Source organism: Maritimibacter sp. 55A14 (genome assembly GCF_003122205.1).
In the GTDB taxonomy this organism is placed as follows: Bacteria; Pseudomonadota; Alphaproteobacteria; order Rhodobacterales; family Rhodobacteraceae; genus QEYE01.
In genome coordinates this window covers 162332-218601 of record NZ_QEYE01000004.1, presented here as the reverse complement: position 1 = coordinate 218601, position 56270 = coordinate 162332, and the positions used below count along the sequence as shown (strand labels likewise).

54 protein-coding genes and 1 tRNA gene (2 of these 55 running past the window's edge) are annotated in these 56270 nt (G+C 65.8%); 27 read left to right on the top strand and 28 right to left on the bottom strand.

Translation table 11 applies throughout. The annotated features are described in order from the left end of the window. Together leuD and leuC are read right to left on the bottom strand one after the other, a co-directional pair. Positions 1–298, bottom strand: partial view of a 3-isopropylmalate dehydratase small subunit gene (gene leuD / locus DDZ14_RS05345; protein WP_109423904.1) — the start only. It extends 308 nt beyond the left edge of the window; only the first 298 of its 606 coding nucleotides appear in the window; it begins with the start codon at positions 296–298; its stop codon lies off the left edge, out of view. After that, positions 298–1701, bottom strand: coding sequence for a 3-isopropylmalate dehydratase large subunit (gene leuC / locus DDZ14_RS05340; protein WP_109423903.1), 1404 nt, complete (start codon positions 1699–1701; stop codon positions 298–300). Before leuC ends, leuD begins: the two co-directional genes overlap by 1 nt. 300 nt (positions 1702–2001) lie before the next feature. Here leuC and DDZ14_RS05335 point away from each other — a divergent pair, with 300 nt between their 5' ends. Beyond that, the gene (locus tag DDZ14_RS05335; RefSeq protein ID WP_109423902.1) at positions 2002–3351 is read left to right on the top strand and encodes a mechanosensitive ion channel family protein; all 1350 of its coding nucleotides are present in this window, start codon (positions 2002–2004) and stop codon (positions 3349–3351) included. Between the two features lie 85 nt (positions 3352–3436). Continuing rightward, positions 3437–3853, top strand: a complete 417-nt coding sequence (locus DDZ14_RS05330; protein WP_109423901.1) for a universal stress protein — start codon at positions 3437–3439, stop codon at positions 3851–3853. A 3-nt stretch (positions 3854–3856) separates the two neighbouring features. On the opposite strand, the gene DDZ14_RS05325 is transcribed toward DDZ14_RS05330, so the two are convergent. Then, positions 3857–4879 (bottom strand): asparaginase, encoded by a 1023-nt coding sequence (locus tag DDZ14_RS05325; protein WP_109423900.1) that lies wholly within the window; start codon positions 4877–4879, stop codon positions 3857–3859. Between the two features lie 185 nt (positions 4880–5064). Here DDZ14_RS05325 and DDZ14_RS05320 point away from each other — a divergent pair, with 185 nt between their 5' ends. From DDZ14_RS05320 to DDZ14_RS05310, 3 genes are all read left to right on the top strand, one after another. Next, positions 5065–5595, top strand: coding sequence for an invasion associated locus B family protein (locus tag DDZ14_RS05320; RefSeq protein WP_109423899.1), 531 nt, complete (start codon positions 5065–5067; stop codon positions 5593–5595). Between the two features lie 88 nt (positions 5596–5683). Further along, entirely contained in the window at positions 5684–6871 is a 1188-nt protein-coding gene (rlmN, locus tag DDZ14_RS05315) for a 23S rRNA (adenine(2503)-C(2))-methyltransferase RlmN (protein WP_109423898.1), read from the top strand. A gap of 97 nt (positions 6872–6968) precedes the next feature. Then, the gene (locus DDZ14_RS05310; RefSeq protein WP_109423897.1) at positions 6969–7475 is read left to right on the top strand and encodes a murein L,D-transpeptidase family protein; all 507 of its coding nucleotides are present in this window, start codon (positions 6969–6971) and stop codon (positions 7473–7475) included. Positions 7476–7478: 3 nt separating this feature from the next. Here the strand turns inward: DDZ14_RS05310 and DDZ14_RS05305 are convergent, their stop codons facing one another. Further along, positions 7479–8021, bottom strand: a complete 543-nt coding sequence (locus DDZ14_RS05305; protein WP_109423896.1) for a CAP domain-containing protein — start codon at positions 8019–8021, stop codon at positions 7479–7481. Between the two features lie 166 nt (positions 8022–8187). Between DDZ14_RS05305 and DDZ14_RS05300 the strand changes: the two genes are divergently transcribed. Both DDZ14_RS05300 and DDZ14_RS05295 read left to right on the top strand, forming a co-directional pair. Beyond that, on the top strand, positions 8188–8784 hold the full coding sequence (locus DDZ14_RS05300) for a L,D-transpeptidase (RefSeq protein WP_109423895.1): 597 nt from the start codon (positions 8188–8190) through the stop codon (positions 8782–8784). A 158-nt stretch (positions 8785–8942) separates the two neighbouring features. After that, a complete protein-coding gene (locus DDZ14_RS05295) occupies positions 8943–9131 on the top strand; it encodes a hypothetical protein (RefSeq protein ID WP_109423894.1) in 189 nt (62 codons plus the stop codon). A 57-nt stretch (positions 9132–9188) separates the two neighbouring features. Here DDZ14_RS05295 and DDZ14_RS05290 read toward each other — a convergent pair whose 3' ends face one another. The 6 genes from DDZ14_RS05290 to DDZ14_RS05265 form a co-directional block, all read right to left on the bottom strand. Further along, positions 9189–10064, bottom strand: coding sequence for an SDR family oxidoreductase (locus DDZ14_RS05290; RefSeq protein WP_109423893.1), 876 nt, complete (start codon positions 10062–10064; stop codon positions 9189–9191). After that, complete coding sequence (queG, locus tag DDZ14_RS05285; RefSeq protein ID WP_109423930.1) at positions 10061–11092, bottom strand: tRNA epoxyqueuosine(34) reductase QueG; 1032 nt, start codon at positions 11090–11092, stop codon at positions 10061–10063. Before queG ends, DDZ14_RS05290 begins: the two co-directional genes overlap by 4 nt. A 65-nt stretch (positions 11093–11157) precedes the next feature. Continuing rightward, on the bottom strand, positions 11158–11823 hold the full coding sequence (locus DDZ14_RS05280; RefSeq protein ID WP_109423892.1) for a glutathione S-transferase family protein: 666 nt from the start codon (positions 11821–11823) through the stop codon (positions 11158–11160). A 61-nt stretch (positions 11824–11884) separates the two neighbouring features. Then, positions 11885–12625 carry a monofunctional biosynthetic peptidoglycan transglycosylase gene (gene mtgA / locus DDZ14_RS05275; RefSeq protein WP_109423891.1) on the bottom strand — a complete coding sequence of 247 codons (741 nt, stop codon included), beginning with the start codon at positions 12623–12625 and terminating at the stop codon, positions 11885–11887. Between the two features lie 84 nt (positions 12626–12709). Further along, a complete protein-coding gene (gltB, locus tag DDZ14_RS05270) occupies positions 12710–17245 on the bottom strand; it encodes a glutamate synthase large subunit (protein ID WP_109423890.1) in 4536 nt (1511 codons plus the stop codon). A 115-nt stretch (positions 17246–17360) separates the two neighbouring features. Further along, the gene (locus DDZ14_RS05265; protein ID WP_109423889.1) at positions 17361–18794 is read right to left on the bottom strand and encodes an NAD(P)-dependent oxidoreductase; all 1434 of its coding nucleotides are present in this window, start codon (positions 18792–18794) and stop codon (positions 17361–17363) included. A 222-nt stretch (positions 18795–19016) separates the two neighbouring features. Here DDZ14_RS05265 and DDZ14_RS05260 point away from each other — a divergent pair, with 222 nt between their 5' ends. Together DDZ14_RS05260 and DDZ14_RS05255 are read left to right on the top strand one after the other, a co-directional pair. Then, positions 19017–19835, top strand: coding sequence for an undecaprenyl-diphosphate phosphatase (locus DDZ14_RS05260; RefSeq protein ID WP_109423888.1), 819 nt, complete (start codon positions 19017–19019; stop codon positions 19833–19835). Continuing rightward, positions 19832–20932: a CaiB/BaiF CoA-transferase family protein gene (locus DDZ14_RS05255; RefSeq protein ID WP_109423887.1), complete on the top strand. Its 1101-nt coding sequence runs from the start codon at positions 19832–19834 to the stop codon at positions 20930–20932. Before DDZ14_RS05260 ends, DDZ14_RS05255 begins: the two co-directional genes overlap by 4 nt. Here DDZ14_RS05255 and DDZ14_RS05250 read toward each other — a convergent pair. Beyond that, on the bottom strand, positions 20922–21905 hold the full coding sequence (locus tag DDZ14_RS05250; RefSeq protein ID WP_109423886.1) for a complex I NDUFA9 subunit family protein: 984 nt from the start codon (positions 21903–21905) through the stop codon (positions 20922–20924). The genes DDZ14_RS05255 and DDZ14_RS05250 overlap by 11 nt on opposite strands. A gap of 138 nt (positions 21906–22043) precedes the next feature. Between DDZ14_RS05250 and DDZ14_RS05245 the strand changes: the two genes are divergently transcribed. From DDZ14_RS05245 to DDZ14_RS05210, 8 genes are all read left to right on the top strand, one after another. Next, positions 22044–22130: transfer RNA gene (locus tag DDZ14_RS05245), tRNA-Leu, on the top strand. Positions 22131–22168: 38 nt separating this feature from the next. Next, the gene (locus DDZ14_RS05240; protein WP_109423885.1) at positions 22169–22780 is read left to right on the top strand and encodes a ribonuclease D; all 612 of its coding nucleotides are present in this window, start codon (positions 22169–22171) and stop codon (positions 22778–22780) included. Between the two features lie 21 nt (positions 22781–22801). Next, positions 22802–23767, top strand: a complete 966-nt coding sequence (locus tag DDZ14_RS05235; RefSeq protein ID WP_109423929.1) for an SIS domain-containing protein — start codon at positions 22802–22804, stop codon at positions 23765–23767. A gap of 5 nt (positions 23768–23772) precedes the next feature. Further along, positions 23773–24375: an LPS export ABC transporter periplasmic protein LptC gene (gene lptC / locus DDZ14_RS05230; RefSeq protein ID WP_109423884.1), complete on the top strand. Its 603-nt coding sequence runs from the start codon at positions 23773–23775 to the stop codon at positions 24373–24375. A 22-nt stretch (positions 24376–24397) separates the two neighbouring features. Then, positions 24398–24904 carry an LptA/OstA family protein gene (locus DDZ14_RS05225; protein WP_109423883.1) on the top strand — a complete coding sequence of 169 codons (507 nt, stop codon included), beginning with the start codon at positions 24398–24400 and terminating at the stop codon, positions 24902–24904. Continuing rightward, positions 24901–25662 carry an LPS export ABC transporter ATP-binding protein gene (gene lptB, locus DDZ14_RS05220; protein ID WP_109423882.1) on the top strand — a complete coding sequence of 254 codons (762 nt, stop codon included), beginning with the start codon at positions 24901–24903 and terminating at the stop codon, positions 25660–25662. Before DDZ14_RS05225 ends, lptB begins: the two co-directional genes overlap by 4 nt. Before the next feature lie 283 nt (positions 25663–25945). After that, positions 25946–26518 (top strand): ribosome hibernation-promoting factor, HPF/YfiA family, encoded by a 573-nt coding sequence (gene hpf, locus DDZ14_RS05215; RefSeq protein WP_109423928.1) that lies wholly within the window; start codon positions 25946–25948, stop codon positions 26516–26518. 37 nt (positions 26519–26555) lie between these two features. Continuing rightward, complete coding sequence (locus DDZ14_RS05210) at positions 26556–27020, top strand: PTS sugar transporter subunit IIA (protein WP_109423881.1); 465 nt, start codon at positions 26556–26558, stop codon at positions 27018–27020. Positions 27021–27146: 126 nt separating this feature from the next. Here DDZ14_RS05210 and DDZ14_RS05205 read toward each other — a convergent pair whose 3' ends face one another. The 7 genes from DDZ14_RS05205 to cysQ all read right to left on the bottom strand — a co-directional run bounded on the left by DDZ14_RS05205 (position 27147) and on the right by cysQ (position 35243). Further along, positions 27147–28589: a nodulation protein NodH gene (locus tag DDZ14_RS05205; protein ID WP_109423880.1), complete on the bottom strand. Its 1443-nt coding sequence runs from the start codon at positions 28587–28589 to the stop codon at positions 27147–27149. Then, positions 28590–30293 (bottom strand): beta-1,6-N-acetylglucosaminyltransferase, encoded by a 1704-nt coding sequence (locus DDZ14_RS05200; protein WP_109423879.1) that lies wholly within the window; start codon positions 30291–30293, stop codon positions 28590–28592. A 10-nt stretch (positions 30294–30303) separates the two neighbouring features. After that, positions 30304–31314, bottom strand: a complete 1011-nt coding sequence (locus DDZ14_RS05195) for a glycosyltransferase family 2 protein (RefSeq protein ID WP_369914512.1) — start codon at positions 31312–31314, stop codon at positions 30304–30306. Positions 31315–31530: 216 nt separating this feature from the next. Next, positions 31531–32553, bottom strand: a complete 1023-nt coding sequence (locus DDZ14_RS05190; RefSeq protein ID WP_109423877.1) for a glycosyltransferase family 2 protein — start codon at positions 32551–32553, stop codon at positions 31531–31533. Positions 32554–32590: 37 nt separating this feature from the next. Continuing rightward, complete coding sequence (gene galU / locus DDZ14_RS05185) at positions 32591–33484, bottom strand: UTP--glucose-1-phosphate uridylyltransferase GalU (RefSeq protein ID WP_109423876.1); 894 nt, start codon at positions 33482–33484, stop codon at positions 32591–32593. A gap of 163 nt (positions 33485–33647) precedes the next feature. Next, the gene (locus tag DDZ14_RS05180) at positions 33648–34445 is read right to left on the bottom strand and encodes a 3-deoxy-manno-octulosonate cytidylyltransferase (RefSeq protein WP_109423875.1); all 798 of its coding nucleotides are present in this window, start codon (positions 34443–34445) and stop codon (positions 33648–33650) included. Continuing rightward, positions 34446–35243 (bottom strand): 3'(2'),5'-bisphosphate nucleotidase CysQ, encoded by a 798-nt coding sequence (gene cysQ, locus DDZ14_RS05175; protein WP_109423874.1) that lies wholly within the window; start codon positions 35241–35243, stop codon positions 34446–34448. Between the two features lie 139 nt (positions 35244–35382). On the opposite strand from cysQ, the gene DDZ14_RS05170 reads away from it, so the two are divergent. Continuing rightward, a complete protein-coding gene (locus DDZ14_RS05170) occupies positions 35383–36204 on the top strand; it encodes an ABC transporter permease (protein ID WP_109423873.1) in 822 nt (273 codons plus the stop codon). Here the strand turns inward: DDZ14_RS05170 and DDZ14_RS05165 are convergent. Beyond that, positions 36201–36791, bottom strand: a complete 591-nt coding sequence (locus tag DDZ14_RS05165) for an alpha-ketoglutarate-dependent dioxygenase AlkB (RefSeq protein WP_199221292.1) — start codon at positions 36789–36791, stop codon at positions 36201–36203. The two genes, DDZ14_RS05170 and DDZ14_RS05165, sit on opposite strands and share 4 nt — an antisense overlap. A gap of 260 nt (positions 36792–37051) precedes the next feature. Between DDZ14_RS05165 and dnaK the strand changes: the two genes are divergently transcribed. The 3 genes from dnaK to mutS all read left to right on the top strand — a co-directional run bounded on the left by dnaK (position 37052) and on the right by mutS (position 42984). After that, complete coding sequence (gene dnaK / locus DDZ14_RS05160) at positions 37052–38971, top strand: molecular chaperone DnaK (protein ID WP_109423871.1); 1920 nt, start codon at positions 37052–37054, stop codon at positions 38969–38971. 73 nt (positions 38972–39044) lie between these two features. Then, positions 39045–40190, top strand: a complete 1146-nt coding sequence (gene dnaJ, locus DDZ14_RS05155; RefSeq protein WP_109423870.1) for a molecular chaperone DnaJ — start codon at positions 39045–39047, stop codon at positions 40188–40190. Between the two features lie 160 nt (positions 40191–40350). Beyond that, positions 40351–42984, top strand: a complete 2634-nt coding sequence (gene mutS / locus DDZ14_RS05150; protein ID WP_109423927.1) for a DNA mismatch repair protein MutS — start codon at positions 40351–40353, stop codon at positions 42982–42984. A gap of 4 nt (positions 42985–42988) precedes the next feature. Here mutS and DDZ14_RS05145 read toward each other — a convergent pair whose 3' ends face one another. Together DDZ14_RS05145 and hrcA are read right to left on the bottom strand one after the other, a co-directional pair. Beyond that, positions 42989–43585: a nucleotide exchange factor GrpE gene (locus DDZ14_RS05145; protein ID WP_109423869.1), complete on the bottom strand. Its 597-nt coding sequence runs from the start codon at positions 43583–43585 to the stop codon at positions 42989–42991. Between the two features lie 18 nt (positions 43586–43603). Continuing rightward, a complete protein-coding gene (gene hrcA, locus DDZ14_RS05140) occupies positions 43604–44668 on the bottom strand; it encodes a heat-inducible transcriptional repressor HrcA (RefSeq protein ID WP_109423868.1) in 1065 nt (354 codons plus the stop codon). 132 nt (positions 44669–44800) lie between these two features. Here hrcA and rph point away from each other — a divergent pair, with 132 nt between their 5' ends. From rph to DDZ14_RS05120, 4 genes are read left to right on the top strand one after another with little or no spacing between them, the layout of a single operon-like run. Further along, entirely contained in the window at positions 44801–45517 is a 717-nt protein-coding gene (rph, locus tag DDZ14_RS05135; RefSeq protein WP_109423867.1) for a ribonuclease PH, read from the top strand. A 9-nt stretch (positions 45518–45526) separates the two neighbouring features. After that, on the top strand, positions 45527–46135 hold the full coding sequence (rdgB, locus tag DDZ14_RS05130; protein WP_109423866.1) for an RdgB/HAM1 family non-canonical purine NTP pyrophosphatase: 609 nt from the start codon (positions 45527–45529) through the stop codon (positions 46133–46135). Next, positions 46074–47291 carry a radical SAM family heme chaperone HemW gene (hemW, locus tag DDZ14_RS05125; protein WP_109423865.1) on the top strand — a complete coding sequence of 406 codons (1218 nt, stop codon included), beginning with the start codon at positions 46074–46076 and terminating at the stop codon, positions 47289–47291. Before rdgB ends, hemW begins: the two co-directional genes overlap by 62 nt. Then, a complete protein-coding gene (locus DDZ14_RS05120; RefSeq protein WP_109423864.1) occupies positions 47292–47648 on the top strand; it encodes a YbaN family protein in 357 nt (118 codons plus the stop codon). Here the strand turns inward: DDZ14_RS05120 and DDZ14_RS05115 are convergent. From DDZ14_RS05115 to DDZ14_RS05085, 7 genes are all read right to left on the bottom strand, one after another. Beyond that, on the bottom strand, positions 47638–48540 hold the full coding sequence (locus DDZ14_RS05115; RefSeq protein WP_109423863.1) for a ParB/RepB/Spo0J family partition protein: 903 nt from the start codon (positions 48538–48540) through the stop codon (positions 47638–47640). The two genes, DDZ14_RS05120 and DDZ14_RS05115, sit on opposite strands and share 11 nt — an antisense overlap. A gap of 15 nt (positions 48541–48555) precedes the next feature. Next, on the bottom strand, positions 48556–49368 hold the full coding sequence (locus DDZ14_RS05110) for a ParA family protein (RefSeq protein ID WP_109423862.1): 813 nt from the start codon (positions 49366–49368) through the stop codon (positions 48556–48558). Beyond that, positions 49361–49993, bottom strand: a complete 633-nt coding sequence (gene rsmG / locus DDZ14_RS05105) for a 16S rRNA (guanine(527)-N(7))-methyltransferase RsmG (RefSeq protein WP_109423861.1) — start codon at positions 49991–49993, stop codon at positions 49361–49363. The genes DDZ14_RS05110 and rsmG overlap by 8 nt, the downstream gene beginning before the upstream one ends. Then, positions 49993–51867 carry a tRNA uridine-5-carboxymethylaminomethyl(34) synthesis enzyme MnmG gene (gene mnmG / locus DDZ14_RS05100; RefSeq protein WP_199221291.1) on the bottom strand — a complete coding sequence of 625 codons (1875 nt, stop codon included), beginning with the start codon at positions 51865–51867 and terminating at the stop codon, positions 49993–49995. The genes rsmG and mnmG overlap by 1 nt, the downstream gene beginning before the upstream one ends. A 3-nt stretch (positions 51868–51870) precedes the next feature. Beyond that, positions 51871–53163: a tRNA uridine-5-carboxymethylaminomethyl(34) synthesis GTPase MnmE gene (mnmE, locus tag DDZ14_RS05095; protein WP_109423860.1), complete on the bottom strand. Its 1293-nt coding sequence runs from the start codon at positions 53161–53163 to the stop codon at positions 51871–51873. 37 nt (positions 53164–53200) lie between these two features. Then, positions 53201–54472: a transcription termination factor Rho gene (gene rho / locus DDZ14_RS05090; protein WP_109423859.1), complete on the bottom strand. Its 1272-nt coding sequence runs from the start codon at positions 54470–54472 to the stop codon at positions 53201–53203. Positions 54473–54618: 146 nt separating this feature from the next. Continuing rightward, entirely contained in the window at positions 54619–55068 is a 450-nt protein-coding gene (locus tag DDZ14_RS05085) for a CopD family protein (protein ID WP_109423858.1), read from the bottom strand. A gap of 432 nt (positions 55069–55500) precedes the next feature. Here DDZ14_RS05085 and DDZ14_RS05080 point away from each other — a divergent pair, with 432 nt between their 5' ends. Next, a complete protein-coding gene (locus DDZ14_RS05080) occupies positions 55501–56100 on the top strand; it encodes a nucleoside triphosphate pyrophosphatase (protein ID WP_109423857.1) in 600 nt (199 codons plus the stop codon). Further along, positions 56097–56270 carry the beginning of a shikimate dehydrogenase gene (locus DDZ14_RS05075; RefSeq protein WP_109423856.1) on the top strand. It continues 666 nt past the right edge of the window, so only the first 174 of its 840 coding nucleotides appear in the window; the start codon lies at positions 56097–56099; its stop codon lies off the right edge, out of view. Before DDZ14_RS05080 ends, DDZ14_RS05075 begins: the two co-directional genes overlap by 4 nt.

Genomic DNA, 56270 nt, shown 5'->3' with positions numbered 1-56270 from the left:
CAATGACCGCCTTGATGCCGAAATCCTTGATCGCCCAGGGGGCGTGCTCGCGGCTCGACCCGCAGCCGAAATTCTCCCCCGCGACCAGGATCTCGGCCTTGCGATAGGCCGGCTGGTTGAGCACGAAATCCGGGATCTCCCGGCCCTCGCCGTCATAGCGCATCTCGTCGAAGAGGTTCACGCCCAGCCCGGACCGCTTGATCGTCTTCAGGAACTGCTTGGGAATGATCATGTCGGTATCGACGTTGATGAGCGGCAGCGGCGCCGCGACCCCGGTGATCTTTTCGAATTTTTCCATCACATCATCTCCCGCACATCGGTCAGCCGTCCGGTCACCGCGGCGGCGGCGGCCATCGCGGGGCTCATCAGGTGGGTGCGCCCGCCGCGGCCCTGGCGGCCCTCGAAATTGCGGTTGGACGTCGCCGCGCAACGCTCGCCGGGCTCAAGCTGGTCCGGGTTCATCGCCAGGCACATGGAACAGCCCGCGAGCCGCCATTCGAAGCCCGCTTCCTTGAAGATGTCGGCCAGCCCCTCTTCCTCGGCCTGGGCGCGCACGAGGCCCGAGCCCGGCACGACCATCGCGCGCAGCCCTTCCTTGATCTTCTTGCCTTTCAGAACATCGGCCGCAGCGCGCAGATCCTCGATCCGCCCGTTGGTGCAGGAGCCGATAAAGACCGTATCGATCTCGATCTCCGAAAGCGGCGTCCCCGCCGTCAGCCCCATATATTCCAGTGCCCGCCGGGCGGCGTCCACCTTTCCGCCCTTGAAATCCTCCGGGGCCGGGACTGCGGCGGTGATCGGCAGCACGTCCTCGGGCGAGGTGCCCCAGGTAACGACCGGCGCGATATCCTCGCCCTTCAGCGTGATGACCTTGTCGAAATGGGCGCCCTCGTCGGTGAAGAGCGTCTTCCAGTAAGCCAGCGCGGCCTCCCACTGTGCGCCCTTGGGCGCATGGGGCCGGCCCATCACGTAGTCGAAGGTCTTCTCGTCCGGCGCGATCAGGCCCGCGCGCGCGCCGCCTTCGATGGCCATGTTGCACACCGTCATCCGGCCTTCGATGCTCAGATCGCGGATCGCCTCGCCGCAATATTCGATCACATGGCCGGTGCCGCCCGCGGTGCCCGTGGCGCCGATCACCGAAAGCGTGATGTCCTTGGCGGTCACGCCGGGCCGCAGCTTGCCGGTGATCTCCACCTTCATGTTCTTCGATTTCTTCTGGATCAGCGTCTGCGTGGCCAGAACATGCTCCACCTCGGACGTCCCGATCCCATGCGCCAGCGCGCCGAAGGCGCCATGCGTGGCGGTGTGGCTGTCGCCGCAGACCACGGTCATGCCCGGCAGGGTCCAGCCCTGTTCGGGACCGACGATATGCACGATGCCCTGGCGCACGTCGGAGACCGGGTAATAGTTGATCCCGAAATCCTGCGCGTTCTTGTCCAGCGCCTCGACCTGGATGCGGCTTTCCTCGTTCTTGATGCCGCTGGTGCGGTCGAGCGTGGTGGGCACGTTGTGGTCGGGCACCGCGATGGTCTTCTCGGGCGCGCGAACGGTGCGCCCAGCCATGCGCAGCCCCTCGAAAGCCTGGGGGCTGGTCACTTCATGCACCAGGTGCCGGTCTATATAGAGCAGGCAGGTGCCGTCTTCGGCTTCGTGGACGACATGGGCGTCCCATATCTTGTCGTAGAGTGTCTTGGGGGACATAAGTCCTCTCCCGTGATTTTGGTCGGAATGTTCGGCATTCAGGCAAACGGGCAAAACCGCCCGGCTGCGGTCATAGCCGGGCCAGAATCGTGAACGTCGCGCCGAAGAAGCGTTCCCGCAGGCGCGCGCGATCATCCATGTCGATAAACGGCGTCATGAGCGCGACATATAGCTTTGCCCCGAGTCTCGCAAGTGCCCCGGCCACGCCTGCATGCGTCCCTGTTGGCCGCCGCAACGCGAAAAGCTGTTCTGCGGCGCTTTGCGTGTTACCAATGAAAGGAAATCCGCTAGGAGCCGGGCATGGAGCCACAGGAAAGGACCGCAGAGGTCGCCCAGGAGATCGCGATCGGCTTATGGGCCGAGGCACAACTTTTCCTGGAAAGCCTTCTACGGCCCTGGAACGCCTATCAGGTTCTGATCGCGCTGGGCCTTTTCGTGCTGGCCCGACTGCTGGGCCGAATCCTGGCCGCGCGCTGGGATAGCTGGCTGCGCAGCCGCGAGAACTGGCCCATGTGGCGAAAGCGCATTGGGGTGCTGCTGCGTAACCGGATGGGGCTGGTCATCTTCGTCGTCCTGTCATGGGCGACCGTGTTCGCCATGCGCGAACTGACCTGGCCGTCGCGCTCCTACCTTATCGCCGTGGCGGCGCAGCTTTCGCTGGCCTGGCTGCTGATCGCCATGATCTCGCGGCTGATCGGCAATGCCTTCCTGCGCGGGCTGGTGCGCTATACCGGCTGGACATGGGTCACATTGTCGATCCTAGGGCTGACCGAATCCACGCGCACGCTGCTCGACAGCATGGCCATGTCAGTGGGCGAAACGCGCCTTTCGGTCTGGATGGTCGTCCAGGCCATCGTGATCATCGGCGTGCTGTTCTTCCTGGCGCGCTTCGCCTCTGTGAGCACCGCCGGCCGCATCCGACGGAACGACGATATAAGCCCCTCGATGCAGGTGCTCGCCGTCAAGTTTCTGCAAATCCTGCTCTACGGCGCGGCCTTCTTCATCGGGCTGCGGGCGGTGGGCGTGGATCTCACCGGGCTGGCGGTGCTCTCGGGCGCCATCGGCGTCGGACTCGGCTTCGGCTTGCAGAAGGTCGTCTCGAATCTCGTCTCGGGGGTGATCATCCTGCTCGACAAGTCGATCAAGCCCGGCGACGTGATCTCGCTGGGCGAGACCTTTGGATGGATCAACAGCCTGGGTGCGCGCTATGTCTCGGTCGTCACCCGCGACGGCAAGGAATACCTGATCCCGAACGAGGATCTGATCACCAGCCAGGTGGTCAACTGGTCCCATTCCGACGAATTCGTCCGGCTCGACATCTTTTTCGGCACCAGCTACGACAGCGATCCGCACGAGGTGCGCAAACTTGCGGTGGAGGCCGCGAAGTCCGTCCCGCGGGTGATTGGCAGCAAGTCCCCGGTCTGTCATGTCGTGGGCTTCGGCGACAGTTCGGTGGATTTCATCCTGCGTTTCTGGATCAGCGACGCCACTGCGGGGCTGACGAATGTACGCGGCGCCGTCTTCCTGGCGCTGTGGGATGCGCTCAGGGCGGCGAATGTCTCCATTCCCTTCCCGCAACGCGAAGTCCGGATGCTCAAGGGCAGCAATCTCGACGTTTCCGGTGCCCAAATAGCCGTTTCCGAGGATTGATCGCACCCGCCGGACATGTTGACGTGTGTCAATGCGCACCGGCGACGGGGCACTTACGGTTCAAGCAAGAAGAGAGGAGAACATAATGTACAACAAGATCATGGTTCCGATCGATCTGCGTCATACCGACCAGCTCGGCAAGGCGATCAAGACGGCTGCCGAACTTTCCAAGGCCCACGATGCGTCCCTGACCTTTGTCGGCGTCACCAACCCGCAGCCCAGTGCGGTGGCCCACAACCCGAAAGAATACGAAAGCAAGCTCGCCGAATTCGCCGCCGCGCAGTCCAAGGAGACCGGCGTCGAGATCGGCCATATCTCCAAGGTCAGCCATGACCCCGCGATCGACAAGGACGACATCCTCGAAGAAGTTGTCGAGGGCAACGATTTCGATCTCGTGGTGATGGCCAGCCACGTGCCCGGCATAGCCGAGCGTATCTTCGCCTCGAACGCAGGCTACCTGGCCTCGCATGCCAAGGTGTCGGTCTTCGTGGTGCGCGGCTGACACTCAGCCCAGTGCGGGCAACCCGCCGGAACGGCGCAGCGCGTCCGAGGCCCGAACAGTGCCAGCCGGGATGCCCCTCCGGCTTGTCACCGGAACGTCGAGCCTGCCCTTTGTGGCGGGGTGCGCGGCGTCGAGAACGCCCAGCCTGACCAGCAGCGCCGCGATCACGCATTCCGATGCGCGCACGCCGCCATCCTCGATCTTGACAGCGATGCCCAGACCCTTCTCGGGCAGGATCGCGGTGAACACGGCCTCGGCGCCGGTCTTGATCGCGACGCGGCCGTCCATCGCGCGCATGAGTTCGGTGCAGGCGCGCCCTTCCCCGGCCACCAGATCGGGATGCGCGCGCATCGCCGCGACCAGCGCCTGCGCGGCCTCGCCACGTTTGCCGCCCAACGCCTCGCCCGCGGCCATTCGTGCCATCGCGCGCGCCAGCCCGGTCATGCTGCAGGCGAAATTCGGGGCCGAGCAGCCGTCAATGCCGTATCCCGGCGAAGTCTCGCCGGTCATCTCCTCGAACGCTTCCAGCACCGCGCGCTGCACGGGGTGGTCGGGCTCGACATATTCCGGCCCGGCGCCGAGGTGCCGCGTCAGCGTCAGGAAGCCCGAATGTTTGCCGGAACAATTGTTGTGAAGCTGACACGGTTCGCCGTGGGCGCGGATCAGTGCGTGTTTCGCCGCGCGATCGTCGGGAACCTGATCGCCGCAGCGCAGGTCGGCTTCCGACATGTCCAGATCGGCCAGCCAACGCGCCACCCAGTCGGTATGGATCGCCGCGCCCTGATGCGACGCGCACGCCAGCGCCAGATGCTCGTCGCCCAGCCCGGCCGTCTTGGCCGCCCCGCTCTCGATCAGCGGCAGCGCCTGGAGCATCTTGACCGAGGAACGCGGCAGGATGGTCTTTTCCGGGTCGCCCCATGCTTCCAGAATCGCGCCCGACGCATCGCAGATCACGGCATGGCCGCGATGCACGGATTCCGCCAGCGGCCCACGCCATACCTCCACCAGGATCTCCGCATCCGTCATGGCCTCTCCTCCTGCTTTTTCCAGCCTTCACCTTGCGCGAAATTCCGCAATCGGGGGTGGAAAACAAGGGCGGATGTCAGCTAAACTCCGCCGAAGCGGAAAAACGACCAATTGCCGCCCCATAACAATACGCGACATAAGGGCGGTGCGACATGAGGCAGAGACAGCAGGAGGCTGTGGATCACATGATGAAATGGGTGGCCATGTCCATCTTCAGCGCGGCGCTGGCGGTATCCGCGGGCGGCGCGGCTGCGCAGAGCGAATCAGACAACCGGGTTGCGGCCAAGACGGATTGGAGCGTGTTCGTCGAAGACGAGCCGACCGAATGCTGGATCGTCTCCAGCCCCAAGCAGACCGTGAACAGCAAGGACGGGCGAACCGTCGCCGTGCGGCGCGGCGACATCCTGCTCTTCGTGTCCTACCGGCCAGGCAAGGAGGTCAAGGGCGAGGTGTCGTTCACCGGCGGCTATCCGTTCCGGGACGGCTCCACCGTCAGCCTTCAGATCGGCGACGACACCTACGAAATGTTCACGGATGGCGAATGGGCCTGGCCCGCTTCCAAGGACGACGACCGCAAGATCCTGACCTCGATGCGCGCCGGGGCCGAGGCTGTCGCCACCGGCATCTCATCGCGCGGGACCACCACCAAGGACACCTTCTCGCTGATGGGTGTGACCGCCGCGCTCGACGAGGCCGAAAGCCGCTGCTCCAACTGACGGCGGTCGCGGCCGGCCGGTGCTGCCCGCTTTGCACGGGGGCGGGAATCGTGTATGCCGCGCCCCTGTTCCACCGGAGTCCGCAATCATGCCCGCATCCGCGCCGATCACGCAGGATCTCGTCACGATCCCCCGCAAGCCGGAGGAAACCGGCCGCATGAACCTCGTTGGCCTGACCCGGCCCGCGCTGGCCGAGGCGCTGCGCGCCGCCGGGACACCGGAGCAGCAGGTCAAGATGCGCGCCGCGCAGCTCTGGCAGTGGATTTACCAGAAGGGCGTGCGCGATTTCGACGCCATGACCAATCTCTCGAAGGCGTACCGTGCCCTGCTGGCGGCACATTTCTGCATCGCGCTGCCCGAGGTCGTGTCGCGCCAGGTCTCCGCCGACGGAACCCGGAAATACCTGCTCCGGATCAGCGGCGGGCACGAGGTCGAAACCGTCTATATCCCCGAGGAGGACCGCGGCACGCTCTGCATTTCCAGCCAGGTGGGGTGCACGCTGACCTGTTCCTTCTGCCATACCGGCACGCAGAAACTGGTGCGCAACCTCACTCCGGGCGAGATCGTCGGACAGATCATGGTCGCGCGCGACGACCTGGGCGAATGGCCCGCGCCGGGGCGCAATCCCAAGGTGGAAACCCGGCTCCTGTCCAACGTCGTGCTGATGGGCATGGGCGAGCCGCTCTACAATTTCGAGAATGTCCGCGACGCGATGCAGATCGTGATGGACAACGAAGGCATCAGCCTCAGCCGGCGGCGCATCACGCTCTCCACCTCCGGCGTGGTGCCCGAGATCGCGCGTGCCGGGGCCGAGATCGGCTGCATGCTGGCGGTCAGCTTCCACGCCACCACCGACGCGGTGCGCGACAAGCTGGTGCCGATCAACCGGCGCTGGAACATCGCCACGCTGCTCGACGCGCTGCGCGCCTATCCGAAGCTCTCGAATTCCGAAAGGATTACCTTTGAATACGTGATGCTCAAGGGCGTCAACGACAGCGACGCCGATGCGCGCCGGCTGGTCCAATTGATCGCCGGCATCCCCGCGAAGATCAACCTGATCCCGTTCAACGAATGGCCCGGCGCACCCTATGAGCGGTCCGACTGGGCCCGGATCGAGGCCTTCGCCGACATCGTCTACAAGGCCGGCTACGCCTCGCCGATCCGCACCCCGCGCGGCGAGGACATCATGGCCGCCTGCGGGCAGCTCAAATCGGCCACCGAACGCGCCCGCAAGAGCCGGGCCGAGATCGCCGCCGAGGCGGGATTGCCGGGCTGAAACGCCGCGCGTCCTGCGCACCACAAGGTGATTCCGCCGCGCCGCGATTTCGCGTATACTGTCGGCCAAGAAGAAGAAACGAATACAGGCGAGGGATATGCGACATTTCGTGATCGCGCTCTGCTGCACGCTGACGCTGGCGCTGTCGGGCTGTGCCGACAAGTTCCGCACCTATGACGGACCCGAGGTCACGCGGATCTCGGTCCATAAATCCTCGCGCCGGATGTATCTGTGGCACGAGGATCAGGTGATCCGCCACTTCGAGTTCGATCTCGGCTTCGCGCCCGAGGGCCACAAGGAGTTCGAGGGCGACGGCAAGACGCCGGAGGGGCGCTATTTCATCGACCGGCGCAATCCGAATTCCAGCTTCCACCTGTCGCTGGGCATCTCCTATCCGAATGTCCAGGATGTCGTCTATGCCCGCAAGTCCGGCAAGAGCCCTGGCGGGGATATCTTCATCCACGGACGCCCGAATGCCGAAGCGCTCCTGGGCCCGCGCACCGGCCCCGACTGGACCGCAGGCTGCATTTCGGTGACGAACGACGAGATGGAGGATATCTACGCGATGGTGCGACTGGGCACCGTGATCGACATATACCCCTGAGGCTCAGCTCGTCCCGCCGGGTACCTTCCGCGGCCCGCCGGTGACAAGCGTCCACCAGATCTTGCCGTTCGGTTCCTGGAACCAGGCAAATCCCATGTCGCGCGCCTTGGGGTCCATGATCACGTCCCGCGTGGCCGGTTCTTTCATCCAGGCGGCAAGCGTGGTCACATCGTCCTCGTAGGTCTCCGAGATGTTCTCGCCCAGCAACTGCCCCGGATAGCCCGCGCGCTGTGCCCGGTCGATCGGCGACGACCCGTCGGAGCCGAAATGCCAGGGCCGGTTTTGCACCGACATGTCGCGCGCATGGGTTTCCGCGGCGGCGTTCAGCCGGATGTCGTAGCCCAGTTCCGGAAGTCCCGAGGCGGACCGCAGCGCGTTGACCGAATCGAGCATCCGGAACTGGATGCGCGACACGTCACGATCGCTGATCTCGAAGATCTCCGGCAACGGTTTGCCGTCGGGGCCGAGCCTTGCCGGTTCGGGCGCGGGGGTACAGGCCGCAAGGCCGAAGGCCGCGACAAGGACAAGAAGAAAAGCTCTGCGCATAGGTCGTTCACCTGTGGAGAATTCACCCGGCCACCCATAGCGGGTTCGCCGGGCCGGTTCAAACGATGCGTCGCCCGGAGCGCGGCGACTTGCCGGTTTGATTTGCGACTGAGGCGCAAAGGACATAGATTAGGCGTGTTGCATTCTCGATCGCGGAGTATCAGGTATGAAGAAATCACCGATCACCCTGACCCGTCGCAGTTTCGCCCTGGGTCTCGGCGCCGGCACGGCGGCCGGTCTGGCCACCCCGGCGTTGGCCACTGGCAGCACCGAAATGGAAGCCGATGTCGGCAAGATCGTGCGGCACAACATTTCCAGCTTCCGGACCTATGACTGGCGGCCGTTCTTCTCCAACCTGCGCGGCGGCGCGATCCTCGTGGATACCACGTCGCGGGCGCTTCACTTCTGGTCCGAGGACCGCTCGGTCTACAAGCTTTACCCGTCCAGCGTGCCGATGAGCGAGGAACTGACGCGGCGCGGGCGCACCAAGGTCGTGCGCAAGGTGGTGGGACCGGACTGGCGTCCGACCGCGTCAATGAAGGCGCGCAATCCGGAATGGCCCGATTATGTTCCGCCCGGTCCCGACAACCCGCTGGGAACGCATGCGCTCTATCTCTCCTGGTCCTATTACCGCATCCATGGCACCCACGACACGCGGAAGATCGGGCGCAGATCATCCAATGGTTGCATAGGGTTATACAACGAGCACATTGCCGAACTCTTCGGCCTGACACGGGTCGGGACGCAGGTGTTGCTGATTTGACAACTCGCGTCTGAACTGTGTCAATCCTGTGGCGAAAGGCCAATTGCCTTTCCCGGTTTTTGCTGCATAAAGCGCATCACGAGGTACGGATATGGGTGCCTGATGCGGCCGCGAGCGATCCCGGAAGCATTCAGGTGTTTTCTGGGAGAAACAACGAAATGAAACGCATTGCTCTTGCCGCCGCTTTTTCGCTGGCAACCACCAGCGCCTTCGCGGGCAACATCGCCGAGCCGGTCATGGAGCCGGAGGTGATCGCCGAGGAAACCAGCTCCTCCGCCGGTGCCGGCATCCTGCTGCCGGTGCTCGCGATCGTCCTGGTCGCCGCCGCGGTGGCCATCGCCGACTGAGACGCGGCGCAGCATCTGAAACAGGGGCAGCGACCGCGAGGCCGCTGCCTTTTTCGTTCAGCCCCGCGCCTTCTCCTCGTCCCGCAAGAGCGCCGCCAGTCCCGCCCGGTAATCGGGATAGAGCAATTCCACCCCCAGTTCCCGTTTCATCCGGTCGTTGCGGACACGTTTCGATTCGGAATAGAAGCTCGCCGCCATCGGCGACAGGCCGGCCTGCTCGATCGGCACCGCCTCGGGCAGCGGCAGGCCCAGAAGCTCCGCGGCAAGGGCGATCACGTCCTCGGGCGGGGCGGCCTCGTCATCGCAGATATTGTAGATCGCGCCGGGCCGGGGCCGGGCCATCGAAGCGCGGAGCGCCTGTGCGATATCCTCGACATGGATGCGGCTGAAGACCTGGCCGGGCTTGATGATGCGCCGGGCCGTGCCGGCGCGCACTTTCGCGAAGGGGCCGCGGCCGGGACCATAGATGCCGGCAAGGCGGAAAATGTGCAGCGGCAGGCCGGTCTCGGCGGCCAGCGCCTGCCACTCCGCCTCGGCCTCGGCCCGCGCCCGCCCGCGCCGCGTGCTGGGCGCCTCTGGCGTCGCCTCGTCGACCCAGCCGCCCCCGTGATCGCCATAGACCCCCGTGGTCGAGAGATACCCGACCCAGGCCAGCCCCGGCGCCGCCGCCGCGATCTGCGGGCGCAGCCGGGCCAGCACCGGATCCCCGTCCGCTCCCGGCCCCGCGGAAATCAGCAGATGGCGCGCCGCCGCCAGGGCCGGGCCGACCTCCCCGCCGGGCCAGACCAGCGGTTCCACCCCGCCGGCGGCCAGGTCTGCGGCCTTCTCGGGGCTGCGCGTCGTGCCGATCACGCGCCAGCCCTCGGCCAGCAGGCGCCGCCCCAGCGCCTGCGCGCTGTATCCGTACCCGAAAGTCAGAAGCGTGCCCGTCATGTCCGCCTCCTCAACCGCGCCGCCGCCCAGCGCGCTGCGTCGGCCACCGCCGGGTCGGCCTCCTGCGTCAGAGCGTCCACCCGGTCCAGATGGGACGGATCGCCGGAATTCCCGATCGCGTAGAGCACGTTGCGCAGGAACCTGTCGCGCCCGATCCGCTTGATCGGCGAACCCGAGAATTTTGCGCGGAAGCCCGCGTCGTCCAACGCCGCCAGATCGGCCAGCCGCGGCGCATCCAGATCGTCCCGCGCCGCATAGCGTGTCTCATGCGCGGCGGCGGCGTATTTGTTCCAGGGACAGACCGCCAGGCAATCGTCGCAGCCATAGATGCGGTTGCCCAGCTTGGGCCGCAGCGCCTCGTCCACCGGGCCCTTGTGCTCGATCGTCAGGTAGGAGATGCAGCGCCGCGCATCCAGCTCGAACGGCGCGGGAAAGGCGTCGGTCGGACAAATGTCCAGGCAGCGTGTGCAGGACCCGCAGTGTTCCCGTTCCGGCGCATCGCGCGGCAGTTCCAGCGTCGTGAAGATCGCGCCCAGGAAGAACCAGTTGCCCAGCCCGCGGCCCAACAGGTTCGTGTGCTTGCCCTGCCAGCCCAGCCCGGCGGCCTCCGCCAGCGGCTTCTCCATCACCGGCGCGGTGTCCACGAAGACCTTGATCTCGGCGCCCGGCGCCTCGGCGATCAGCCAGCGCCCCAGCCGCTTCAGCCGCTTCTTGACGATATCGTGGTAGTCGCGCCCCTGCGCATAGACCGACACCGCACCGCGGTCCCGCCGCGCCAGCACGGCCATCGGATCCTCCGCCGGGCTGTAGCTTTCGGCCAGCATCACCACCGACCGCGCCGCGGGCCAGAGCGCGCGCGGATCGCCGCGCCTGCCCATGCGCTCGGCCATCCAGCCCATCTGCCCGTGGCGCCACAGTGCCACGAAACGCGCCAGCCGCGCCGCCGCCTGCGGTATCGCGTCGGGTCCGGTTACCCGCGCGTCGGTGAAGCCTTCCGCCTTCGCCTGTGCAACGAGCCGCGCCTTCAGCGCCTCCCCCCCTTGCTCTGGATCGAAATATTCTCGGGGGGCGCGGGGGGCAGACGGCCCCCCGCTCAAAAGTCCAGATCCGCGTAATGCGCGGGCGGTGGAAAGCCCGGAACCTGATCGGCCAGCAGCCCACGGAAGGCCGGACGCGACTTGATCTTCGCGTACCAGTCCTTGACTGCCTCGCTCCGCCGCCAATCCACGTCCGAGATATAGTCGAGACAGCTCAGATGCGCGGCGGCCGCGAAATCGGCCAGGGTCATCACGTCGCCCGCCAGCCAGCGCCGCTTGTCCAGGAGCCAGCCCATGTAATCGAGATGGAACTTGATCCGCTGCGCCCCGGATTTCACGTTCTTCGAATCCGGATAGCCCTGCCCCATCACCTTCTTGTTGACCCTCTCGTAGAGCAGCTTCGACGTCACCTCGCTGTGGAACGTGTCGTCGAACCAGAAGCAGAGCCGCCGCACCTCGGCCCGCGCCGCCGCACCGCGCGGCATCAGCGCGGGTTCGGGATGCTTCTCGTCCAGGTATTCGCAGATCGCCTGGCTCTCGCCCAGCGTCAGCCCGTCGGCACGCAGCACCGGCACCTTGCCCGCCGGGTTGAGTTGCAGGAAATCGGTGCGCTTCTCCCAATAGCGCTCCTCCACCAGTTCCGCTTCCAGCTTCTTTTCGGCCAGGACCAGCCGGACCTTGCGGCAAAAGGGCGAGAGGGGCACGTGGTAAAGGCGGATCATCTCTGCTCTGCTCCGTTCGCTGGGGGACCTGTCCTGTCTTTGCCGTGTCGGCGGCGACAATTCAACTCTCGAAACAGGCCGCGCGTCCATCGGCCCGGATCGTCTCGGCGCCCGAGCGGACGGCCGCTGCCCGCTGCCGGAGCCAGGCCGAGGGTCGCGCGGCGGAGCGGTTCTTGGGGTCCGGCAGCACTGCCGCCAGCCGCGCCGACTGCGTCAGCGTGAGGTTCGCCGCCGCGACGCCGAAATAATGCCGCGCCGCCGCCTCGGCCCCGAAAACGCCTTCGTCGAACTCCGCCACGTTGAGATAGATCTCCAGCATCCGCCGCTTGGTCCATACCGCCTCGGCCAGCGGCGTGATCAGCGCCTCCAGGGCCTTGCGGGGCCAGCTTCGCCCGTGCCACAGGAAGACATTCTTGACCGCCTGCTGGCTGATCGTCGAGGCCCCGCGCCGGCCGCCCTCGGCGATGGCCTCGCGGATCGCCGCCATGTCGAAGCCCCAATGCAGGCAGAAATTCGCGTCCTCCGCGGCCACGACCGCGCGCGGCAGATGGGCCGAGATATCCTCCAGCGCCACCCAGTCCCGGCTGATCCCGCCCAGCCGGAAGGCTTCGGCCTGCATGTAGATGCCGCGCGGCGGGTTCACCAAGGCAAAAAGCAGGGCCAGCCCCGCCACCAATGCGAACGCCACCGCCGCGCCGCGCCAGGCCCATCGCCAGACAAAGCGCAGCGCCGCCCGCAGCGGCCGCCGCCGCGTCTTGCGCGTCTTGCGCGCCGCCGCCTTCTTGCCTGCCCTGGCCACCATACCCCGTTCCTAAAGCAGCCGCGGGCGAGGTGGAACCCGGCGCGGCCACCCGGCGGCGCGGATTTTCATCTCTGGCCCCTGCGGTCAGGCGCGCTTCTCCTCCTCCTCGATGCCCAGCGGGTGAACCAGATGCGGCAGCATCTCGCGCGGGCAGACCTGGAGGAAATGCGCCTTTTCCACTTCCCAGTGCTGCAAAATATCGGCCGCCTTGCGCGACCGGGTCTCGGCGGCATGCGCCTCGACCATCTCCCGCAGTTCGGCCTCCCAATAGACCGTGGAGACCGGGCAGGTCACCAGCGTTTCCATGTTCATGTTGTCGGGCGCGATGCCGTCGGGGTCATAGAGGAAGGCCATGCCCCCGGTCATCCCGGCGCCGAAATTCGCACCGATCGAGCCCAGGATCACCGCGCTGCCGCCGGTCATGTATTCGCAACCGTTCGAGCCGCAGCCCTCCACCACCACCTGCGCACCGGAATTGCGCACGCAGAAGCGTTCGCCCGCACGCCCCGCAGCGAAGAGCCGCCCGGCCGTGGCGCCATAGAGCACCGTGTTGCCGATGATCGTGTTCTCCTCGGCCACCAGCGGGCTGTTGAGCGGCGGGCGAACCACGATTGTGCCGCCCGACAGGCCCTTGCCCACATAGTCGTTGGCGTCGCCCGCGACCTCCAGCTTCAGCCCCGGCGCAAGGAACGCGCCCAGCGACTGGCCGGCGCTTCCCGACAGCTTCACCGTCAGGTGGTCGGGCTGCAGCGTGTTGCGCATCCCGAACCGGTTGACCAGATGCGACGAGGCCCGCGTGCCGATCGTGCGGTCGGTGTTGCGCACCGCATAGGAGAGTTGCATCTTCTCGCCGTCCTTGAAGAAGGGTTCGGCGTCGGCGATGATCTCGGCATCGAGCGTGTCGAGCACCGCGTTGCGCTCCTTGCCGCGGTCGTAACGCACCCGTTCCGCGCCATCGACGGTGATCAGGAGCGGGTTCAGGTCGAGATCGTCCAGATGCGCCGCGCCGCGGCTGACCTGCGTCAGCAGGTCGGCCCGCCCGATCACCTGATCCAGCGACCGCGCGCCGATGGAGGCCAGGATCTCCCGCACCTCCTGGGCGTAGAAGGTGATCAGGTTGACCACCTTGTCGGCGGTGCCGGTGAACTTCGCACGCAGCCGCTCGTCCTGGGTGCAGACGCCCACCGGGCAGGTGTTGGACTGGCACTGGCGCACCATGATGCAGCCCATCGCAATCAGCGCGGCTGTGCCGATGCCGTATTCCTCGGCCCCCATCAGCGCGGCGATGACGATGTCGCGCCCGGTGCGCAACCCGCCATCGGTGCGCAGCGTCACCCGCTCGCGCAGGTTGTTCATGGCCAGCACCTGATGCGCCTCGGTCAGGCCCATTTCCCAGGGCAGGCCGGCATATTTGATCGAAGTCGCGGGCGATGCCCCGGTGCCGCCGTTATGGCCCGAGATCAGGATCACGTCGGCCTTGGCCTTTGCCACGCCCGCCGCGATCGTGCCCACCCCGGAGGAGGAGACGAGCTTCACCGTCACCTTGGCGCGCGGGTTGATCTGTTTGAGATCGTAGATGAGCTGCGCAAGGTCCTCGATCGAGTAGATGTCGTGATGCGGCGGCGGCGAGATCAGCGAGACGCCCGGCGTCGAATGCCGCAGCTTGGCGATCAGGTCGGTCACCTTCATGCCCGGAAGCTGTCCGCCCTCGCCGGGCTTGGCGCCCTGCGCCACCTTGATCTCCAGCTCCTCGCAGCGGTTGAGGTATTCGGCGGTCACGCCGAACCGGCCCGAGGCCACCTGCTTGATCTTGGCGCTGGGGTTGTCGCCATTGGGCTCGGGCGTGAAATGCTTGGGATCCTCGCCACCCTCTCCGCTGTCGGATTTCGCGCCGATCCGGTTCATCGCGATGTTGAGCGTCTTGTGCGCTTCGGGGCTCAGCGCGCCCAGGCTCATGCCCGGCGTCACGAAACGCTTGCGGATCGAGGTGATGCTCTCGACCTCTTCCAGCGGTACCGGACGGCCCAGCGGCTTGATGTCCAGCAGATCGCGCAGATGGATCGGCGGATTAGCGTTCATCGCCTGCGAATACTGCTTCCACAGATCGTAGCTCGCCCGGTCGCAGGCCGACTGCATCATGTGCATGCTGCGGGCTTCCCAGGCGTGCTTCTCTCCGGTCCGGCGCTGCTTGTAGAACCCGCCGATGGGCAGCACGTCCTGGCCACCCCTCCAGCCGCGTGCATGAACCTCCATCACCTTCTTCTGGATGCCGCTCACCCCGATGCCGGAAATCCGGCTGTGCATGCCGGGGAAATACTCCGCCGCCATCGAGCGCGACAGCCCGACGGCCTCGAAATTCAGCCCGCCGCGATAGGAGGAGATCACCGAGATCCCCATCTTCGACATGATCTTCAGCAGGCCCTGATCGATCGCGGTGCGGAAGCGCGCGACATTCTCGGTCAGGCTGCCCTCCAGAAGCCCGCGCTCGATCCGGTCGGCGATGCTGTCCTGCGCCAGATAGGCGTTGACCGTGGTCGCGCCCGCGCCGACCAGCACGGCGAAATAATGCGGGTCGATGCATTCCGCGGATCGCACGTTGAGCGAGCAGAAGGTGCGCAGACCCTTGCGCGTCAGCCAGCTGTGGACCGCGCTGGTGGCCAGGATCATCGGCATCGGCACCCGGTCCGGGCCCTGACGCTCATCGGTGACGATCAGATGCCCGGCGCCGGAACGCACCGCGTCCTCGGCCTCCGCGCGCACCCGCGCCAGCGCCTCGGCCAGCGCGCCTTCCCCGCCATCGACCGGGAAGGTGCAGTCGATCTCGATCACCGAGTCGTTGAAATGCCTGACCATCTCGGCGAATTTGGCATTGCCCACAAAGGGACTGTCCAGAACCAGGATCTCGGTCTGGCTGCTGTCCTCGTCCAGAACGTTCTTGAGGTTGCCGAACCGCGTCTTCAGACTCATCACGCGGAACTCGCGCAGGCTGTCGATGGGCGGGTTGGTGACCTGGCTGAAATTCTGCCGGAAGTAATGCGACAGCGGCCGGTACATCGACGACAGAACCGCCGAGGGCGTGTCGTCGCCCATCGAGGAGATGGCTTCCTTGCCGTCCTCGGCCATCGGCGCGAGGATCTGCTCCAACTCCTCCACCGAATAGCCCGCCGCGATCTGCCGCTTGCGCAACTCGCCACCGGAGAAGAGCGCGGTCTCGGCGACCCCGGCCATCTCGGTCTCCAGGTCGATGATCCGGCCGACCCAGTCGCCGAAGGGCTGCGCCGCGGCCAGCATGTCCTTGAGTTCGCGGTCGTGGTAAAGCCGCCTGTCGGCCATGTCCACCGCCACCATCTGACCGGGGCCGAGCGCGCCCTTCTCCTTCACCATGCTCTCGTCCACGGGTACCATGCCGGCCTCGGAGCCCGCGATCAGCAGGCCGTCGCCGGTCACGACATAGCGCATCGGCCGCAGCCCGTTGCGGTCGAGTCCCGCCGTCACCCAACGCCCGTCGGTCATCGCCAGCGCGGCGGGCCCGTCCCAGGGCTCCATCACCGCGTTGCAGTAATTGTACATGTCGACCCAGGGCTGCGGCAGTTCGCCCGCGGTCTTCGACCACGCCTCGGGCACCAGCATCGTCTTGGCCATCGGCGCGTTGCGCCCGGCCCGCACCATCACCTCGAAGACCGAATCGAGCGCCGCCGAATCCGACGATCCGTTGGCCACGATCGGCTTGATGTCCTCCGCGAAATCCCCGAAGGCGTTGGAAGCCATGCGGATCTCGTGGCTCTTCATCCAGTTCAGGTTGCCCTTGAGCGTGTTGATCTCGCCGTTATGGGCCAGCATCCGGAACGGCTGGGCCAGCCACCATTGCGGGAAGGTGTTGGTGGAATAGCGCTGGTGATAGATGGCGAAGGCGCTCTCGAAGCGCTCGTCCTTCAGGTCCGGGTAGAATTCGGCGACCTGTTCGGCCAGCATCATGCCCTTGTAGATGATCGACCGGCACGACAGCGATGCCAGGTAGAGGCTGGGCACCAGCGCGGCGGCGGCGGCCTTCTCGATCCGGCGGCGGATCACGTAAAGCTCGCGCTCGAAGGTTTCCTCGTCCACGCGCGTGCCGTTGGAGATCAGGATCTGCTCGATCTCCGGGCGCGTGGCGTTGGCCTTCTCGCCCAGCACGGACGTATCCACGGGCACATGGCGCCAGCCATAGATCGTGTGGCCCATGCGCAGAACCTCGGATTCCACGATCGTCCGGCAGGTTTCCTGGGCCCCGAAATCGGTGCGCGGCAGGAAGACCTGACCCACCGCCATGAGCTGATTGGTGCGCGGCTCGTGCCCGGTGCGGCGGATCTGGTCGTAGAAGAAGGGCACCGGGATCTGGACATGGATGCCCGCCCCGTCCCCGGTCTTGCCGTCCGCATCCACCGCGCCGCGGTGCCACACCGCCTTCAGCGCGTCGATGCCGTTCTCCACGACCTTGCGCGACGGCTTGCCGTCGATCGAAACGACCAGCCCAACCCCGCAGGAGGCGTGTTCGTCCTCGGCGCGGTAGAGCGAATGTTCCGCCATATAGGCGCGGCGTTCTTTCTCGGCCGCGGTCCAGGTCACGTCATGTTTCGTCATATCTCCGCCCTTTCCCGAACGGCGCAGGGGCTGCCCCCTGCTTCATCTTTCCTCAAATACTCCGGGGGGAGTCCCCGCCCGGCGGGGACGGGGGGCAGCGCCCCCCATCCCCCGGTCACTCCGCCGCGACCGCCGCGGTCGCGAACCGCTCCAGGATCGCATCGGCCGCCTCGCGCCCGTCGCGGATCGCCCAGACCACCAGCGACGCGCCGCGCACGATATCGCCCACCGCGTACACGCCGTCCATCTGTGTCGCATGGGTGCGGAAATCGGCCTTGACCGTGCCCCAGCGCGTCACTTCGAGTTCCGGTACATCCCAGAGCTTCGGCAACTCCTCGGGCTCGAAGCCCAGCGCCTTGATGACCAGTTCGGCGGGTTCCGTGTAATCCGCGCCCTCGATCTCCTCCGGGGTCTGGCGCCCGGTCTGGTCGGGCTGGCCCAGCCGCATCTTGGCCACCCGCACACCCGTCACCGTATCGTCGCCGGTGAAGCCCTTGGGCGCGGTCAGCCAGACGAACTCGACGCCCTCCTCCTCGGCATTGGCGACCTCGCGCTGGCTGCCGGGCATATTCGCGCGGTCCCGCCGGTAGAGGCATTTGACCGAGGTGGCGCCCTGCCGGATCGCGGTGCGCACGCAGTCCATCGCCGTGTCGCCTCCGCCGATGACGACGACGCGCTTGCCCTCCGCGTCGAGCGCGCCGCTGTCGAATTCCGGAACGTCGTCGCCAAAGCTCTTGCGGTTGGAGGCGGTCAGATAGTCGATGGCGCGCACGATATTGCCCAGCCCGGCCCCCGGCCCGCCAAGGTCGCGGGACTTGTAGACGCCGGTGGCGACGATCACCGCGTCATGCGTGCCGAAGATTTCGTCGAAAGCGATATCCTCACCCACATTGCAGTCGAGCCGGAAGGTCACGCCGCCCTGTTCGAGCTGTTCGTTGCGGCGCATGACGACCTGCTTTTCCAGCTTGAAGCCGGGAATGCCATAGGTCATCAGCCCGCCGGCACGGTCGTAGCGGTCGTAGACCGTCACCTGCACGCCGGCGCGGCGGAGCCGGTCGGCCGCCGCCAGCCCGCCGGGACCCGCGCCGATGATGCCCACGCTTTCGGGGCGCTCCGCGGCGGGGGCGATGGGCTGCACCCAGCCTTCTTCCCACGCGGTGTCGGTGATGTATTTCTCCACCTGCCCGATCGTCACGGTGCCGTGGCCCGACTTCTCGATCACGCAATTGCCTTCGCAGAGCCGGTCCTGCGGGCAGATACGCCCGCAGATCTCGGGAAATGTGTTGGTCGCCTGCGACATCTCGTAGGCTTCCTGCAACCGCCCTTCGGCGGTCAGGCGCAACCAGTCGGGGATGTTGTTGTGCAATGGGCAATGCGTCTGGCAATAAGGCACGCCGCACTGGCTGCACCGCCCGGCCTGCTCGCGGGCCTTCTGGTCCGCGTATTCGCCATAGATCTCATTGAAATCGTGCGACCGCTTTTTGGCCGGCCGTTTTTCGGGCATTTCCTTGCCCAGGGTCACGAATTTCAGCATTGGCTGCTTTGCCATGATCTACCAGACCTCCCTCACTGGTGACGCCGCGCAGGTGTACTCTGCGGCCGTCTCAAATAAAAGACAGTATTGCTGACATAAATACAGAAAATTTTACCTTCTCGGACTCCTGAGGTCGCGCATTTGAAGAAAAAATATCATATGTGCTGACCTATATCCATCCTTCCATTTCCGCGCCTCGCCGCTAGCTTGGCGTCAGAAGAATCAGAAAGCCCGCCCATGTCCCTGTTCTACATCGCTATTCTAGCTGTCGTTCAGGGCATTACCGAGTTCCTGCCGATCTCCTCATCCGCGCATCTGGCGCTGTTGCATCAGCTTGGTGGAACCACGAAGGACGGGCTGGCGCTCGATGTCGCGGTGCATCTGGGCTCGATCCTCGCGGTGATCCTCTATTTCCGGCGTGATTCGATGCTCGCGCTGCGCGGCCTGGGCGGGCTTGCGCGGGGCCATATGCACCGGCCCGATGTCCGGCTGGCCCGCAACCTGGTCGTCGCGACCGTGCCTGCGGTGCTCGTCGGCGGGACCATTGCGGTGATGGGCTGGGCCGAGCACCTGCGCGACGTGCGCATCATCGGCTGGACGATGATCCTCTTCGGCCTGCTGCTCTGGGCGATGGACCATCTGGGCGCGCAGTCGCAGCGCGCCGCCGACTGGTCCGGCGGCGACGCGGTGAAGCTGGGCCTGTGGCAGGTCCTGTCGCTCGTCCCCGGCGTGTCGCGCTCGGGCATCTGCATCACCGGCGCGCGGGCGCTGGGGTATGAGCGTCACGACGCCACGCGCATTTCCATGCTGATGTCGATCCCGATCACGCTGGCCACCGGCGGGTTGCTGGCGCTCGACGTGGCGCGCAGCGATGCCGGGGCGGAACTGGTCGCGACGGCGGGCATCGCGGCGGTGCTGGCCTTCGGCGCGGCCTATATCGCGCTGGCGCTGATGATGCGATTTCTCGACCGGGTGAGCTTTACGCCCTACGTGATCTACCGGGTGATCCTTGGCATCGCGCTGCTGGCGCTGGCCTATGGCGGAAGCGCGGCATGAGCGGGCCGCTCGCAGGCATCCGGGTCGTCGAGTTCGCGGGGCTGGGCCCGACGCCCTTCGCGGCGATGCTGCTGGCCGACATGGGCGCGGAGGTGCTGCGGATCGAACGGCCGAACGCGAAACCGCTGATCCCGCAGGAGGTCGACCTGCTCAACCGCGGGCGCGGTTTCGCGGCGCTTGACCTGAAATCGGCGGAGGGGCTGGCGCAGGCGCGCGAGCTGCTGACCCATGCCGACGCGCTGATCGAGGGCGCCCGCCCCGGCGTGATGGAGCGGCTGGGGCTGGGGCCGGACGCGGTGGCCGGTATCAATCCGCGCCTCGTCTACGGGCGGATGACCGGCTGGGGCCAGGACGGGCCGCTAGCCACGAGCGCCGGCCACGACATCACCTATATCGCGATCACCGGGGCGCTGCACGCCATCGGCGGGGCAGGGGCGCCGGTGCCGCCGCTCAACCTGCTTGGCGATTTCGGCGGCGGCGCGATGTACCTGGCCTTCGGCATGGTCTGCGCGCTTCTGGAGGCGCGCGGTTCAGGGCAGGGACAGGTGGTGGATGCCGCTATCACGGATGGCACGGCTCATCTGACCACGATGATCTATTCCATGTTGCAATCGGGGCTCTGGTCCGACCGGCGTGCGTCGAACCTGCTGGACGGATCGGCGCCGTTCTATACCAGCTATGAATGCGCCTGCGGCGGCCATATGGCCGTCGGCGCGCTGGAGCCGCAATTCTACGCCGAGCTTCTGGCGCGGCTGGGGCTGGGCGACGCCGACCTGCCGCCACAGCACGACCGAGCGGGCTGGCCGCATCTGCGCGCCCGGCTGGCGGAGGTCTTCGCCACGAAAACCCGCGACGAATGGGCGGCACTGCTGGAAGGTACGGACGCCTGCGCCGCGCCGGTGCTGAGCCTGGCGGAGGCGCGCCACCACCCGCATAACGCGGCGCGCGGCAGCTTTCCCGCGCCCGGCGGCGTCTGGCAACCGCAGGCCGCGCCGCGCCTGTCGCGCACACCCGGCGGCGCGCGGCCCGGCGAGGAACGCGAGGCGCAGGATATCGCGGCGGTCCTGGCGCGCTGGGCGCGGCCCGTCAGACCCTGAAGTTGCGGGCCGAGGCCTGAAGCGCGGTGTACTGGCCGGCCGGGCGGTACTTGTAGAGATAGCTCTCCAGCACAGCGTCCATCGCCGTGGGCTCGATCCCCATATCGGCGAAACCGCGTGCGCCCTCGGCCACCACATTGTCGCGGCGGAGCTGGCGCACCTGGTCGACCGTCAGCACCGAATTGTGGAAGAGCCCCAGCGTGACCGACTGCACCGCGCCCAGCATCCGCGCCATGATCCACGCCGCCCAGAAGGGCAGACCCACCAGCAGCCTGCGGCGGCCCACGATACCCAGCATCTTCTGCATCAGGGCGCGGAAACTGGCCACGTCCGGCCCTCCGAGCTCGTAGATGCCGGGCGCGGCCCGGCCGAGCGCCGCCTTGGCCGCGGCATGGGCAACATCGTCCACATAGACCGGCTGGAACCGCGTCTCGGCCCCCACCAGCGGCAACATCACCGAGAAGCGCGACATCTGCGCGAAGCGGTTGAAGAACTGGTCCTCCGGCCCGAAAATTACCGAAGGGCGCAGGATCACCGCCTGCGGGAAATGCTTCAGCACCGCCGCTTCGCCCTCGGCCTTGGTCCGGGCATAGGCGCTGTTGCTCTCGGCATCCGCGCCGATGGCTGAGATATGGACCATCCGTTCGACCCCGGCCTCGGCGGCAAGCCTCGCAATGCGTGCCGCGCCCTCGGCCTGGATCGTGTCGAATTTCTGATGGCTCGTTTCCGAAAGGATGCCCACGCAGTTGATGACGACATCGGCACCGCGGATCACCTCGGCGGTGGTGTGGTCATCGCGGATATTGGCGAAAACCGGCGCCACCTGGCCGACATCTCCATAGGTCCGCACGAAGATTGCCTCGTTGGGGCGGCGCACCGCGACGCGCACCCGCCATCCCTCATGGGCCAGACGCTGGGTTATGTAGCGTCCGACGAAGCCCGAGCCGCCGAAAATGGTGACGAGTTTCGACATGGGGAACCCTCCTGAAGCCTGTCCCCCAAGGGAATACCCGCCGTGGCCGGACCGGACAAGGCGCAATTCTGAAGATCGCGCCTCAAGGCCCGTTGACACCGCCCGCGCGGCTCTGTAAACGCCGCTCTCACGACACCGGCCCAGGTGGCGGAATTGGTAGACGCGCCAGCTTCAGGTGCTGGTGTCTGTATGGACGTGGAGGTTCGAGTCCTCTCCTGGGCACCATATCCCTCCTCCGGTCCGGCCAGAGACGAGGGATTGACGTGACAAACCATCTTCATCAGGGCGACCTGCCCGACGGTCTGACCCTCGGTTCCATCGTGGCCGTGGACTGCGAGACGATGGGCCTGAACCCGCATCGCGACAGGCTCTGCTTGGTGCAACTTTCGGGCGGCGACGGCGACGCGCATCTGGTGCAGATCGCCAAGGGCCAGACCTCGGCGCCGAACCTGGCGCGGATGCTGGCCGATCCGCAGGTGCTCAAGCTTTTCCATTTCGGACGCTTCGACATCGCCGTGCTGCTGCACGCCTTCGGAGAGCTGGCGACGCCGGTCTACTGCACCAAGATCGCCTCCAAGCTGGTGCGCACCTATACCGACCGGCATGGGCTGAAATACCTGCTTCAGGAATTGCTCGGCGTCGATATCTCCAAGCAGCAGCAAAGCTCCGACTGGGGCGCGGCGAAACTCAGTACCGCGCAGATGGACTATGCGGCCTCCGATGTGCTCTACCTCCACCGGCTGAAGGCGGAACTCGACGCCCGGCTGGAGCGCGAGGGTCGCACGGACCTGGCGCAATCCTGTTTCGACTTCCTGCCCACCCGCGCCCGGCTGGATCTTGCCGGCTGGCCCGACATGGACATTTTCGCCCACTAGAATGGGCGTATGCTGACCGCGATGACAGATGAAACACTCCTGACTGCCGGCCGCCGTGTCGTGAAGCGCGAGGCCGATGCGCTGGTCCTGCTGGCCGACGCGCTGGGCGAAAGCTTCACCCAAGCCGTAAGGTTGATGCTGGAGGCGCGGGGCAGGGTTATCGTGTCGGGCATGGGCAAGTCCGGCCATATCGCGCGCAAGATCGCGGCGACGCTGGCCTCCACCGGTACGCCCGCGCATTTCGTCCACCCCGCCGAGGCCAGCCACGGCGATCTGGGAATGCTGTCGCGCGGGGATGTCACGCTGGTCCTGTCGAATTCAGGCGAGACGCCGGAGCTTTCCGACATCATCGCCCATACGCGGCGCTTCGGCATTCCGCTGATCGGCGTGGCGGGCCGCGCCGGTAGCACGCTGCTGGTGCAATCGGATGTGGCGATCCTGCTGCCGGAGGCGCCGGAAGCCTGCGACACCGGCATCGTGCCCACCACTTCGACCACCATGACGCTGGCGCTGGGCGACGCGCTGGCCATCGCGCTGATGGAGCACCGCCAGTTCACCCCCGCCGATTTCCGCGACTTCCATCCCGGCGGAAAGCTGGGCGCGCGGCTGGCCAAGGCGGGCGACCTGATGCACCGGGGCGCGGAAGTGCCGCTGGTGGCCGCGGACACGCCAATGCCCGATGTGCTGCTCGTGATGAGCCAGAAGGGTTTCGGCGTGGCCGGGGTCCAGGACGCTGACGGCGCGCTCGTCGGGGTCGTGACCGACGGCGACTTGCGCCGCCACATGGATGGGCTGCTGACCCACAGCGCCGCCGAGGTGATGACGGCCAGCCCGCTGACCATCGCCGCCGACCAACTTGCCGAGGAGGCCGTCGCGCTGATGAATGCGCGCAAAATCACCTGTCTCTTCGTCACCGACAACGCCACGGGAACCCGCGCCGAAGGCATTCTGCATATCCATGACTGCCTGCGCGCCGGGGTCGCCTGACAGTCATGGCCCGCGCCGACAACGCCTATTCCCGCTTCATCGCCTGGGTGAAGGTGGCCTTGCCGATCCTCGCACTGGCGCTTCTCTCCACGCTGTTCCTCTTCTCGCGGCCGGACCGCGACGGGCTGGAGATCCCCTATTCCGATGTCGAGATCGCCGAGAAATCCCGCGGCGAGCAGGTCGGCGCGCCCGATTATGCCGGGGTGACAACGGACGGCAGCGCGATCCGGGTGACGGCCGACGCACTGTCGCCCGATCCGGCCAATCCGTCGATGCTCCAGGCCGAGCGGCTGACCGCGCAGCTCACGACGCCCGGTGGCGCGGTGGTCGACGTGACCGCACGGGAGGGCACGCTCGACCTCGACACGCGGCTTGTGCGGCTCTCGGGCGAGGTCGATCTGGTCTCCTCCGCCGGTTACGACGCGCAGACCGACGTGATCTTCGCCTATCTCGACGAAACCCGGCTCGAAAGCGCCGGCAAAGTGCGCGCTTCGGGCCCGCCGGGGCGCATCACGGCCGGTCAAATGCAGCTTACCCGCAGACCGGGAGAACCCGCGCGCTACGTTCTTGTTTTCAAGAACGGCGTTAACCTGATATACGAGCCGTGATTTCCAGACCCGCAGGCCGTTCATGTCCGTGATCCGCACCATCCTTGCAGCTTTCGCCCTGACCGCCGGCGCCACGATCGCCGGGGCGCAGGGCATGGAAGTGCCCTTCGGCACGCTGAGCCATGACATGAAACTTCCGGTGGAGGTCTCGGCCGATCAGCTCGACGTGGATCAGGAGGATGGCGACGCGCTCTTCAGCGGGCATGTGCGGGTCGGGCAGGGCGACATGCGCCTCGCGGCCGAACGGCTGCGGGTGATCTATGCCAAGGACCCGGAAACCGGGCGGACCCGGATCAGCCAGATGCACGCCACCGGGGGTGTGGTCGTGACCAATCTCGACGAGGCGGCCGAGTCGGACGAGGCGGTCTATTCCATCGACGCGGGCACCATCGTGATGACCGGCAACGTGCTGCTGACCCAGGGACCCAATGCGATCTCGGGGCAGCGCTTCACCGTGGATCTGGCCACCGGCAAGGGCACGATGCAGGGTCCGGTCCGTACCATCCTGCGTCCGGAGAGCGACGGATGAACGTCAAGCCCAGCCTTTCCGTTGCTGATGGCGATGCGGGCCTGCGCGTCTCCAACCTGCGCAAGAGCTACCGCCGCAAGCCGGTGATCCGCGATGTCAGCCTGTCGCTCGACCGCGGCGAGGTGGTGGCGCTGCTCGGTCCCAACGGGTCCGGCAAGACGACCTGCTTTTACGCCATCGCCGGGCTGATCCAGCCCGACAGCGGCTCGGTCGTCATCGACGGGCAGGACGCGACCGTGCTGCCGATGTATCGGCGCGCGCGCATGGGGATCGGCTATCTGCCGCAGGAAGTCTCGATCTTCCGCGGCATGTCGGTAGAGGACAACATCCTCTCGATTCTCGAGATCACCGAAAAGGACCGGCTGCAACGCAAGGAGCGGCTGGAAGAGCTGCTCTCGGAATTCGCGATCGAGCATTTGCGGCGCGCGCCGGCGCTGGCGCTCTCCGGCGGTGAGCGGCGGCGGGTCGAGATCGCGCGCTGCCTGGCGTCGGACCCGAAATACCTGCTTCTGGACGAACCTTTCGCCGGCGTCGACCCTATCGCGGTGGGCGACATTCGCACGCTGGTCGCCCAACTCAAGACCCGCGGCATCGGTGTGCTGATCACAGACCACAACGTGCGCGAAACGCTCGAGATCGTGGACCGCGCCTATATCCTGCATGACGGCATGGTGCTGATGAGCGGCACCACCGACGAGGTGGTGCGCGACGAGAACGTGCGCCGCGTCTATCTGGGCCAGAACTTCCGCATAAGCTGACGCGTGCCGCCCGTGCGGCGAGTCCCCCCGGCCGCGGGCAACGGAAATTTGCACCGCATTGCCGTTGACATCCCACGCCATGCTGTAGCCAAATACGAGTGATGAAAGATAATACCGCCATCGTCCGAGCGGTGCCGCCCCGCACCCTCGCCGCGACATGTTTCCGCAACGCGCAGACGGCGGCCCACCTCTCACAGCCATTTACACCGGGCGGCTGCGGCTGCGCGCGGCCCGTTTGCCCGGCCCCGAAGGTCACGCGCATGTTTTATATCGAGGAGGCATGATGCTCTACCAAATCAGCGGCAAGCAGATCGACATTGGTGACGCCCTAAAAATTCATGTGGAGCAAGGGCTTGATGCCGTCGTGGAAAAATATGCCGAGCGTCCGACCGACGCGAATGTGGTGTTCTCCCGCGATGCGCATGAGTATGTCTGCGAGGCGACGGTGCATCTGTCCACCGGGCTGACCGCGCAGGCCAGGGCCCGCGCGACCGAGATCTACGGCGCCTTCGAGCAATGCTGCGACAAGATGGAAAAGCAGCTTCGCCGCTACAAGCGCCGGCTGAAGAATCATCACCGCGAACGCACCTCTCCGGTTGAAACCATCGGCGCTTCCACCTATATCCTCGCGTCATCGGATGCCGACGAGGATACGGACACCGACACGCTCCAGCCGATCATCGTCGCCGAGATGGAAACCAAGGTTCCTTCGCTCTCGGTCGGTGAGGCGGTCATGCAGATGGAGCTGGCGGGCGCCCCGATCCTGGTATTCCGAAACGAGGGCCATGACGGGGTGAATGTCGTGTATCGCCGAGACGACGGCAACATCGGCTGGATCGACCCGCGCAACGCATGACAAGACCACCGAAGGGCGGCCGACCGGAAAGATTGACATGAACGTCAAGGACATCCTTACGCCCGGGGCGGTCAAGGTTGTGGGTCATCTGACCAGCAAGAAGCGTATCCTTCAGGAGCTGGCCGATCTTGCGGGAACGGCCCACGGATTCAGCGCGGCCGCCTGTTTCGATGCACTCCAGGACCGCGAAAGCCTGGGTCCGACCGGTGTCGGCCATGGCGTCGCGCTGCCCCATGCCCGCATCGACGGCACCGACAAGGTCGTTGGCGCCTTCCTGCGGCTCGAAAAGCCGGTCGATTTCGATTCGGTGGATCGGCAGCCGGTCGATCTGGTCTTCGCGCTTTTCGCGCCCGAGAACTCCGGCGTGGATCACCTCAAGGCGCTGGCTCTGGTGTCGCGCACGCTGCGCGACAACGCGATCTGCTCCAAGCTGCGGGCCAATGACGATCCGTCCACGCTCTATGCCGTGCTGACCGAGGAGCGGCCGTCCAAGGCCGCCTGATCTAAAGCGTATCGCGCAAATTCGAAGTCACGCCCAACCCGGCTTCCGAGCCGGGACCTCGTTGCCGGATGGGCGAGGCCCCGGATCAAGTCCGGGGCAGGGGGCTCCGATCAAACGCGACAGGCTCTAGGTCGCGGACCAGTCCTGGAACCCGAACATCATGTAGTCGCGCGTGTAGACGTCACGCGCGGCTTTTTCAATCTGCGCATCGTAGATCCCGGCCAGGTCGAAAGGCAGGGGCGGTTCCTGCGCCTGCAGCGCGGCGGCGGGCAGGACCAGGAGCGATTCCAGGTGGGCCAGCGACGGCCCGAGCGTCTCCTCGCGCAGCAGGTAATCGGGGGGCGCGACCCGCGCCATGCCCTGCACCAGAGCGGCCTGGCTAGCCCATGCGGGATCGACCCTTATGCCGGTCTGGCCTTGCAGATTGGCCTTCAGGAATTCCAGAAAGCCCAGGAAGGCCGCACGGTGCCCCGCCATGTCATAGTCCGGCGCGTACGACGCCGGGATCGGCAGCCCGTAATGGCTGCGCAGGGTCTCGCGGATCTCAGCATAGGCGCCGGGTCCGGTGGACAGGATGCAACGACAAAAACTGTCATGGGCGCGGGCCAGCGGATGGCGCAGCACGGTGAAGCTCAGATGTCCCGGATGCTGGCGCTTCCACTGGCGCAGGGTCTTCTGGTTGAACCCGTCGAGCAGCGGCGACTCCTCCCCGGCGGCGCGTGCCTCGTGCCGGGCCAGCCAGTCGAGCGGGCCGGCGACCGGCGCGCCCTGTACCGGCATGAAGAGTATCGGCACCGTGTGCCCGGCATGAAACCCCGGCACGCCCGCGCCGCGCCGCGGCTCGAAATTCGGCGTGCGTGACAGGTCGAACCGGTCCAGATCGGCCAGCGCGCGCTGCATCTCGGCGGGATTGCTGACCTTCTCGGCCACCGGTGCGGGGTTCTGTTTCTTCAATGTCGATTTCAGCGACTTCAGCGCGTGTTCGGAGCCCAGGAACCGCGCCAGCCCGTTGATCACGTCCAGATCGTTTATGTCGTCATAGCCGATATAGAACGCGCTCTGGCCAGTGGTTTGCAGCGCGTTGAGCAGCCGGAGCTGGAAGCCCTGCACCGCTTCGAGATGCCGCTCGAACCCGGCAGCGTCGAAGACGGCCTTGGCGGATTTCTTGTCCTTGACGTCGGTCAGCATCCACTGGCCGGTCTGCGCGGCGATCTGGCGCGACACGTAGCTGTCCAGCGGATTGCGGGTCAGCACGACTTTCGCGCAGGCCGGATCGTTCAGGCAGTGCGCCAGAATCCGGGGGTCGTGGTCATGGAAGAAGCGGAATCCGGTCAGGCAGCCGGGCGCATCGGCGCGGATCGCCGCGAGCAGGCGTTTCGGGTCCGCCTCCCGCGCGGCGAGGGTGATGCCGCAAAGCTCCCTGCGGCCGGAAAAGCCCACGAAATTCGGATTGAACAGCTCGCCAAAGCTGCGCAGGTCCGGAAACGCATTGAGGTTCTGTTCCAGAAAATTGGAGCCCGTGCGCATCTCCGCGAAGAGCACGAAACTGCTGAACCGGCGCGCGCCCATCTACTTCACCACGCCCAGGCTGGGCGCCTTGCGGTCGGGCGGCGCCATCTCGTTGCGGCCATCGGCGGGGAAATCGCCGACGAGATAGGGGCGCATCCCCTCGTTTTTGAGGTCCTGCAGGAACTGGCCGAACCCGGTCATGTCCACCAGTTTCGGCACCTCGGTCAGGCGTCGCTGCATCACCGGCATCATCTCGTCCATGACGGATTGCAGGATTTCGCCGGGGTCTTCCACGAAATCGGCAAGCGACCAGACCCGCACCCGCGCACGCGTGTGGGGCTGGCGCAGAAGGTCCAGAAACTGCGCCTCGATCCGCTGGCGGCGCGCGGCGATCTTGCGCACGCGCGGAAACTCCATCCCGGAATGGAAGAGCGGCACCGCCCAGGCCCCCGCGATGACCGAGATATGGGCGTTCTGGTCGGAGGCCAGGAAGGCCGCGATGCCCTGGCCGTCATCGGGGCCGAAGAAGAAGCACTGACGCTCTCCCTGGGTGTTCCAGATCAGGTTTGTCAGAAAGTCGCGCGGGCTGTAGTCCCGCAGCTTCGCACTGTCGCTGAGCGCGCCGTTGAAGATCGTCTCATCCCCGGCGAACCGGACGCGGCCCTTGTCGAAGAGGTGCCCGTGGATACGGCTACCCGTGCGCTTCTGGAGCCAGGTCTGAAAATCCTCGAACACGTCGCCGAAGCCCTGAAACACGGAATACGCGGCGCAGCTCTTGCCGTTCTCGTGGTCGTGGTTGGGAAATCGGCTCTGCATGTAGAGGCCGGGACGCCCGCGGGTCCGCAACTCCACCGCCTTGGTGAAGATCCGGTCGATTTTCTGCGGCATCGGTTCGACCTCGGGGCGCGCCGCGTTGTCGGCCTTCAGGAAGGCGGAGTAGAGCCCTTCGGCCTGCGGCCATATCTTGCGCGCAACGAACCCGTCGGACCGGCGCAAGAGCGGCAGGTGATCGTCATAGAAGATATGCGGCTTGCCCTGGTAGTCGAACTTAGAGAGCGTCAGCGACCGGCTCTCGATCCGCTTCGAATGGCGGCGGGCCAGCGTCTGGAAATAGGACTCGTCGGGTATCCAGACCCGCCGGAAATAGCCGTCATGGTCCGGTCTGCGCGGATCCTCCAGGATCGCCGAGAGCGTGGCCCGCGTCAGGCACCACCATTGCGAGCCGAGATGCGGCTCCAGCCCGTCGGGGATGGCGCGGGAAAAGCCGATCCGGCGCTGAAGCTCGACATGCTTGTCGAAGAGATAGCGCTGCCGCTTCCAGGAGAACGGGAAGCGCAGGGTAAAACGTTCCCGGTCCAGCCCGCCCACCGTCCAGTGTACGTCGTCGGTGGTGACGGACTCGATGAAATCGGTCTCCGACCGGGCTTCGAGATAGCGGCGCAGATCCTCAACCGGGCGCAGCGGCAGGCAGGAGCCGCTGGCGACGTAGATGTGCCCGACCTCAGGAAAATCGGCCAGCAGCCGTTCCGACACGGCAAGCGTCGCCTCGACGATGGAAAACCGCCCCCATTCGCAAGCGAACCTGTCGCTGAAGCGGACATTGCCGAAGTCGGCCAGCTTCGCCTTCAGCGCCTCGAACTCCTCCCGGCGCACGCGCTTGTCCACATGGATCGCCACCGGACAGCCATGCCCGGCCCAGTGCCCGGAAACCTGCGCGGCACGCTCCAGCGACTGGTGCACCAGCATGATGAAGCCGACGCTCATCGCGTGCCCCTCATGCCCAGTTTCCCTTGGACATCAGCCCCAGGATCTCGAGCTGCCGCCAGTTGATGTACTTTTCCGACCACTGGCACCAGAGCCGCGGATCCTCCTGCAAATGCTCACCATAGGCCTTGTATTCGCGGCTCCCGGCGAAATGCTGGCGGCGCCGCAACTCCTCCCTGGCCTTCTCGGGAAAGGTGTTGAGGAATTTCGCGTGCAGCAGCATGCCCGACGCCTTCTCACCGCCCCATTCGTCGTAAACCAGGTTCAGCCCCCGCGGCAGCAGCGCATGGGTGGAACTGACATAGGCAAAGCTCCGGTGCCACTTGACCAGCGGGATCTTGTTGAGCGCGGGCGCCATTGCGGGATTTCGCGGGAAGAAACAGCGCGCCCGTGGACCGCCCTGGATCCACAGGTTGCGCAATTGCGGGTTCTTCAGGATCGTGTAATTGCCGCTATCGAACCAGTTGGCAATCTCCAGCGGGTTCTGGCCCGACTGGTAGGCGGCCGCGTCGATCCGGCCCTTGGGATACATGTCGAGCAGCATCGCCCCGAAGGAGCGGATCTCGGATATGTCGAGCCAGTCCGTCAGGGCGCGCAGGTTGCGCGTGTCGCAGAACGGATAGATGAAAAACTCATCGGGATCGACCGTCAGGCACCAGTGCCCATGACCGTGCCGGCGTTGCAGCCAGTTGAGCCAGTCCACGCCGTAGCGCGCCCTCTTGTAGCTCGCCCTGGTGGTCCAGAGCGACACGTCCTCCTGCCCGGCCAGGTATTCGCGCCCGCCATCGGTACTGTCGTTGTCGACGATAAGGAAGTGATCGACGCCCAGTTCGCGATAGTATTCCAGGAAATAGGGCAGCCGCACATGCTCGTCGCGCAGCGTGGAGAAGAGCAGTATGTCGTCCTTGCCGATACGCCCCGTCCGGTTGGCGACAACGGCAAGTTCCCGTCGGCGGCGGAAGGCCCGGAAAAGCCGGGCGCGGCGTCTCACGCGCAACCTGTATGCCGACCAAAGCCCCAACGGATCTTCTCCATACTGCGCCGGAGAGGCTGCACCCGGACTGGCCGCCCGCGACCTCGATCATGCAGCTCTCACGGCTGATTGGCGCGATTTTGCGCCTATCGCGCCCCTTCTTTCCAGTTCTTTCCTGCCCCGGACCCGGTTTTTTTACCGTCTGGCTTCACCATGTCACAATTACCATCCACTTGATCCGACGCGGATGCGACCGCGCCGGGGTCAGGTCCACATGCCCCGCGACATCAGCCCGGCTTCCTCAAGTTGCTGCCAGCCGGCGTAGCGCGTCGAGGTCTCCGACCACAACACCGGGTCGTCGATCAGCGCGTCGTAATAGTCGTCATAGAGGCTGCTATTGGCGAAATGTTCCTTGCGGGCCTTCTCCTCGCGCGATTTCTCGACGATCGTGTGCAGGAATTTGCTGTGCAGCAGCACCCCCGTGGTTCGGGTCGCGCCGTCATCGTTGAAGACGTGGTTGAGCCGGCGCGGCAGCATCGAATGGGTCGAGTTGGCATAGACGAAGCGGCGGTCCCACCGCACCAGCGGCACCTTGTTCATGGTCGGCGCGCGGGCCGGATCCTGCGCGAAGAAGCGGCGCGCCCGCACGCCGCCCTGGATCCAGTGATCCTGCATGATGCGCTTGCGCTGGACGGTGAAATTGTCGCCGTCGAACCAGCAAAGCGTCTCGAACGGATCGGCGCCGGGGCAGTAGGGCGCCGCACTCAGCCGTCCGCGCGGGTACATGTCCAGAAGCAGCGCCCCGAAGGACGGCTGCCGCTGCGCCTCCAGCCAGCGGGTCAGGTCGGGCAGGGGGCGTTCCTGCCAATGCGGATAGACAAGTATCTCGTCGGCATCGACGGTCAGGCACCAGTGCCCGTGGCCGTGCTTGATGAGGAGCCAGGTCAGCCAGTCCACCCCGAACCGCGAGAGCCGGTAGCTGTGCGCGCTCTGCCAGAGCGACACGTCCGGCGCGCCGCGCAGCATCTCGGCCGTGCCGTCGGTGCTGGAATTGTCCACGATCAGGAAATGCGCGACGCCCAGGGCCCGGTAATGCGCCAGGAAATGCGGCAGCCGCAGCGCCTCGTTGCGAAGCATGGCAAAGGCCAGGATATCGCCGGGACGGATCGACCCGGTGCGGTCGGCCACCGCGGCGAGTTGCCCGCGCTTGCGCAGCGCCCGGAACAGGAGCCGCCGCCGCTTCCAGCGCATCCGATAGGCAATCCAGAGGTCTTCCAGCGTCTCCATGCCGCCCGCGGGACGCCGCAGCGTCAGCCCCGCCGCCTCATTGCGCCGCCGCGGGTATTGCCATCATGTCGCGCAGGTATTCGCCGAATTCCTCGCACAAATCGTCCCGCGCCAGCCCGAAGGCCACCGTGGCCTGAAGGAACCCCGCCTTGGAGCCGCAGTCGAAGCGCTGGCCGCGGAACCGGTAGCCATAGACATTGTCGGACCGGCGCACTTCCTCGGCGATCGCGTCGGTGAGCTGGATTTCCCCGCCAGCACCCGACTTGATGCGGTTGAGATTGCGCATGATGCTGGGCGTCAGGATGTAGCGCCCGATGGCGGCGAGGTTCGACGGCGCGTCCTCGGGCTGGGGCTTTTCCACCATCCCGCGCATGCGCACCAGCGCCCCCATGTCCTCGGCAACGTCCAGAAGGCCGTAGGAGGCGGCCTTCGCGGTCGGCACCTCCATCGCGGCGACCATATTGCCGCCCACCTCGGCATGGGCCTCGACCATCTGTTGCAGACAGGGCTTTTCGGCCGCGATCACGTCGTCGGGCAGGATAACCGCGAAGGGCTCGTCGCCGATCAGCCGCCGCGCGCACCACACGGCGTGCCCCAGCCCCATGGGTTTCTGCTGGCGGATATAGGCGATGGCGCCACTGTCCATCGTCGTGGATCTGAGGATTTCCAGCAGGTCGTCCTTGCCCTTGCGCTTGAGCTCCTGCTCGAGCTGCGGGGCGCTGTCGAAATAGTCCTCGAGCGCGGATTTCCCGCGCGAGGTCACGAAGATGAATTCCTTGATCCCGGCGGCGCGGGCCTCGTCGATCGCGTATTGGATCAACGGCCGGTCCACCAGTGTCATGATCTCCTTCGGCACCGATTTCGTCGCGGGAAGGAATCGCGTCCCCAGTCCCGCAACCGGAAAAATCGCCTTGGAAATGCGGCTTCTCATGGCACCAATCCCTTATCGTTCCGCCTGTGCAGCACGTAAAACCACCTGCTCGCCCGTTAATAACAGGAATATGGACCGCGACGCGACCCGATTTTGAGACAGGATTGCGGCATCCGCGTGGAATTGCCCAGGATCTGCAGACGCCCGGCGGGAGGCCGCACACTCAGGCGATGCCCATCTCCGCCAGTTTCGCCTCGATCCGGGGTACGTCCTCGGGATTGTTGAGTTCCCAGAAGGCGCGGCCGCGCGCTTCCACCTCGACGCAGAGCACCGGCGCGCCGTTTTCCAGAAACCGGAGCTGTTCGAGTCCTTCCAGCGCCTCCAGCGGCCCGGCGGGCCAGGCGACATAGTCTGCCAGCGCCTCGGGCCGGTAGGCATAGACGCCGACATGGTGAAAGACCGGCACCGTCTCGTCCGCGCCATAGCTGCGCGCCGTATAGGGGATCACCTCCTTGGAGAAGTAGAGCGCCCGCATGTCGCGCCCGAAAACCGCCGTCGTGCCGCCGACCCGGCCCGCGCGCCGGTCCTCCAGGAATCCGGACAGCGCCGCGGCGTCGCAGCGCAGCACCGGCGTCGCCATGCCCAAGGCGGGATCGGCGCGCAACGCCGCGACCAGCGCCTCAACGAACCAGGGCGGGGTCAGCGGCGCGTCGCCTTGCAGATTGACCACGATTTCCGCACCGCCCAGCGCCGCCGCGGCCTCGGCGCAGCGCTCGGTGCCGTTGGCGCAATCGGGCGACGTCATCGCGACCTCGGCCCCGAAGCCTTCGGCCTCGTCCCGGATCCGGTCGTCATCGGTGGCCACCACCACCCGGTCCACGCCGCGCGCGGCCATCGCCGCGTCCCAGCTTCGCCGGATCAGGCTGCGCGCCTCGCCGCCCGCGCCGCGCAGCGCCACCAGCGGCTTGCCCGGATAGCGGGTCGAGGCATAGCGCGCCGGGATCACGACGAGCACGGACATTCAGGGCGCCTGCAGCACGACGCCCGGCGCGTGGGCGATGAAGAACGGGTTTTCGTAGCCCGGCTTGCCATAGCGCAGCGGGCTGTGATCGTCGAAGCGCACCACATGGCCGCCGGCGCCCAGCAGCACCGCCTGACCGGCGGCGGTGTCCCATTCCATCGTGCGGCCCAGCCGGGGATAGAGATCGGCCTCGCCCGTGGCGACGAGGCAGAACTTCAGCGACGAGCCCGCCCCGGTCATGTCCGCGACCGCGTATTTGCCGATATAGTCGTCCGTCGCCTGATCCCGGTGCGACTTGGAGGCCACGACGACCAGCGCGCCGTTGTCGGGCGTGGTGACGTGGACGGGCCTGACCGGACCCGGCGCATCGGGGGCGAGCGCGCCCGCCTCCTCGACCGAGGCGCCGGTCGCATCGGTATAGAACATCCGCCCCTTGGCGGGCGCGTAGACGACGCCGCGCACCGGTGTGCCTTTCTCGACATAGGCGATGTTGACGGTGAAATCGCCGCGCCGCTTGATGAATTCCTTGGTGCCGTCCAACGGGTCCACGATGATGAAGTCGCGGGCGCTCTCGGCATGGCTGGCGGCCTGTTCCTCGGTCACGATCAGGGTGCCGGGAAACGCCGCCGCGAGCGCCGCGGAAATCAGTGCGTCGGCGGCCTCGTCCGCGGCGGTCACCGGGCTGTCGTCGGATTTCGCGCGCACCTCGAAATCGTCGGCGTCGTAGATTTCCATGATCCGCGTCCCGGCTTCTATGGCGGTCTTGCGGAACACCCGGCTCAACTTGTCGAAATCCAAATCCGGCCTCCTTCGGGACCCGCGCGCATGGCGGGCAAATGATTGAAAATTTACCGTGGCCCCCTTATGATGCCTCCGCAAAAGAACGGCAAGGCATAGCCGCCGGGCGCGGCATCGCGGGCAAGAGGCAGGTCCGGACATGTTTACCAGACAGACGCGGCGTTCGGGTCCCGCAATGGTCTTCGGGCTGCTGCGCGTGATTTATCATGCCACCGTCCGCGAGGCGCGGAAATCCAGCCGCAACGCCGTCGCCGGGCTGCTGTCGCGGGTCTTCACCGCCATTCTCATGGTCGTGGCCTTCTACCTGATGTTCTCGCTGCTCAACCTGCGCGGCATGGCGCTGCGGGGCGATTTCATCGTCTACCTGATGACCGGCATCTTCCTCTTCCTGACCCATAACCAGGCCGTCCGCTCGGTGATGAACGCCGAAGGGCCGACATCGGCAATGATGAAACACGCGCCGATGAACACCATCGTGTCGATCAGCGCGGCGGCGCTCTCGTCGCTCTACATGCAGCTTCTCGCGCTGGGGGTCATCTTCTTCGGGGTCCATGTCGCCTGGCGCCCGGTAGAGATCGACGATCCGGTCGGGCTGATGCACAACTTCATGCTCGCATGGTCCAGCGGCGCGGCCATCGGCGTGCTGCTGCTGGCGCTGAAACCCTGGTTTCCCAGCTTCGTGCGGATCGTCTCGATGGTCTATATGCGGGCCAACATGATCACCTCCGGCAAGATGTTCGTGGCCAACACGCTGCCCGCGTCGATGCTGCCCTTCTTCTCGTGGAACCCGCTCTTTCACACCATCGACCAGGCGCGCGGGGCGGCATTCATCAACTACAACCCCCACAACACCAACGAGACCTATCCGCTGCTGGTCACGATCACGCTGATCATGCTGGGCCTGATGGGGGAGTTCTACACGCGCCGCCGCGCTTCGCTGAGCTGGGACGCCGCGCGCTAATCCACCACGCGGAGCGTCAGGTTGATCCGCCCGCCATCGGACAGGAGGCCCGAGGATCCGAAGCGGATGCGGTCCACCCCGTGCCAGGCCAGCCGCGCCGCGCCGCCCATCACCACCACGTCGCCCGAGTGCAGCCACAGGGATTGCGTGCCCTCTCGCCGGTCGGTGCCGCCGACCCGCAGCAGCCCGTCGTCGCCCAGCGAGACCGACACCACGGGATAGCTGAAATCGGCTTCGTCCCGGTCCTGGTGCAGGCCCATCCGCGCGCCTTCGCCATAGAAGTTCACCAGGCAGCAATCGGGATCGCGGCGCGCGTCGCCCAGCGCACGCCAGACCGCCATGACCGAAGGCGGGATGGGCGGCCAGGCGCTGCCCGAGGGGTGGCGCGGCTCGTAGCGATAGCCCTTCCGGTCGGAATACCAGCCATAGCGCCCGGCCGAAGTCATGCGCACCGACATCCGTTTGCCGCCCGGCGTGACCGGCCGGAAGACCGGCGCGGCGCGCTGGACCGCGCGCAATTCCTCCAGCATCCGCTCCTGCGCCGGGCGATCCAGGAAGCCCTGGTGAATCGCGAAGCCGCGCAGCATCAGGGGCCGCGCCGCGCCGTCGCCCTGCGCGGTTTCTGGGGCGTGGTTTGCGCCGCTCGCGGCTTTATCGGTCATTTTGAATCCTTTTTGCCTCCGTATCAGGGTGATTCAGTGGCGTACCACCGCTTGCAGCGTGTTTCCCCGGCTCTTATATAGCTTTTCGAACTTGAAGCCGGGCCATCGGGTCCAGCGATGGGAATCGGGGCAGGGGCCGCGAACGGGTCTGACCCCTCATATTCGCCGAGAGGAGAGCATACGCCATGGGCAAAGTAATCGGAATCGACCTTGGGACCACGAACTCCTGCGTCGCGATCATGGACGGCTCGCAGCCGCGGGTGATCGAGAACGCGGAAGGCGCGCGCACCACGCCGTCGATCGTCGCCTTCACCGACAACGAACGTCTCGTCGGCCAGTCCGCCAAGCGGCAGGCCGTGACCAACCCGGAAAACACGATCTTCGCGGTCAAGCGCCTGATCGGCCGCCGCGTGGACGACGCCGAGGTGACGAAGGACAAGAAGATCGTCCCCTACAGCATCATCGACGGCGGCAATGGCGACGCCTGGGTCGAGGCGCACGGCGAGAAATACAGCCCCAGCCAGATTTCCGCGTTCATCCTTCAGAAAATGAAGGAAACCGCCGAAAGCTATCTGGGTGAGGACGTGACGCAGGCCGTCATCACCGTGCCGGCCTATTTCAACGACCAGCAGCGCCAGGCGACCAAGGATGCCGGCAAGATCGCCGGGCTCGAGGTGCTGCGCATCATCAACGAACCGACGGCCGCCGCGCTGGCCTATGGTCTCGACAAGAAAGAGACCAAGACCATCGCGGTCTACGACCTTGGCGGCGGGACGTTCGACATCACCATTCTGGAGATTGACGACGGTCTCTTCGAGGTGAAGTCCACCAACGGGGACACGTTCCTGGGCGGTGAAGATTTCGACATGCGGATCGTCAACTACCTGGCCGACGAGTTCAAGAAGGAGCACGGCGCCGACCTGACCATGGACAAGATGGCGCTGCAGCGACTCAAGGAGGCCGCCGAGAAGGCCAAGATCGAACTCAGCTCGTCCTCGCAGACCGAGATCAACCAGCCCTTCATCTCGATGGACAAGAACAGCGGCCAGCCGCTGCACATGGTCATGAAACTGACCCGCGCCAAGCTGGAAAGCCTGGTGGGCGACCTGATCGCCAATTCGCTGAAGCCCTGCGCGGCGGCGCTGAAGGATGCCGGCCTGTCCAAGGGCGACGTGGACGAGGTGATCATGGTCGGCGGCATGACCCGCATGCCCAAGGTCTATGAGGAAGTGACCAAGTTCTTCGGCAAGGAGCCACACAAGGGCGTCAACCCCGACGAGGTCGTGGCGATGGGCGCTGCGATTCAGGCCGGCGTGCTGCAAGGCGACGTGAAGGACGTGGTCCTTCTCGACGTAACCCCGCTGAGCCTGGGCATCGAGACGCTGGGCGGCGTGTTCACCCGCCTGATCGACCGCAACACCACGATCCCGACGAAGAAGAGCCAGATCTTCTCGACCGCCGAGGACAACCAGAACGCGGTGACGATCCGCGTCTTCCAGGGCGAGCGCGAGATGGCCTCGGACAACAAGATGCTGGGCCAGTTCAATCTGGAGGACATCCCCCCGGCGCCGCGCGGCATGCCGCAGATCGAGGTGACATTCGACATCGACGCCAACGGCATCGTCAACGTCTCGGCCAAGGACAAGGGCACCGGCAAGGAGCACAAGATCACGATCCAGGCGTCGGGCGGTCTGTCGGACGAAGATATCGAGAAGATGGTCAAGGAGGCCGAAGCCAATGCCGAGGCCGACAAGGAACGCCGCGAGCTGGTGGAGACCAAGAACCAGGCGGAAGGCCTGATCCACTCCACCCGCAAGTCGATGGAAGAGCATGGCGACAAGGTCGATGCCTCGACCATCGAAGCCATCGACCTGGCCATCGGGGCGCTGGAAGAGGCGCTGGAATCCGAGGAAACCGGCAAGATCAAGTCCGGCATCCAGAACGTCACCGAAGCCGCGATGAAACTGGGCGAGGCGATCTACAAGGCCCAGCAGGACGCCGCGGGTGAGGGCGACGGCGCGGATGAAGGCCCGTCCGGTGTCGACGAGGACATCGTGGATGCCGATTTCGAAGACCTCGGCGACGACGAAGACAAGCGCGCGTAAGGCGCGTCCGGAAACTGTCGGGCCGGTCCGGGTGCCCCGGATCGGCCCGCACGTTTCGTGAAGGACACTGACCATGGCAAAGCGCGATTACTACGAGGTTCTGGGTGTCTCCAGGAACGCATCGGCCGACGAGATCAAGAAAGCCTATCGCAGCAAGGCCAAGGCGTTTCACCCGGACCGCAACAGCGACAATCCCAACGCCGAAACGCAGTTCAAGGAAGCGAACGAGGCCTATGACGTCCTGAAGGACCCCGAGAAGAAGGCGGCCTATGACCGCTTCGGCCATGCCGCGTTCGAAGGCGGGATGGGCGGCGGCGGGCCGCGGCCGGGTGGTGCGGGCAATGCCGATTTCGCCAGCGCCTTTTCGGATGTCTTCGAGGATCTCTTCGGCGATTTCATGGGCGGCGGGCGCGGCGGCGCCGGGCAGCGCGCCACGCGCGGCTCCGATCTGCGCTACAATCTGCGTGTCACGCTCGAAGAAGCATTCAAGGGCATCCACAAGACGATCAGCGTCCCCGGCTCGGTGGCCTGCGACACCTGTCACGGCACCGGCGCGGCCGGCGGCGCGGAACCGACCAGTTGCCCGACCTGTTCGGGAATGGGCAAGGTGCGCGCGCAGCAAGGCTTCTTCACCGTCGAACGCACCTGCCCGACCTGTTCGGGCATGGGCCAGATCATCAAGAACCCCTGTTCGGCCTGCAAGGGCGCGGGTCGCGTCACCCGCGACCGCTCGCTTTCCGTCAACGTGCCCGCGGGCGTGGAGACGGGCACGCGCATCCGCCTTGCCGGCGAGGGCGAGGCCGGCATGCGGGGCGGGCCGTCGGGCGATCTCTACATCTTCATCAACGTCACCGAACACCCGATCTTCCAACGCGACGGGCAGAGCCTCTTCTGTTCGGTGCCCGTCAGCATGGCCAAGGCCGCGTTGGGCGGCGATATCGAAGTGCCGACGATCGACGGCGGCCGGGCGCGCGTGAAAATCCCCGCCGGCAGCCAGTCGGGCCGCCAGATGCGGCTCAAGGGCAAGGGCATGCCCGCTCTGCGTGGCAACACGACCGGCGACATGTTCATCGAACTCGCGGTCGAGACCCCTGTCAATCTCAGCGCCAAGCAGAAAGAACTGCTGCGTGAATTCGAAGGGTTGAGCGACGGCAACAACCCGCAAAGCTCCAACTTCTTCGGCAAGGTCAAGAATTTCTGGGACGGCATGAAGAGCTGACGCCGGGACCATCGGCAGATCCTTGTGGGCGGCCGCGACGGGCCGCCCTTTTTCTTGGCTCCAGCCAATTGCGCTTTCGCGCCGGCGCCGGCTTCGCTAGGTTCTCCGGGACGCCGTTCTGGGGGGACCGTTGACCGTTGCTCAGCCGACCATGACGCCGATGATGGCGCAATACCTGGAGATCAAGGAGGCGCATTCCGATGCGCTCCTGTTCTACCGGATGGGCGACTTCTATGAGCTTTTCTTCGATGACGCGGTCGCCGCGGCCGAGGCGCTGGATATCGCCCTCACCAAACGCGGCAAGCATCTGGGCGAGGATATCCCGATGTGCGGCGTCCCGGTTCATGCCGCCGAAAACTACCTTCTGACGCTGATCCGCAAGGGCTTCCGCGTCGCCGTCTGCGAGCAGATGGAAGACCCGGCGGAGGCCAAGAAGCGCGGCTCCAAGGCGGTGGTGCGGCGCGAGGTCGTGCGGCTGGTCACGCCCGGCACCCTGACCGAGGAGGCGCTGCTGGAAGCACGGCGCCACAACTACCTGACCGCCTTTTCCGAAGTGCGCGGCGAGGCGGCGCTGGCCTGGGTCGATATCTCCACCGGCGCGTTTCACGTGATGCCCTGCCCGCCGCACCGGCTGGGTCCGCAGCTTGCCCGCCTGATGCCGCGCGAGGTGATCCTGCCCGAATCCATCGAGGACGCATATGGCGACGCGATCGCGGAAAGCGGCGCGGCGCTGACCCCGCTCTCGCGCGCCTCCTTCGACAGCAGCGCGGCGGCCGGGCGCCTTCAGGCGCTCTATGGCGTCGGCGCGCTGGACGGGTTCGGTGCCTTCTCGCGCGCCGAACTCTCGGCGATGGGCGGCATCGTGGAGTATCTGGACCTGACGCAGAAGGGAAAACTGCCGCTCCTGTCGCCGCCGCGCCACGAGTCCGAGAACCGCCTGATGCAGATCGATGCCGCGACAAGGCGCAACCTGGAACTGACGCAGAGCCTCGCGGGCGGGCGCGACGGTTCGCTCCTCTCGGCCATCGACCGGACCGTGACGGCGGCCGGGGCCCGGATGCTGGAACGGCGGATCAGCGCGCCCTCGGCCGATCTGGAAACTATCCAGGCGCGGCAGGATGTGGTCACGTATCTATTTGAAGACAGAATGTTGCGGGATGAATTGCGCGACGCGCTCCGAAAGGCGCCGGACATGGACCGGGCGCTGTCGCGGCTGGCGCTGGATCGCGGCGGCCCGCGTGACCTGGCGGCGATCCGCGCCGGTCTGACACAGGCCGAGGCGCTGGCCACGCGGCTGGACCGCGACGATCTGCCCGAGAACCTGGCCGCTGCACGCGGCGCGCTGACGGGGCACGCGGCGCTGCGCGATCTGCTCGACGCCGCGCTGGTGGCCGAACCGCCGCACCTGGCGCGCGACGGCGGTTTCGTCGCGCCGGGCTATGATCCCGATCTGGACGAGGCGCGCACGTTGCGCGACGAAGGCCGGGGCGTGATCGCCGGAATGCAAAAGGACTACGCCAAGGCCGCCGGGGTCAATGCGCTGAAAATCAAACACAACAACGTACTGGGCTATTTTATCGAGACCCCCGCCACCCATGCCGGACGGATGCTGGGCGCACCGCTTTCGGAGACCTTCATTCACCGCCAGACGACCGCCAACGCGGTGCGGTTCACCACGGTCGAACTGTCGGAACTGGAGACGCGGATATTGAACGCGGGCGGGCGGGCGCTGGAAATCGAGAAGCGAATCTTCGAAACGCTGCGCCATGCCGTCACCGAGGCTGCCCCCGCCGTCAGCCAGGCCGCCCGCGCGCTGGCCGAGATTGACCTCGCCGCCGCCATGGCCGATCTCGCGGCGTCGGAGAACTGGTGTCGCCCGAAGATCGACGAAAGCCGCAGCTTTCTGGTCGAAGGTGGGCGCCATCCGGTCGTGGAACGCGCGCTCCGGCGTGAGGGCACGCCCTTCATCGCCAATGACTGTAGCCTTTCGGACGGCTCGGACGGCGCGCATATCTGGCTGCTGACCGGGCCCAACATGGCCGGGAAATCCACCTTCCTGCGGCAGAACGCGCTGATTGCCCTGTTGGCGCAGACCGGCGCCTGGGTACCGGCGCGCGCGGCCCATATCGGGCTGGTCTCGCAGCTTTTTTCCCGCGTTGGCGCCTCGGACGACCTGGCGCGGGGCCGCTCAACCTTCATGGTGGAGATGGTGGAAACCGCGGCGATCCTCAACCAGGCCGATGCGCGCGCGCTGGTGATCCTCGATGAGATCGGGCGCGGCACGGCCACCTATGACGGGCTCTCCATTGCCTGGGCGACGCTCGAACACCTGCATGGCGCTAATCTCTGCCGGGCGCTCTTTGCCACGCATTATCATGAGCTTACGGGGCTATCGTCGCGGCTGGACGGGGTCGGGAACGCCACCGTGGCCGTGCGGGAATGGGAGGGCGACGTGATCTTCCTGCACGAGGTGCGCGAAGGTGCGGCGGACCGCTCCTACGGCGTTCAGGTGGCCAAGCTGGCAGGGCTGCCGGCCTCGGTTGTGGAGCGGGCGCGCGTTATCCTCGATTCGCTGGAGAAAGGCGACAGGGAGGGCGGCGCCAAGGCCGCCACGCTGATCGACGATCTGCCGCTCTTCTCGGCGGTGCCGCCGCCCGCGCCCGCCGCGCCGAAAGGCCCCTCGGCGCTGGAAGAAACGCTCGCCTCCATCCATCCCGACGAACTGACCCCGCGCGAGGCGCTCGATCTCGTCTATCGCCTGCGCGGGATGATCGGGGACGACGGGCGGGACTGACGCGCTATTTGTTTGCGGCCTGCTGCTCGGCCGAGGCCGAGGAGACGCCCACCTGCGCCGGGCGAAGCAGCCGGTCATGGATGGTGAAGCCTTCGCCCATCACCTGGATGATGTTACCGGCGCCGACGCTGGGCACAGGGGCCTCGAACATGGCCTGGTGGTGCTGCGGGTCGAACGGATCGCCGATCTCGGGCGAGACCGGCTTGATCCCGTGCTTGGCAAAGGCGTTCACAAGCTCTCGCAGTGTGATCTCGATGCCCTGGACGACGCTTTTTGCCGCCTCGCGCTCAGACTCGCTCATCGCGTCGAGCGCGCGCTTGAGATTGTCGTAGACCGGCAGCAGATCGCGCGCCAGCCTGATACCGCCATAGCTTTCGGCCTCGCGCCGGTCGCGCTCGCCGCGCTTGCGCGCGTTCTCGGCCTCGGCCATCGCGCGCAAAAGGCGGTCTTTCAACTCGTCGCGCTCGGCCCGGAGAACGTCCAGCTCCCCTTCCAGTTCGGACAGGACATCGAACTCCCCATCCTCGGCGGCGGCTTCGGCGCCGGGTACCTGCGTCTCTGCTTCCATCTTTGATTCGTCTTCTCGCTTCGGATCGGACATGTCTGCCCCCTTCTCGCCTCAACTCTGATCGGACAGCATCCGTCCGACCAATTGCGCCGTGTAATCCACGATCGGCACGATGCGCCCGTAATTGAGGCGCGTCGGCCCGATCACACCCACGGCACCGATAATCTTCCGGTCAGCGTTCATATATGGAGAGACCACCAAAGAGGAACCCGAAAGTGAGAAAAGTTTGTTCTCGGAGCCAATAAAAACACGCACCCCATCGCCTTCCTCGGTCAGCTCGAGGAATTGCGCGATGTCACGCTTGCGCTCCAGATCGTCGAAAAGCTCCCGCACCCGGTCGAGGTCCTCCGCACCGGCCATGTCGTCCAGCAGATTCGCACGCCCCCGCACGATCAGCCGCTCGTGGCTGGTGCCGTCGTTTTCCCAGACCGCGAGGCCGTTCTCGACCATCTGCTGCGCCAGCACGTCGATCTCCCTCCGGCGGGCCTGAATCTCGCGCTCCATTACCGCGCGCAGATCTGACAGGGTCCGTCCCTCGGCGACGGCATTGAGGAAATTCGCGGCCTCCCGCATTGCCGACGGGGTCTGGCCCACCGGCGGTGTGAAAACGCGGTTTTCCACATGGCCGTCGGCGGTTACCAGAACGACGAGCGCGCGATCGGGGGCGAGCGAGACGAACTCGACATGTTTGATCGCCTCTTCGTGCTTGGGCGCCAGCACCAGGCTGGCCCCATGCGTGAGGCCCGACAGGATCGAGCCCGCGCGGTCCAGCATCGTCGCCATGTCGCGATTGTCGTTGCCCAGCGTGTTGTCGATCTGAAGCCGTTCCTTCGGGGACAGGTCGCCGATCTCCAGCAGCCCGTCGACAAAGAGCCGCAGCCCCATCTGCGTTGGCACCCGCCCGGCGGAGACATGCGGGCTGTCGAGAAGGCCGAGATACTCCAGATCCTGCATCACGTTCCGGATCGTCGCGGCGGAGACTTTTTCGGTCAGGTCGCGCGACAGTGTCCGCGATCCCACCGGGTCGCCGGTGACCAGATAGGACTCCACCAGCCTGCGAAAGACCTCGCGGCTGCGATCGCTCATTTCCGACAATACGCTGGAGCCGTCGCTCATCCGATTTTGCCTGCCATCCTCGGCCATGCTGCCATTAAAGCCCGCCTGTTCATAGGGTCAACCGGACATTGGCCTTTACTCGTGCCGGTGGCTGTGGGTATCTGGCACCGACCTGAAAACAAGGGATATCCGATGCGCCCCTCTGGCAGAGACATAAGCGAAATGCGCCCGATTTCAATCGAGACGGGCGTGACCAAACACGCCGAAGGGTCCTGTCTGATCCGATGCGGGGATACGCATGTACTCTGCACCGCGACTATCGAGGACCGGGTGCCGCCGTTTCTCAAGAACACCGGGCTGGGCTGGATCACGGCGGAGTACGGGATGCTGCCGCGCGCCACCAACACGCGGATGCGCCGCGAGGCCGCGGTCGGCAAGCAGGGCGGTCGCACGGTGGAGATCCAGCGCCTGATCGGGCGCAGCCTGCGTGCCGGGATCGACCGGGTGGCTCTGGGCGAGCGGCAGATCACCGTGGATTGCGACGTGATCCAGGCCGATGGCGGCACCCGCTGCGCGGCGATCACCGGGGGCTGGGTCGCGCTGCGGCTGGCCATCGCAAAACTCATGAAGGCGGGCCTTGTCACCAGCGACCCGCTGGTCGATCACGTCGCCGCGGTAAGCTGCGGCATCTATGCAGGGCAGACGGTGCTCGATCTCGACTATGCCGAGGACAGCGAGGCCGGGACCGACGCCAATTTCGTGATGACGGGCCGCGGCGGGCTGGTCGAGGTGCAGGGCTCGGCCGAAGGCGCGCCCTTCTCGCGTGCGGCATTGGGCGAGTTGATCGATCTCGCCGAAAAGGGCGTGGCTGAACTGGTGGCGGCGCAGAAAGCCGCGACCGGGGCATAGGCGGCCCCCTTGCGGCAGATCGGGGAGAAACTGCTGATCGCGTCGCATAACGCAGGCAAGGTGCGCGAGATCGGTGCGCTGTTGGCCCCGTTCGGCGTTCAGGTCGTCTCGGCCGCCGATCTGGGGCTGGATGAGCCCGACGAGACCGAGGAGAGCTTCGCCGGCAATGCGCGGATCAAGGCCCATGCCGCCGCGCGCGCCAGCGGCCTGCCCGCCCTGTCCGACGACAGCGGGATCGAGGTGGACGCACTGGGCGGCGCGCCGGGTATCCGTACCGCCGATTGGGCCGAAACCCCGGACGGCCGGGACTTCCCGATGGCGATGACGAAGGTCTGGACCCTGCTGGAGGATGCCGCCGCGCCCGAGCCGCGCAGCGCGCGGTTCCGCTGCACGCTCTGCCTGGCCTGGCCCGACGGGCAGGACGCACTATTTGAGGGCAAGGTCGAAGGCCGTATCGTGTGGCCGATGCGGGGCGCCCGCGGCTTCGGCTTCGACCCGATCTTCCTGCCCGACGGCGAAACCGAGACCTTCGGCGAAATGGACCCCGCGCGCAAACATGAGCTTAGCCATCGTGCAGACGCTTTCAGAAAACTCGTTGCCGCCGTCTTCGGTGGCTGAGGACTGGCGCGCCGGGGGGTTCGGACTCTATCTCCACTGGCCCTTCTGTCAGGCCAAATGCCCCTATTGCGACTTCAACAGCCATGTCGCGGGCGATGTGGATCAGGTCAGGTGGCGGGCCGTCCTGCTCTCCGAGATCGCCCGCGTCGCTACCGAGACGCCGGACAGGGTTCTGAACACTGTCTTCTTCGGGGGCGGGACGCCCAGCCTGATGGACCCCGATCTGGTGGCCGCCATCCTCGATGCGGTGCGCGCGGCGTGGCCGCTGGCCAACGATCTGGAAGTTACGCTGGAGGCCAACCCGACCTCGGTGGAGGCCGGGCGCTTCCGTGGCTACCGCGATGCCGGGGTGAACCGGGTCTCGATGGGCATTCAGGCGCTCAATGACTCAGATCTCCGGCGGCTCGGGCGGCTGCATTCGGTGGCCGAGGCCCGCAACGCCTTCGCCATCGCGCGGAACGTCTTCGACCGGGTGAGCTTCGATCTGATCTATGCGCGGCAGCACCAGACCCGTGCCGCCTGGCGCACCGAGTTGCGCGAGGCGATGGCGATGGCCGCGGATCACCTGTCGCTCTATCAACTCACCATCGAGCCCGGCACCGCCTTCGGGCGGCTCGCCAATGCCGGGCGGCTCGACGGGCTGCCCGATGACGACCGCGCCGCCGACATGTATGCCGACACGCAGGAGATCTGCGGCGCCGCCGGCCTGCCCGCCTACGAGATTTCCAACCACGCCCGTCCGGGCGCGGAGTCAAGGCACAACCTGATTTACTGGCGCGGCGGTGACTATGCCGGGATCGGGCCGGGGGCGCATGGGCGGCTGACGCTTGGCGGGACACGCTACGCCACGCAGACACCGCTCGCACCCGCCGCCTGGCTGGAACGTGTCGAGCGCGCCGGATCGGGCGAGCTGCCGCGGCAGGTGCTCGCGCCTTTTGATCAGGCGCAGGAATACCTGATGATGGCGCTGCGTCTTCGCGAAGGGGCGCAGATTGACCGGTGGGATAAGCTGTCCGGGAGCGTAGATATATTACAGAAAATCAATGGGTTAGACGGTCTTAATGTGCTCCATTGCCACGCTGGAACGCTCGCGCTGACCGACCGCGGGCGGCCGGTGCTCAACGCCGTGCTGCGCGAATTGCTGGCGGAGGTCTAGGTGGCGCGCTGGCTCTGGGCTGTCTTCGGGATTCTCTGCGTTGGCACCGGCATCGTTGGGATTGTCCTGCCGCTGGTCCCCACGGTGCCCCTGATGATCCTCGCCGCCTTCTGCTTTGCCCGCTCCTCGGACAGGCTGCATGACTGGCTGCTGAGCCACCGGACATTCGGACCCTATATCGCCGACTGGCGCAGCCACGGGTCGATCCGCCCGACGGCCAAGCGGCTGGCGACCGTCTCGATCCTGCTGGTTTTCGGGGTGTCTCTGGCGCTTGGTGTGCGCGCGCTGGTGCTGGGCTTTCAGGCGGCGGTGCTGGGGGCCGTTCTGATCTTCATCTGGACGCGGCCTAACGCATAGCGGTCAGCGCCTGGCACAGCGCGTCGAGCTCTTCCAGCGTGCCGTAGCGGATCACCACCTGCCCGCTTTCCCCGCCCGGCTTGTGGTCGATCGTCACGCGCAGCCCGGTATTGGCAGCGAGATCCTGTTCCAGCGCGCGGGTGTCGGCGTCCTTCTCGGGCGCCGCCGCGCGCGGCTTTGGTCCTGCGCCCGGCTTCGGCGCCTTGACCAGTCGCTCCACCTCCCGCACCGAGAGCCCCTTGGCCACGATCTGCTTGGCAATACCCACAGGATCATCCGCGGTGATGAGCGCGCGGGCGTGCCCGGCAGAAAGCATTCCCTCGCGGAGATACCCCAGAACCTCCTCCGGCAGGCCCAGAAGCCGCATAAGGTTGGCGATATGGCTTCGGCTCTTGCCCAGTGCTCGGGCCAGGTTTTCCTGCGTATGGCCGAATTGCTCCATCAATCTGCGGTATCCCGCGGCTTCCTCCACCGGGTTCAGATCGGCACGCTGGATGTTCTCGATGATCGCGACTTCCAGCACCTCCGTGTCGTCGAAATCCCGGATCAGAACAGGCAGCTCATGAAGCTGCGCCATCTGTGCGGCCCGCCAGCGACGTTCCCCCGCGACGATCTGATAGGCCCCGCCCTGATGCGGGTCGGGCCGGACGATGAGCGGCTGGATCACCCCCTTCTCGCGAATCGAGGCGGCCAGCTCCTCCAGGTTTTCCTTGACGAAATCCCGCCGCGGCTGGTTGGGGTTCGGATGCAGCCGGTCGATGGCGACATGTGTGTCGGGACGCCGCGCGGCAGTCTGCCCCTGCTGCTCTGCCGGAGTCTCGGGGTTCACATCTGCCATCAGGGCTGACAGTCCACGCCCCAGTCCGCGCCGTTCCGGTGTCTTCTGTGCCATGTCTCGCCTCCCAGATCAGGCCGCCGCCTGCGCGCCGTGTTTGCGGATCAATTCCTGTGCCAGCTCGCGATACGCTTGGCTGCCTTTCGACTCCGAATCGTAGACAAGAACCGGCATGGCATAGGACGGCGCCTCGCTCAGCCGCACATTGCGGGGGATCACCGTGTCGAAGACCAGCTTGCCCAGGGTTTGCCGGGCATCCGCCTCCACTTGCCGGGACAAGTTGTTGCGTTTGTCATACATGGTCAACACAACACCTTCCAAGCGCAGGGCAGAATTAGCGGTTTGCCGAACTTCACGCACACTCAGCATGAGTTGCGAAAGCCCCTCCAGCGCGAAGAACTCTGCCTGCAAGGGCACCAGGACCGAATGCGCGGCGACCATCGCGTTGACCGTCAGAAGGTTCAGCGACGGCGGGCAGTCGATCAGCACATAGTCCAGCCGGAACTCGGCCAGCGCCGACAGGTTCAGCGCGTCGCGCAGCAGGAAAACCCTTTTTTCATTGGCCACAAGCTCGATATCGGCGGAACTCAGATCGGTCGTCGCCGGGGCTATCAGGAGGTTGGGAATACTCGTCTCCTGCAACACCTCCAACGCCGGGGCCTCTTCCAGAAGCAGATCATAGGTTGTCATGTCCCGCCGGTCCGCGTCGATGCCGAGCCCGGTCGAGGCGTTGCCCTGCGGGTCGATATCCACCAGAAGTACGCGCTTGCCGGCCTCTGCCAGCGCGGTGCCCAGGTTTATGGCGGTGGTGGTCTTGCCGACCCCGCCCTTCTGGTTCGCAACCGCGATGATACGGGGGCCGGGCCCCGGAACCGGTTCAGACACGGGCTATGCCTCCAATTTCCAGTATGACGCCGGACGGATCGGTGATGCTCGGATGTTTTTGGACTCGGAAAGCCCAGGATGCAAGGGCCGCGTCGATCTCTTCGGCATGGCCCGCGCCCTTGGGAAAGAGCGCGATGCCGTCCTCGGCCAGGTGCCGCTGCGCCAACGGCAAAAGCCGGTCGAGCGGCGCCAGCGCCCGCGCGGAGAGCACGTCGGCGCTTTGGGGCGCAAGGGTCTCCGCCCGTGCGATTTTCACCTCCGCCGGCGTCTCCGTGGCCTGCGCGACCCGCAGCAGGAACGCGGCCTTGCGGGCATCGCTTTCCACGAGTGTGACGCGCAGGTGCGGCGCAGCCTCCGCCGCCAGAATCGCCACGATCAGTCCAGGAAACCCGCCGCCGGAGCCGAGATCGACCCAGTTCGATGCGCTGTTCGGCGTGCGGTCGAGAAGCTGCGCGCTGTCGAGAAAATGGCGCGACCAGAGATCCGCCAGCGTAGTTCGGGACACAAGATTTATGGCCGGGTTCCATTTTCGCAACAGCATGGCGTAGGTATCCAGCCGCTGCAGTGTTTCACGTGAAACATTCCGGGCCGCCAGAAACGCTTCCCGGTCCGCCTCGTCCACCATCAGGCAGAGCGCCTTTTGGCGTCCTGGCGCAGGCGCGCGAGGATGAGCGTCAGTGCCGCCGGCGTCATCCCGTCGATCCGGCCAGCCTGCGCCAGCGTCGCCGGGCGGATGCGCGAAAGCTTGCCCTTCAGCTCGTGCGACAGGCCGGAAATGGTGTCGTAATCCATGCGCTCCGGAATCTCATGCGCTTCGTCCCGCTTCATCGCCGCAACATCGGCCTGTTGCCGTGCGATGTAATGGGCGTAGAGCGCATCGCGCTCTACCTGCTTTCGGATTTCGGGCGCCGTGTCGGAAAGCTCGGGCCAGATATCCGCCAGGCGGGCGAAATCGACATCGGGGAAGGACAAGAGGTCGATGCCGTTCCGGCGCGTACCGTCCTCGCCCACCGTCAGTCCGGCAGTGCGGGCCTCATTTGGGGTCAAGCTGCGCGCCTCCAACGTCGTGCGGGCGGCGTCGATCTGCGCCATCTTCGCCTCAAACGCGACCTTGCGGGACTCGCCCACGCAGCCCAAGGCGACGCCTAGGGGCGTGAGACGCTGATCGGCATTGTCGGCCCGCAGGGACAACCGGAACTCCGCGCGCGAGGTGAACATGCGGTAGGGCTCCGCGACACCTCGGGTCACAAGATCGTCGATCATCACGCCGATATAAGCGTCCGCGCGACTGAAAATCACCGGCTCGCGCCCCGCGGCGCGGCGCGCGGCGTTCAGCCCGGCAACCAGCCCTTGGGCCGCAGCCTCCTCATATCCTGTGGTTCCGTTGATCTGACCCGCAAGATATAGGCCCGGTACATCTTTCAATTCCAGGCTCGGGCGCAGTGCCCGCGGATCCACATAGTCATACTCGATGGCGTAGCCCGGCTGCAGGATCTCCGCCTTCTCTAGCCCGCGGATGGACCGGACGTAGCGAAGTTGGACATCCTCCGGCAAGGAGGTGGAGATGCCATTCGGATAGACCGTATGGTCGTCCAGCCCTTCGGGCTCCAGGAAAATCTGGTGTGACTCCTTGTCGGCAAAGCGGATAATCTTGTCCTCGATGGAGGGGCAGTAGCGCGGCCCGACCCCATCTATATGCCCGCCATACATGGCCGAGCGCGCCAGATTCTCGCGGATGATCTCATGCGTATGGGCGTTCGTATGCGTGATCCCGCAGGAAACCTGCCGGACAAAAGGCCGCTTGGACAGGAAGGAGAACATCACCGGCTCGGCATCGCCCGGCTGGTCTTCCAGGACTTCCCAGTTGATTGTTCGCCCGTCGAGCCGCGGCGGCGTGCCGGTCTTGAGCCGCCCGAGCGGAAGGCCGAAATTGTCAATCCGTTCCGCCAAGCGAACCGACGGCTTGTCGCCCATCCGACCGCCGGGTCGGGAGACATCGCCGATATGTATCACGCCACGCAGGAAAGTGCCCGTCGTCAGCACCACCGCGCGGGCCGAGACGTGAGCGCCGTCGGCCAGAACGACACCGGCCACGCACCCGGCATTCATGAGAAACTCGGCGACCTCGCCCTCGATCACAGTAAGATTGGGTGTAGCCCGAATTTCGCGCTGCATTTCCGTGCGGTAGATGCGACGATCCGACTGCGCCCGCGGGCCCTGAACGGCCGGTCCCTTGCGCCGGTTGAGAAGCCGGAACTGAATGCCGGCCCGGTCCGCGACCCGGCCCATCAGCCCGTCAAGCGCGTCGATCTCGCGCACCAGGTGGCCCTTGCCCAGGCCGCCGATCGCGGGGTTGCAGCTCATCACGCCGATCCCGTCGAATCGCAGCGTCACCAGCCCAGTGCGCGCGCCGGACCGTGCCGCCGCGTGAGCCGCATCCGCGCCCGCATGACCGCCGCCGATCACGATGACATCGAAATCATGTTTCACGTGAAACATTCCCTACTTGCCGAGGCAGAACCGCGCAAAAATCTCGTCCAGAATATGCTCGACGTCCACGCGCCCGATCACAGAATCCAGCGCCCGGATGCCGGCATGGAGGTTTTCCGCCGCCAGTTCTGCCCTGTCCGGCCCGTTCAATACCTCAATCCGGGCTGATTCCATAGCCCCCAAAGCAGATTCCATCGCCAGGCGGTGCCGCTCCCGCGTGGCGGTGGACGCGCGCTGCGCCCGCATCTCCAGCTCCGCCGCGACCCGGCCCACGAGCTCAGCTATGCCGGCGCCCGTCTTGCCCGACACCGGAAGCCCCTCGCCGCTTCTGCCAAGATCGGCCTTGCCCAATACGTCGATGTCTCCGGGCTGCCGGACCACCCCCGGAATATCCCCTTCCGGGCCATGCAGGAAAACCCGCAAATCGGCCTCCCGCGCGCGCTTGAGGGCGCGGTCAATGCCCATGCCCTCTACCATATCTTGTGCGTCCCGCAGGCCAGCAGTATCAAGTATAGTGGCCGGCACACCATTCAGATCCATGGCCACCTCGATCACGTCGCGCGTCGTCCCCGCCACCTCGGACGTGATCGCGGCCTCCCGTCCGGCCAGCGCGTTGAGCAGCGTCGACTTGCCCGCATTGGGCGCGCCGACGATGGCCACTTCAAAGCCGTCGCGGATGCGTTCCGCCGCGCGGCTGCCCGCGATCTCGGCCCGCAGGCCCTCCGCAACCCCGTCGAGCAGGCCCGTCACCTCCGGCGTCACTTCGACCGGAACCTCTTCATCGGCGAAGTCGATCGTGGCCTCCAGCAACGCCGCCGCACGGATCAGCGCCGACCGCCAGGCCTCCACCTTGCGTCCTAGCGCGCCCTCGAACACACGCAGCGCCTGTTTGCGCTGCGCCTCGGTCTCCGCCTCGATCAGGTCGCCCAGCCCCTCGACCTGCACAAGATCGAGACAACCGTTCTCCAGCGCGCGGCGGGTGAACTCCCCCGGTTCGGCCATCCGCAGGCCCGCCCGGTCCCCAAGCTCACGCAGGACGGCGCGGATGATGGCCGGGCTGCCATGCAGGTGGAGCTCGGCCACATCCTCGCCGGTGAAGCTTGCACCTTTCAAAAAGAGAAGCACCAGCGCCTGATCGAGATGCCCGCCATCTGCGTCGCGCAGAACCCGCAGCGTCGATTGCCGCGGTGGCGGCAACGGCCCGGCCAGGGATTCGGCCGCGGCATGTGCATCCGGTCCGGAAAGGCGGATCACCGCCACCCCGGATTTCCCGCGCGCCGTTGCCAATGCGTAGATCGTGTCCATGACCCCGCCCCCGCGCCGCCCGTCCGGCGCGCGTATCTCAGGTATTCATCGAATCGAAGAAATCCGCGTTTGTCTTGGTCTGCTTGAGCTTGGAAAGCAGGAACTCGATCGCGTCCGTGGTGCCCATCGGATTGAGGATGCGGCGGAGGACGAACATCTTCTGAAGGTCGTTCTTGTCCACGAGCAGCTCCTCCTTCCGCGTGCCGGACTTGAGAATGTCCATCGACGGGAAGACGCGCTTGTCGGCCACCTTGCGGTCGAGCACGATCTCCGAGTTGCCGGTGCCCTTGAATTCTTCGAAAATCACCTCGTCCATGCGGCTGCCGGTGTCGATCAGGGCGGTGGCGATGATGGTCAGCGATCCGCCCTCCTCGATGTTTCGCGCCGCGCCGAAGAACCGCTTGGGCCGTTGCAGCGCGTTCGCATCGACACCGCCGGTCAGCACCTTGCCGGAGCTCGGCACGACCGTGTTGAACGCGCGGCCCAGCCGGGTGATCGAATCGAGCAGGATCACCACGTCGCGCTTGTGCTCGACCAGCCGTTTGGCCTTCTCGATCACCATCTCGCTGACCGCAACGTGGCGCGTCGCGGGCTCGTCGAAAGTCGACGATACGACCTCGCCCTTCACGCTGCGCTGCATGTCGGTCACTTCCTCCGGCCGCTCGTCGATGAGCAGCACGATCAGGTAGCATTCCGGATGGTTCCTCTCGATCGAATGGGCGATGTTCTGCAAGAGCACCGTCTTGCCGGTCCGCGGCGGCGCCACGATCAGCGATCGCTGGCCCTTGCCGATCGGCGCGACCAGGTCGATGATCCGCGCCGAGCGGTCCTTGATCGTCGGATCCTCGATCTCCATCGTCAGCCGTTCGTCGGGATAGAGCGGCGTGAGGTTGTCGAAATGCACCTTGTGCCGGGCCATTTCCGGATCCTGGAAATTGATCTGCGTAACCTTGGTGATGGCGAAGTAGCGCTCGCTGTCATTGGGCGCGCGGATTACCCCCTCGATCGTGTCGCCGGTGCGAAGCGAGAAGACCCGGATCAGGTCCGGGCTGACATAAATATCGTCAGGGCCGGGAAGGTAGTTCGCCTCGGGCGAACGCAGAAACCCGAACCCGTCCTGCATCACCTCCAGCACGCCGTCGCCGGAGATTTCCCAGCCGTCTTCGGCACGCGCCTTGAGAATGGCGAACATCATGTCGCCCTTGCGCATCGAGGGCGCGCCTTCGATCTCCAGCTCCTCGGCCTGGGCGAGCAGGTCAGCGGGGCTCTGCGCCTTGAGGTCGGACAGGAACAACTGGTCTTCGGACATGCGGATACACCTGTGGTGGAGTGATATGGAGGGCGCGGGCGGCAGCCTGCCGCGGGCGTTCGGAAAAATGGGGGCGTCCTGATGGTCGGATGACCGGACAGACGGTCCTTTACACCGCAAGCCGGGCCGCTGTCAAACGCCGTTCTCTAGTATTTGACGATGACCGAGACCACGATCAAGATCATCAGCAGGGTCGGCAGTTCGTTCATCACGCGAAAGCCGCGCGAAGTGACGGTGCAGGTGCCCGCCAACAGTTCCTTGCGGCGCAGTCCGAGCCAATGGTGAAACCAGGTCATGCCGCCCACGCCGGCGGCCTTGACCCAGGGCCAGGCCGAGCCCCAGTCGACGATACCCGGCGTAAACACCAATGCCAGTCCGAAGACCCAGGTGGCAATCATGGCGGGGTTCATGATCGCCCTGAGCAACCGGCGCTCCATCACCTCAAAGGTTTGCGGGAGTACCGGTGCCTCCCCCGCTTTCTCGGTATGGTAGACGAAGAGCCGGGGCAGGTAGAACAACCCCGCCATCCAGGCGATCACCGAGATGACATGCAGCGATTTCGTCCAAGGATAGACGCTTGCCAGGAAGTCCGTCATTCTCGGTCTCTTTCTTCGCGGGGCTCTCCTGCTCTCCCTAATATAAATAAAGAAGAAATGAAAAGTTGTTGTTGTAGGAAGGGGCCGGGTACAAGTCTAACAGTTAAGTTTATCCCAGCTCCGGACGCGACGCGGCAGTTATAAGCAGGGTCGAACAGTTTTGTCTGAAGCACTGAGCAAACATAATTTTATATTTAGATTCAAATTCTTATACAAAATTAATATGTGGATAAGATCGGAAGAACTTTCTGACGGCTCCAGCGCCACGGCGGTATCCGCATCTTACCCACACCTGTTCGGAATTCCATGCACCGTGGACAAATCATGTAGGAATCTTGACATTGCGGTGACAGATCGACGATCCCTTCGCGGCGGTGTTGAAAGCTGCGAGTTCTGCCCGGTGCCCCGACGCACTCATCCACAGGAACATACATGGCCCCTCCGATCATCCTGGCATCCGGTTCGGCGATACGGCGAGAGTTGTTGACCAACGCCGGGCTGGATTTCGAGGTCGAGCGCCCCCGCGTGGACGAGGATGCGCTGCGCGCCGCGCTGGAGCTTGAGGGGGCGAAACCCCACGACATCGCCGACGCCCTGGCCGAGATGAAGGCCCGCCGCGTGGCCGAGAAACGGCCCGAGGCACTGGTCATCGGTTGCGATCAGGTGCTGGAGCTGGACCGCCAGATCCTGACGAAACCGGAGACGCCCGAGGCCGCCCGCACCCAGCTTCTGGCCTTGCGCGGCAAGCGTCACCGGCTGCTCTCGGCGGTGGTGGTCTGCGAGGATGCGAAACCGGTCTGGCGGCATATCGGACAGGCGCGGCTGGAGATGCGCGATTTTTCCGACGCTTATCTCAATACTTATCTGGAGCGGCAAGGCCAGGCCGTGACCGATACGGTCGGATCGTACAAGCTGGAAGCCGAGGGCGTGCGTCTTTTCTCGCGCGTTGAAGGGGATTACTTTACCGTACTGGGATTGCCAGTGGTGCAGCTTCTGAACTGGCTCACGGCGCGGAGGTTCATTGCGGGATGACGGAAATGGACGCCCCCCATCTGGCCGGTGTGATCGGCCATCCGATCGCGCACAGCAAATCGCCGGTCCTGCACGGGCACTGGCTGCGACGTTACGGGATTCGTGGCTACTATATCCCCATGCCGGTCGCAGCCGAGCATCTCGCGCAGGCCCTGCAGGCCCTCCCCCGG

Coding starts and splice junctions, on each gene's coding strand:
- DDZ14_RS05190 (WP_109423877.1), bottom strand. CDS start 32,553: ATGGAGACGCTGGAAGACCTCTGGATTGCCTATCGGATGCGCTGGAAG.
- hpf (WP_109423928.1), top strand. CDS start 25,946: ATGCTCTACCAAATCAGCGGCAAGCAGATCGACATTGGTGACGCCCTA.
- rsmG (WP_109423861.1), bottom strand. CDS start 49,993: ATGGTGGACGAGGCGGACCGGGAAGCGTTTCTGGCGGCCCGGAATGTT.
- galU (WP_109423876.1), bottom strand. CDS start 33,484: ATGAGAAGCCGCATTTCCAAGGCGATTTTTCCGGTTGCGGGACTGGGG.
- DDZ14_RS05325 (WP_109423900.1), bottom strand. CDS start 4,879: ATGACGGATGCGGAGATCCTGGTGGAGGTATGGCGTGGGCCGCTGGCG.
- rph (WP_109423867.1), top strand. CDS start 44,801: ATGCGCCCCTCTGGCAGAGACATAAGCGAAATGCGCCCGATTTCAATC.
- DDZ14_RS05250 (WP_109423886.1), bottom strand. CDS start 21,905: ATGTCGAAACTCGTCACCATTTTCGGCGGCTCGGGCTTCGTCGGACGC.
- leuC (WP_109423903.1), bottom strand. CDS start 1,701: ATGTCCCCCAAGACACTCTACGACAAGATATGGGACGCCCATGTCGTC.
- DDZ14_RS05310 (WP_109423897.1), top strand. CDS start 6,969: ATGCGACATTTCGTGATCGCGCTCTGCTGCACGCTGACGCTGGCGCTG.
- DDZ14_RS05300 (WP_109423895.1), top strand. CDS start 8,188: ATGAAGAAATCACCGATCACCCTGACCCGTCGCAGTTTCGCCCTGGGT.
- hemW (WP_109423865.1), top strand. CDS start 46,074: ATGAGCTTAGCCATCGTGCAGACGCTTTCAGAAAACTCGTTGCCGCCG.
- DDZ14_RS05290 (WP_109423893.1), bottom strand. CDS start 10,064: ATGACGGGCACGCTTCTGACTTTCGGGTACGGATACAGCGCGCAGGCG.
- dnaK (WP_109423871.1), top strand. CDS start 37,052: ATGGGCAAAGTAATCGGAATCGACCTTGGGACCACGAACTCCTGCGTC.
- DDZ14_RS05170 (WP_109423873.1), top strand. CDS start 35,383: ATGTTTACCAGACAGACGCGGCGTTCGGGTCCCGCAATGGTCTTCGGG.
- DDZ14_RS05085 (WP_109423858.1), bottom strand. CDS start 55,068: ATGACGGACTTCCTGGCAAGCGTCTATCCTTGGACGAAATCGCTGCAT.
- hrcA (WP_109423868.1), bottom strand. CDS start 44,668: ATGAGCGACGGCTCCAGCGTATTGTCGGAAATGAGCGATCGCAGCCGC.
- DDZ14_RS05205 (WP_109423880.1), bottom strand. CDS start 28,589: ATGGGCGCGCGCCGGTTCAGCAGTTTCGTGCTCTTCGCGGAGATGCGC.
- DDZ14_RS05235 (WP_109423929.1), top strand. CDS start 22,802: ATGACAGATGAAACACTCCTGACTGCCGGCCGCCGTGTCGTGAAGCGC.
- DDZ14_RS05225 (WP_109423883.1), top strand. CDS start 24,398: ATGTCCGTGATCCGCACCATCCTTGCAGCTTTCGCCCTGACCGCCGGC.
- mnmG (WP_199221291.1), bottom strand. CDS start 51,867: ATGTTTCACGTGAAACATGATTTCGATGTCATCGTGATCGGCGGCGGT.
- dnaJ (WP_109423870.1), top strand. CDS start 39,045: ATGGCAAAGCGCGATTACTACGAGGTTCTGGGTGTCTCCAGGAACGCA.
- gltB (WP_109423890.1), bottom strand. CDS start 17,245: ATGACGAAACATGACGTGACCTGGACCGCGGCCGAGAAAGAACGCCGC.
- lptC (WP_109423884.1), top strand. CDS start 23,773: ATGGCCCGCGCCGACAACGCCTATTCCCGCTTCATCGCCTGGGTGAAG.
- rlmN (WP_109423898.1), top strand. CDS start 5,684: ATGCCCGCATCCGCGCCGATCACGCAGGATCTCGTCACGATCCCCCGC.
- mutS (WP_109423927.1), top strand. CDS start 40,351: ATGATGGCGCAATACCTGGAGATCAAGGAGGCGCATTCCGATGCGCTC.
- DDZ14_RS05145 (WP_109423869.1), bottom strand. CDS start 43,585: ATGTCCGATCCGAAGCGAGAAGACGAATCAAAGATGGAAGCAGAGACG.
- DDZ14_RS05115 (WP_109423863.1), bottom strand. CDS start 48,540: ATGGCACAGAAGACACCGGAACGGCGCGGACTGGGGCGTGGACTGTCA.
- DDZ14_RS05330 (WP_109423901.1), top strand. CDS start 3,437: ATGTACAACAAGATCATGGTTCCGATCGATCTGCGTCATACCGACCAG.
- DDZ14_RS05295 (WP_109423894.1), top strand. CDS start 8,943: ATGAAACGCATTGCTCTTGCCGCCGCTTTTTCGCTGGCAACCACCAGC.
- DDZ14_RS05265 (WP_109423889.1), bottom strand. CDS start 18,794: ATGGCAAAGCAGCCAATGCTGAAATTCGTGACCCTGGGCAAGGAAATG.
- rho (WP_109423859.1), bottom strand. CDS start 54,472: ATGTCCGAAGACCAGTTGTTCCTGTCCGACCTCAAGGCGCAGAGCCCC.
- DDZ14_RS05305 (WP_109423896.1), bottom strand. CDS start 8,021: ATGCGCAGAGCTTTTCTTCTTGTCCTTGTCGCGGCCTTCGGCCTTGCG.
- DDZ14_RS05210 (WP_109423881.1), top strand. CDS start 26,556: ATGAACGTCAAGGACATCCTTACGCCCGGGGCGGTCAAGGTTGTGGGT.
- DDZ14_RS05320 (WP_109423899.1), top strand. CDS start 5,065: ATGATGAAATGGGTGGCCATGTCCATCTTCAGCGCGGCGCTGGCGGTA.
- mtgA (WP_109423891.1), bottom strand. CDS start 12,625: ATGGTGGCCAGGGCAGGCAAGAAGGCGGCGGCGCGCAAGACGCGCAAG.
- DDZ14_RS05260 (WP_109423888.1), top strand. CDS start 19,017: ATGTCCCTGTTCTACATCGCTATTCTAGCTGTCGTTCAGGGCATTACC.
- DDZ14_RS05280 (WP_109423892.1), bottom strand. CDS start 11,823: ATGATCCGCCTTTACCACGTGCCCCTCTCGCCCTTTTGCCGCAAGGTC.
- lptB (WP_109423882.1), top strand. CDS start 24,901: ATGAACGTCAAGCCCAGCCTTTCCGTTGCTGATGGCGATGCGGGCCTG.
- mnmE (WP_109423860.1), bottom strand. CDS start 53,163: ATGGACACGATCTACGCATTGGCAACGGCGCGCGGGAAATCCGGGGTG.
- DDZ14_RS05080 (WP_109423857.1), top strand. CDS start 55,501: ATGGCCCCTCCGATCATCCTGGCATCCGGTTCGGCGATACGGCGAGAG.
- DDZ14_RS05200 (WP_109423879.1), bottom strand. CDS start 30,293: ATGAGCGTCGGCTTCATCATGCTGGTGCACCAGTCGCTGGAGCGTGCC.
- DDZ14_RS05180 (WP_109423875.1), bottom strand. CDS start 34,445: ATGTCCGTGCTCGTCGTGATCCCGGCGCGCTATGCCTCGACCCGCTAT.
- DDZ14_RS05335 (WP_109423902.1), top strand. CDS start 2,002: ATGGAGCCACAGGAAAGGACCGCAGAGGTCGCCCAGGAGATCGCGATC.
- DDZ14_RS05165 (WP_199221292.1), bottom strand. CDS start 36,791: ATGCTGCGCGGCTTCGCGATTCACCAGGGCTTCCTGGATCGCCCGGCG.
- DDZ14_RS05255 (WP_109423887.1), top strand. CDS start 19,832: ATGAGCGGGCCGCTCGCAGGCATCCGGGTCGTCGAGTTCGCGGGGCTG.